Consider the following 57671-nt stretch of genomic DNA (forward strand, 5'->3'; position numbering starts at 1 on the left):
TCCCCCGAAGATCGGGGACAGGAACCCGAGGGCCCACAACAGCAGGCAGGGGCTGAGGAAAGCCCTCTGGACCCGGAAACCCAGCAGGCGCTGGACCAGTGGCTGCGACAGATCCCCGACGACCCCGCCGGCCTGATGCGGGAAAAATTCAAGTATGAGAGTCTGCAACGCCGCCGCGCCTATCGCAGCGGCGAGTGGCAGCCACCGGAAAATGGAGCTTCGCAGAGATGGTGATGGCCGCCGGACGACATCCCGTAAATTCCCCTTTGTGGCACTGGTTGTGGGGCGCGCTCCTGCTGCTCACGGCTCTGACCGCACAGGCATCCGACCTGAGTGCCTCAGTCAACCGCGACACCATTGGTATCGACGAAACTCTCAACCTGCGCCTGCGCTATACCGGCAGCGAGAGCGGTGGGCAGCCGGACTTCGAACTTTTGCAGCAGGACTTCGATATCCTCTCGCGGCAGCAGTCCAATCAGTATCAGGTGATCAACGGCCGCGCGGAAAGTTTTGTGGAGTGGACGCTGACACTGGCCCCCAAGCGCCAGGGCAAACTCTTCGTGCCATCCCTGCACTATCAGGGCAGTGTTTCCAACGCCGTACCGATTACTGTGAAGGACGCCAGCACCACACCCGGCGCCGGAGACCGGCAGGCATTCCTGGAAGTGGAACTGGATAAAGACCAGGTCTACGTTCAGGAACAGCTGTTGGTTAAGGTTCGCCTCTACACCACCATCGGCCTCCACGATATAGCGACTGAACCCCTGCAGATTCCCGGTGCCCATGTGGAAAAGGTGGACGAACAACGCTATGAGCGCCGTATCGGTGGTGTCAGCCACGCCGTCTACGAACTGACTTACGCTGTCTACCCGGAAAGCTCAGGCGAACTGAAAATCCCCGCCCTCAGCTATGTCGCCATCGCCGGCCGCCGCGATCCCTTCTCACTGTTTAATCGCAATACACAGCGACTGAGACTGCGCTCCCAACCCAAGGTCATTCAGGTAGTTCCCAAACCGGCGAGCTACAGCGGTGCCCACTGGCTCCCCGCCGCCAGCCTGGGCATAGTGCAGAGCTGGAGCCAGGATCCAAAGCACTTCAAAGTGGGGGAACCCATCACCCGCATCGTCACCGTCCGCGCCGAGGGCCTGAGGGCCGCACAGCTGCCGCCGCTGCCGCGGCTGGAGGTGGAAGGCTTGAAAACCTACCCGGACCAACCACAGCAGGACGATCAGGTGGACTCCAGCGGCGTTACCGGCAGCCGAATCGAGACCACCGCCATTGTCGCCACCCAGCCAGGTGACTATCAGCTGCCGGAAATAGTCATTACCTGGTGGGACACCAAGACCGGGCGGCAGAGGGCCACGCAGCTGCCGCCATTTCGATTCACAGTAAGCGGCAGTGCCGCGGGCGCCAAGCCGGATCAAACCGGGGTGGCGCCGGAGACCCGTGTCAATCTGACCGCACCCACCGCCGAAGATAATTTCTGGCGCAATTTGGCCCTGGCAGCCATTTTCACCCACCTGTTTTGGGTTTTGTATTTTCTCTACCAGAGAAAAAAACGAAATCCTTCCTCGCGACTAAAAGAAACGCCGCGAACCGATAGTGGCGGCGAGGCATCGGCTTTATTGCAAGCGGCAGGTGACGGCGACGCCGCTAAATTAATGGCGGCACTGGACAACTGGCTACATAGCCGCTGGCCGGAAACCCGTGGCCAGAGTCTCGCCGAGGCCAATCGCAATCTGAAGCTGGAAGATTTACAGCAACTCCAGGAACTGTTGAGTTCAGCGCTTTACACAACGCCTCCCCAACCCCTGGATCGCCAACGGGTACAACTGCTGGTTGAGCGGCTGATCCGGGTGGCGAAAAGTAAACAAAAGCCGGTGGAAAACAGCGCATTGCCGGCGCTTTTTTCCTGAGTGTCCAGTTTCAATGATTAGCCCGGCAATCTTTTTGACGGTCGGGTAAATACCTTGAGCAAGTATCCCAGGGATCTATGGCAGAGATACGGGCGACCTATCTACTACCCAAATGGTTAAAAAGCTATCGGCGACAGTGGCTGCCCGGCGATGCCACTGCCGCGCTGATCGCAACCATGATGCTGGTTCCACAGGCTCTGGCCTACGGAACCCTGGCCGGCCTGCCACCGCATATCGGTCTCTATGCAGGTCTCTTTCCGCTGATTGGCTATGCGCTGTTTGGCACCAGCAGCGTGCTTTCCGTGGGACCCGTGGCGGTACTGGCCCTGATGACCGCCTCGGCAGTATCCCCAATCGCCCCGCCCGGCACCGATGCGTATATCGAGGGCACTATCCTATTGGCGGCGCTCAGCGGTGTTTTTCTGCTGGCTATGGGGCTATTGCGGCTGGGCGCCCTGTCCAATCTCCTCAGCCACCCCGTGATCAACGGTTTTGTCTCCGGGGCCGCCACCCTGATCATCCTCGGCCAGGTGGGTCCGCTGCTCGGGGTGGAGAGTTCCGGCAACACCCTTGTGCAATTGATTTCAGTCACCATAAGCGACTTGGAGACGATTAACCCCTTCACCGCCACAGTGGGTGTGACGGCGGTGGCAATGCTGATCTGCGCCCGCCTCGGCCTGGCGCGACTGGCACGGCGCCTGGGTCTCAACGAGTCAGGCGCGAAGCTGCTGGCCCGCGTTGCGCCCATGCTGGTGTTGCTGCTGGCCATAACGCTGGCCTACTTTCTGCACTGGGATGAACATCTCGAAGTTGTCGGCAGTATTCCCGCCGGGTTGCCCAAGTTGGGACTGCCGGCCATTAACTGGGGGCTGACCTACCAGCTTTTGCTTCCGGCACTGATTATCGCGCTACTGGGTTTCGCAGAGAGCCTGTCGGTTGCCCACGCCATCGCGCAGAGGCGCGGTGAACGGCTGGATCCGAATGCGGAACTCTTCGGCCTGGGCGCAGCCAATCTCGCCAGCGCCTTTTCCGGGGCATTCGCCGTAACCGGCAGTTTCGCCCGCACCGCCATTAACGACGAAGGCGGCGCCCACACCCCGCTGAGCGGCGTGATGGCAGCCCTGCTCATGGTGCTCGTCCTCTTGTTTTTGACCGGACTCTTCGAGCAGCTGCCGCTATGTGTCCTGGCCGCCACTATCATTGTGACGGCGGCCAACCTGATCGATGTTAAAGGTTTTGTGCACAACTGGCGTTACGATCACGCCGATGGCTCGGCCATGGCGGGCACTTTTCTGGGTGTACTGATGTTTGGTGTGGAGGCGGGCATAGGCCTGGGTATCGCCCTGTCATTCGCCACCCTGGTCTGGCGCAGCAGCCGACCCCATATCGCTGTAGTGGGACGGGTTTCCGGTACAGAGCATTTTCGCAATGTGCTGCGCCATACGGTGGAAACCCGGCCGCAGATTCTTTTTCTGCGCATAGACGAAAGCCTGTTCTTCAGCAATATCAGTGCAGTAGAGGACCGGTTGCTGAGTGAGCTGAAACGCCATCCGGACATACGCCATCTGGTATTGATTCTGTCCTCGGTGAACCGCATTGACGGAACCGCCCTGGAGCGCCTGTTCCAGGTGAACCGCGACCTTAAAAGCCGCAATATTTGCCTGCATCTGTCCGAGGTCAAAGGGCCGGTACTGGACCGCCTGAGCCGCTCAAAATTGCTGGGCCAACTGACGGGGCGGATTTTCCTGTCCACCTACATCGCTGAACTGGCACTGCGCCAGGATACGCAACAGGAACCGCAGGCGGGCCAAACCTGAGCCGCCCCCTGTACGCAGCCATCGGATACTGGCAAAATATCCAGTATTTGGCCGACAAAGACCATGTCTTCCTCCCACCTGACAGAAGAACAGCAGGCGATCGCAAATCACCCCGGTGGCCACGCCAAAATCATTGCCGTTGCCGGTTCAGGTAAAACCACCGCTCTGCTGCACTATGTAAAAAACCGACTGGGGAAAGGCACCGCCGCCAAACACATGCTGGTGCTGATGTACAACCGCAGTGCACGGGAGGATTTCGAGCAGCGCCTGGGACAACTGATCGACGGCCCGGTACCGGCGGTGCAGACCTTCCACAGCCTCGGGTATCGCCTCTACCGGCGCATGATCGCCAGAGGGCAGATTGCACAGGCGAACCTCACCCCCCTGTCCCAGGCTTCGGTCCAGCTGCAGATCTGGAAGGCCATCGAACAGTGTGCTCCGCCCGCGGAACTGGACGATATCCGCGCCCGTAAACAGGCGGAAATGGAAGCGGCGGAATGGTTTATCGACTACACCAAGACCATGCTGAGCGGCGATCTCAGTGCATTTCAGGAGCTGGGGCTCGGGGATGAACACCTGTATTTTCTCAAGGTCTTTCGCACCTTTGAGCAGTGGCGTCACAGCCAGGGGGCGGTAACCTACGCGGACCTGATTTACGACCCCGCCCTCCTGCTCAGCTTATGCCCCGATATTGCCGAACAATACGGCGGCTTCTACCAGGACATCCTGGTAGACGAATATCAGGACATCAACGAAGTACAGCACTTCCTGTTGCGCGTACTGCACGGAAAATCCGCTAATGTGATCGCCATCGGCGACCCCGATCAGACAATCTACGAATGGCGCGGCTCCAAACCAGCCTATCTGCTCCGGCATTTCGATGGGGATTTCCCACTGTCAAAAATCTATCACTTGAGCCGGACTTTTCGCTATGGCCACAGCCTGTCACTGGCCGCAAATCACTTTATCCAGAACAACCGCGAACGCGCGGATATTCTCTGTGTTTCCGCCAGTGACGAGACGAGTACAAACATCGAACTGGTGGGCACAGACCGGGAGGTGGCCTGGCTGACGGATCATTTGAGACGGCGGCAAAAAAAGGGGCTGCCTCTGTCATCGGTCGCAATTCTCGTGCGTCTCTGGTCGGTCGCCGCACCTATCGAACTGGCGCTGCTCGCCGGGGGCATTCCCTATCGCTCGGCAAACCGCAACACCGTTTTGTCCCGCCGCGAATTGCGCGCCCTGTTCTGGAGCCTCAACATCGCCTCAGGCCGCTTCACCCAACTAGCGCCCCAACGCCGCCAGCAGGGTCTCTACGATTGGCTCACCGCGCCGCATGCGCGGATCGCCAAAAAAGTCCTCGAACCCCTGTGTGCCCAACTGGCCCACCTCGACGGGGACTGGGGTCGGCATCTTATGGGTTCGCTGCCCAAAAGTCTCAGCCGGGCGCAGGCGAAACGGCTGCGCCAGCGGGCACGGCTGCTGACGGAAATAGAACAGTGGCGCGGCCTTGCCGGGGAACTGCTGCGACGCCATATGGGTGAACTGGACTACCTGAATGGTATTGCCGCCGACAGTTTTACCCGTCAGCAGGGGGAAGAGCGGCGGCAAACAGCGCTGGCTTTCCAGTGCTACCTGGACGGTCTCAGGCAATCACCGGCAGATGCCCTGGCACACCTGCAGGAATTGCAGCAACAGCATTTGGACGGGGTTCAGACCAGCACTGATGCCGTACTGATCACGACCATGCACCAGGCCAAAGGCCTCGAGTGGGATCAGGTAATTATTCCTTCACTGACACAACACAATATGCCGTATCTGCCGCAAAGGGATTTATCCACCCCAACCAAGGTGGAAAGCGAGCGGCGATTGATGTACGTGGCCATGACCCGCGCCCGCAGCCAGTTATACCTGCTGACATCAGCGTTCAAAGCACAAGAGAGCGACGGGCGGGAGCGACCTTCGCCGTTTATCGAGGAAATGCATCTGCCACTCTGCGGACTCATTGAAGAGGGCCTGCGCTCCCGCCCCCGGCAGCTGCACAGCCCGCATCCGGTCACACCCCTGGTACTGCGCTACCTCGACGCTTGCGACTACAGCCCCGACATTCATGCTCTCCCCCCGGCTCAACGGCGACCAGCCCCTGGAGAAGGCATCCGCCACCGCAAACTCGGTCAAGGGCGGGTGCTCAAATGGGAGGACCAAAGGGTGGAAATCCTATTCAGTGATCGAAAAATCCGTCGTTTTGACTGGCAGGCCCTATCCCGGCATCTAAGATAGGAAAGTAAAACCAGGGCAAGCCGCAGATAATCTACAGGCTGTTGAAAAAGGAATTCTCAACAGCCTGTTGTCCCGAACAGAGATATTCGAGTCGCAAGTCAAGCGTGTAACGGCTCGATTTATCGTGGAGGGTTTGCGGACATGCACCGCAAACCCGGGTTGAGGAAAGCCGGGAAAGGCTTTTTCAACGGGGGAAACTAACGCTGGACATCACCTGTACTGTAAGCCAACTGCTCAGTGACGTCGAAGAAGAGCGCATACTCCTCACCGGACTCGGGGTCCCGCACCTGCATCTTGTCGTAGATGCCGTACTGGTCGTAGACGATGGAACGATCGAGCACCTGGAGCCCTTTGAGGCGCACGAAACCCCGCAGCTCGGAGGTGGTGATGGTTCGGTAGGCGCTGTTCTCACTCCTGCCATCGCCACTGGCTTCAATGGAACCCATAAGGCCGTCAACCATATAGCGATGCCTGTCCTCGCGCTGCAGATCCGCAGCGCGGCCACTACAGACCACGCCGATCATATGCGCTTCCAAACTCATAAAGTTGCCGGACAGCACCTGGTCCACATATTTGAGGCAGGCATCGTAATCGCCATCCTCCACCGCCTTATAGGCCTCCGGCAGCCCCTCCAGCCTTACACCCCCATAGGGGTTGTACTCTGTGGACTGGGCGTACGCCCGACGCAGCTGATCGAAGTTCAGAGTGAACGAAAGCCTCTGCGCCTCCGACAGCAAACGGTGGTACTCGCTCACATGAACCGGTGCGGCGGGACTCTGTTCAGCCCCGGTCGCAGTGCGCGGGGGGTTACTGCTGCAGGCGGCGAGCAGCAGGCCTGTCGAAAGCATGGCGCCCGCCAGGATCGAATTTCTACGCTTGGGTCTTACCATCGCCTGTTTCCGCCTCCGGTTTTACTTTACGGCCAAAAAAGCCTCTCTGTTCCGTTTCCGGCTCTGCAGTTTCCGGCTGCAGAAAATCCCGCAATTTCGCCTGCTCCCACATGGCATCCTGGTACCCCAATTCCATCAGCTCGCCCAGAAATGGCTTTTCGAACAACAGGTAACTGGCTGCCGAAGCGCCTCCGCCCGAAGTAGTGGCGCCGGTGGCACGGAACAGCCAGCGCAGCGCCGATGGCAGATAACGCACCTTGCGCCCCGCCAACCGGTCCAGGCTCTGAGAGGGCTCTATAACCGCAGACTCCACCGGGCGCAGTGGCGCCAGCTGCAACAACTCATCCCCCGGCACAGCGTCGAGTAAATGGTTGACCCTGTCCAGGTGTTCCAGGTCCCCTTCGAGACTGTCGATAAATGCCGCATTGAACAGCTGTCCAGCTATCTGCGCCATCGACGGCGAATGTCTCGGCGTCATAGAACGACGCTTGCCCCAGTGCACCGGCGACCGGTTGCTGGACACCCCCACGACGAACACCCGGCTGGCGCCCAGATGCAGGGCCGGACTGATCGGGGCCAATTGGCGCACAGCTCCGTCCCCAAAATAATCGTTGCCAATCCTAACTGTGGGGAAGAGCGTGGGTATGGCGGTGGAGGCCATCAAATGGTCCGCGGTCAATATCGTACGGGTACCGTAACGGCGGAAGCGGCGCCACTCGCACAGGTCTTCCATCCCCTGGAAAAAACTGACGGATTCCCCGGCGCTATAGGACATGGCATTGACACAGACAGCGCGCAGGCGCCCCTGTTCAATATTCTGCCGCAGGCTGCCAAAATCAATCGCTTGGTCGATCAACTGCCGTAACGGCTGGTTGTCCAACAGCGCCAGCGGCTTGCGTCGCGCCACCCCCTGGTTGAACAGCGAGCGGGAAATCGACAGCACATTGCCCAGCAGACTGCGCCAGCTGCTGTTGTAGATCTGCTCTACGGTCAATTCCGCCCAGAGCGCACACAGGCGCTCCACTGCCTCGCGAAAAGTACCCCTATGGGAGGCCAGTAACAGCGCGTTTACGGCACCCGCGGAGGTGCCGCAGATAATCTGGAATGGATTGGGGCTTTCCGCCGGTGTCAGCTCCGCCAGCGCCTTCAGCACCCCGGCCTGATAGGCAGCGCGGGCACCGCCCCCGGACAGCACCAGAGCACTGGACTTGTGGGTCAGCTTGGGTATCTCTCTATTAGCGGTCAATTTATCCAACCAGTACCGGCTTGCATCAGAGTAACAGCCCCACTCGCAGGGGGCACTCCGCGGTGCCGTCGCCCCCCTCCGGGCCCACTATCATAACAGGGTCGCCGGCACAAAATCATGACTCAGCCGTCAGCCTGGACACTAGCGGTTCGCGCTCCGGACAGGCCAGGGACATATCCACCACATAGCGGCCGATGCCGTGCCCCCGATGCAATCGCGCGAGAAACTCCGGTACCTGCTCCAGCGAGATGTCTTCGGCGATCAGGTCCAGCTGTCTGCCGATATACCAGTCGCCCGCGAGGCGCTGCCACACGGCGCTTTTTTTCGCCAGCGGCAGCTCCACACTCTCCACCCCAAGGAGGCTGATGCCCCGCAGGATAAACGGGAATACATTGGCCTGGAACTGGGCCCCCGCGGCCATGCCACAGGCCGCCACGCCGCCCCCGTAGGCCAGGGATTTCACCACATTGAAAAGTGTTTCCCCACCGACGGTATCCACCGCCCAGGCCCACAGTGGCTTTGCTATCGCCTTGCTGGCAAAGGGGGCAAGGGTTTCCCGGTCGAGGACTTTCTGCGCCCCCAGCGCAGTCAGATACTGGGTTGATTCCAATTTACCTGTCACCGCCGCGACCCGAAATCCCAGATGGGCCAACAGCGCCACGGCGATAGAACCAACGCCACCGGTGGCACCGGTCACCAGCACCTCGCCATCCCCGGGTTTGGCACCGGCCTCCAGCAGCTTTTCCACGCACAGGCCAGCGGTCAGGCCGGCAGTGCCGAGAATCATGGCCTCCCGCAGGCTCAAGCCGTCCGGCAGCGGCAGAGCCCAATCCGAAGGGATACAGATGCATTCACTGTGCCCCCCGGGCGTGTTCATTCCCAGGTCATATCCTGTGACCAGGATTTTGTCACCCGCCGCAAAAACCCCGCTCGAATCGCTGATCACGGTACCTGCGGCATCAATGCCCGGGGTGTGGGGGTAATGCCGGGTCACGGCGCGATTACCATATGCCGACAGGGCATCTTTGAAGTTCAGCGACGAATGGGACACCGCCACCAGCAAAGGATAGTCGGGCAATTCCTGTATCTGGCGCTCAACTAACCGCTGGTCAAACTTACCGGGGGCCACTTCCTCCACCAGAATCGCACGAAATCCTGTTTTCATACTGATTGGCCTCCGTTCCTCCCAACCCTATCCCGATTGGCGCGCCCGCAATAAGGTGGTCCTTTTAGTTTCTCTTGGATCACTTCCGTAACAATACTAGCGCACCGGCTTTTGCCAGCTGACGGCAGTACCCGAGACAGTGACTTAGGCCAACCTGGTACTGTCCTTTACCCCATCATCGGGCCACCTATTGGGCCTGGTGGCGCCAGGCGGCCAGGCGTGAGAAGAGGCGTACAAGCGCAGCCTCCACCCCGGTTTGCACCGCCAGGCCCATTTTCTTGGCAATATTTCTCCTTTCCTTGTACTCCACCAGGTACAACTCAGCATCGCGGGCCCTGCCGGTGAGGTATTCATCCGAAGTCTTCAGCTCGTCGACCAGTCCCAGCTCCAGCGCCCGCTGGCCAAACCAGACCTCTCCGGTGGCAACGCTGGCCACATCCAGTTGCGGCCTGTACTCCGCAACAAAATGCTGAAACAGCACATGGATATCTTCCAGATCGCTCTGGAATTTCTCACGCCCCTCCTCGGTGTTTTCTCCAAACATGGTGACAGTGCGCTTGTACTCACCCGCAGTGAACAATTCAAAATCCACGTCGTGGCGTTTGAGCAGGCGGTGAAAGTTCGGCAGCTGCGCCAGTACACCAATGGACCCAAGCATGGCGAAGGGCGCGGCAATGATACGGTCTGCCACGCAGGCCATCATATAACCGCCACTGGCAGCCACTGTGTCGACGGCGATGGTCAGCTTGATTCCCGCACTGCGCACTCGCGCCAACTGGCTGGCGGCCAGCCCGTAATTCGCAACCATGCCACCGGGACTTTGCAGACAAACAACCACCTCGTCGGCGGGTTCAGCTACCTGAAGAATGCCAGTGATCTCCTCGCGCAACTGGGACAGTGCGCTGGCTTTGATGTCGCCATCGAAATGGGCGACGAATACCCGACTGGCGTCTTCGTCACCCCTGTCCCCAGCTTTCGTCGGTGTGTGTTGGTCACCGGCCTCGGCGTCAGCCTCGCCCTGCTCCGGCACCGGGGTGTCGGTACTTTCGAGGTCCGCGCGCCGCACCGATTGCGCCGGCTTTTGCTTGCGCCTGGCCTTGTGCTTGTCCTGTAACGCCTTGGCCGCGGCTTTGTGCTCCTTGGCCTGCTGCTTTTTGACGCGGTGGAACTCCCGCTTGTCCATCACCGCTTCCAGCAGTGCATCTTTCATCGCCTCATAGCGTTCGTTGAGATGCGAAACCCTGATGTGCCCCTGGGACCGCTCCTTCAGATGCTCGCGGTTGGCAACCACAAAGCCAATGACAACCAAAAGCACCGCTACCATTGTGACCACTTTGGCCAGAAAAAGGCCGTATTCACTGATAAATTCCACTGAGACTCCCACTCTGAATCAATTTATTGGCCGTCGGCCAAACGCGTTATTGCTACTGCCATGCCTCCAGTGCCGACTCCGCCTGCTGGTTCAGCGGCCGCGCCAACAAACCCGCATGGCTGATCCGCACATCGTAAACCGCACCGTCCCGCATGGGCACAAAAGTCGCACTGCCGTATACGGTATCGACAAAAGGCAAGCCATCACCGGCCTGCCGCAGAAATTGCCACACATCAACGCCGTAGTTGCTGCCCTGCAGTTGATGCACTGTTCGCTGTTTGACGCGCTCATCCTGCAGTGTCAGATAACGGCCACTGATACGGTCCAGGCGGTAGGCCGGTTGAATTCCCCAGCGCGCCAGCGGCCCCTTCCATTTGAGTATACGCGCGTCCAGCTGCCACTGGTCCCCCCTGAGTTCCACCTCCCGAATCAACCCATCCTCATCGGCAAATTTGGTCAAAAAATGCTGGGGGTCAATTTCGCGAAACGACAGGGTTCCGACACTCTGCTCTTTGGCGAGGTTGCGATAACTGTATATATCGGCCGCCACCAGCACCACCATCAAGGCGGCGCCACACAGGGCGAGACCAATGGCCCCACGAATAAAACCAAACAGCCAGCTGCCGCCAACCAGCACCCGCCCGCCCCAAAAAACCAGTAGCAGCGCCAGCATGGCAACAAGCAGCGCAATCGCTATGTACATGGTGTCAGAACTCCCGTTGACCGGCCCCGCGAGCCGCAATTTCAGCAAAGGTCCTTATCAGCCGCCCGGACAGCGTTTCGGCCGGCGGCACTTCGGGCAGAGCCCGATAGTGAAACCAATCGGCCTCGGCGATCTCCTCCCCATCCACGCGGATGTCCCCGCCGGCCCAGTGCGCCAGGTAGCCCAGCATCAACTGGCCGGGAAAAGGCCAGGACTGACTGGCGACATACTGCACCGGCCCCACTTCCACGGATACCTCTTCGGCGACTTCCCGCACCAGCGCCTGCTCTGCACTCTCACCCGGCTCGACGAACCCCGCCAAAGCCGTAAAGAGGCGATGGCGGTGATGGGTATGGCGGGCCAGCAGGCATTTCTCCCCCTTGATCACCAGCATAATGACACAGGGGGAAATACGCGGGTAAACGGTGAGATGACAGCGGGGGCACTCGCGGGCGCGCTCACCGGCGTGATAATCCGTGGGCGAACCGCAGCGGCCACAAAAACGGTGGTCGCTGTCCCAGTTGACCACCTGAACCGCACGTCCCGCCAGGGCAAAAAGTGACTCATCCACAAGCCCGAGCAGGCTGCGCAGCCCGCGCCACTCGCAGCCGGGAGCCTCTGCCTGGGTGGCCAGGGCGTGCACCCCGACCGGCTCGCCGCCGAGTTCACCCAGGTAGTGGCTGCTGCCAATCGCACCCCCCGGGAACCGGTTGCCCCGGTGCAGAAAATCGCCGTCGCGACATAGGAGCCATCCATCCGCCACAAAGATATGACGGGCAAAAGGTGGCTCGGGGCGCACTTTCGCGGCGGGGACAAAAACCTCGTTCAATTTGGGCTCCAATCAGGCGACCTCTACCGGATAGCCCAGTACCGCCAGGCTCTCGACCGCCAGATTGAGGGACTGGACATCCGCTTGGCGATTCAGCTTGAGTTCGCCCAGATAGTATTCCAGGCTGATGATGGCGTCCGCAAACACATCCAGAGATTGCTCCAGCTCCGGTGCCACATCGCGCCTTTCCATCACCGTCTCCACGAAAGCCATCAGCCGCTCGACCACGGCGGCAGCCCGACTCAGCCCCAGTGCCAGCAGACCGCCCCGCAGTGTGTTCAGGGTGGTCGGCACATTGCGGATATGGCCGTGGTCAAACTCGGATTCCGCGTAGGAAGCGAGCGCGCGCTTGATCATTGACAGGCCCGCCTCCGCTTCGCGCAGCACCGCCTGCTCGGCTTCTGCCAGCTGGCTGCCCTGCAGTGAGATATCCGCGTGGCCGTACTCGTCCAGGTCGATACTGGCGCTCTGGCGCAGCACCCGAACGGCGCTGTCCACCTGCAGCACCTGGCCGGTCAACCGCTGCAGTACCGCCGGCGGGATCTGCCCCCCACCATCACCGCCCTGGCGAAATTCCATTAGAGCCGCCCGCAAGCCGTCGGACAATCGCTTGAAATTGAGCAGCTGCATGGTCCCGGCAATGCGCTGCAGGCTGCCGATGAGACCGCTGTCTCCCCCCAGGTCATCCACCACCGAAAGCGATTCGGCATCATCCAGCATGCGGCGCACGCCGGCCAGTTCCTCTTCCAGAGCCTTGGCCACTGCATTGATCGCCGTGGCCCCGGGGCCACCCAGGCTGGCCCTTTCACGCTCCAATTCCTCGTCGTTGTAGCCGAGAGGCTGCACCGCAAAGGCTTCCAGGATTTGATCACCCTGCCCACCGGGCCCCGCCAGGGCCACCCAGTACAGACACTCCCTGACCAGCACCGGTGGCGACGGCTGATCCAGGGCACTGTCCCCCTGCTTCTGCAGGGCCCGCAAACTCCGGTCCAGCATACTGAACACCATGATACGGGAGCGATTGGGACGCATTTCCCGCACTGCCATGGCACCCAGAGCCTCCCCGGCCAGGGCCCAGAGTTTGCCGTTGGGGCGGCCGGCAGAGACGCTTGCCACCCGCTGCAGGGCCCGCGCCATCATGGTAAAGGCGGGCTTCAGGGGTTTACCCTGCAACAGCGCCAGCAGCCCCAGTTGATACATATGGCGAAACCGGCGCAGAAAAGAATTGAGCTCCTCCGGCATCACCGCTGAGGAGGCGACTCCGGGGACATTGGCATCCAGGCGACAATGAAAAAAGTGGCTTTCGGACACCGGCGAGTGGCCGCGCGCAAGACGCAGATTGTTGATGTAGGGTATCAGCAGCTCCGGGCGGGCGACAGCCCGGCTCTGCACGACTTCGAGGTAGCGGGACAATACGTAAAAACTGGTGCCCAGGCTATCCAACAGCTCTGCAACCACTTCCTGCCGGCCCTGCTGTACTTCGAGCAGCGCCGCCAGCATCTCCTGAGCCAACAGCTCCCCGCCTCTCAGCTGCACCAGTTGCAGTGCCCCACCGGCTTGCCGCAACATCGCCAGGCACTGGTCAATGGCCTGCTCATTCACCCGGTCGGCGGCAAACTGGTCCAGGTGGGACGCCGCTGCATCAAGGGTAGCCGCCAACTCGTCTTTGACCAGACTGACCGAGGTAAGGTTAATCTCTCGCGCTTGGGTCACTGCTTCACCACTGCAATAAAATGTCACAAACGAACAATAAATGACCAAAACTTACAGGTTTGGCCGACGTATGAGCAATCTATCCTAAACCCACAAAGAATCCAGCTTTATATCCAGATATTCCACCAAGTAATCGACAATTCCGCGGTTGACATGGAGACAATGGCCACAGCACTTGAATTTTCCCGGGAACTGGGTAGCGTTCATTACCCGCCGGCATACTCCGGGAAGCCCCCAGGTGGGCAGCTTCCCCCTATGCGTGGCACAATGCGGCTACTACTGCTGCCCCAGGGCTCACCGGCGATGCGTACTGAATGCTAACTCTGCGACCGCCGCAGCCATCGTGAAATCGACTTGGCAGGGCCCCGGGAGAGGGGTCGAAAAACAACCGAGGAAGTGAGAATGACTACATATAACAATGCGGTGGCCGCAACCGGTAGCGGCCTCAGCCGCGCATTTACAGAAAATTTCCTCGGCGAGGCACCGGACTGGTACAAGCTGGTAATCGCCCTCTTCCTGATCGTCAACCCTCTGCTGCTCTATGTGAGCACGCCCTTTGTCACCGGTTGGGTTCTGATTGGCGAGTTTATTTTCACTCTGGCAATGGCCCTGAAGTGTTATCCGCTGCAACCCGGGGGACTGCTGGCCATTGAAGCGGTGCTGATGGGGATGACTTCAGCCGATGCTGTCTATTTTGAAATCACCGACAATTTTAAGGTGATTTTGCTGCTGATGTTTATGGTGGCCGGCATCTACTTTATGAAGAGCCTGCTGCTTTTTGTGTTCACCAAAATTTTAATCAATATTCGTTCCAAAACACTGCTGTCACTGCTGTTTTGCAGTGTGGCAGCAATTCTATCTGCATTTCTCGACGCCCTGACGGTAACCGCGGTTCTGATTGCCGTAGCGGTGGGATTTTACTCAGTCTATCATCGTGTCGCCAGCAACCGCCCCCATCACCATCACGACCACGACCACTCCACCGATGACCATGTGGTGGAGTACCATCGCGAAGACCTGGATCAGTTCCGCGCATTTCTGCGCAGTCTCATCATGCACGGTGCCGTGGGTACAGCGCTGGGTGGTGTCTGCACCCTGGTGGGTGAACCACAAAACCTGTTGATCGCGGAGAAGGCAGGCTGGGAATTTTTGCCGTTTTTCACCATCATGGCGCCGGTCACTATTCCCGCCTTTATTGCCGGCCTGATCACCTGCGGGCTGCTGGAAAAACTGGGAATCTGCGGCTACGGAGCCAAGCTTCCCACCGCCGTTCGCGAAGTTTTGGTGATATACAATCGGGAACAGGAACAGCGGCGAACCCCAAGGGACATTGCCGAGCTGTGGGCCCAGGGAATCGTAGCCGTGGTACTGGTTCTGGCGCTGGCCTTTCACGTGGCCGAGGTGGGGATCATCGGCCTGATGATTATTGTCCTGCTGACCGCCTTCACCGGGGTTGTGCAGGAGGCCCGCATCGGCCACGCCTTTGAAGAGGCGCTGCCCTTTACCGCTCTACTGGTTGTATTCTTCGCTATCGTTGCCGTCATTCACGAACAACACCTGTTCGAACCGGTCACCCTCTTTGTCTTGGGGCTTGAACCGCAACAGCAGCCCGGAATGCTGTTTCTCGCCAACGGTATTCTGTCCATGATCAGCGACAACGTATTCGTGGCCACGGTTTATATCAACGAAGTGGAAGCGGCCCTGACCGCGGGCGACATCACCCGTGAACACTTCGACAAGCTGGCGGTGGCCATCAATACCGGCACCAATCTACCCAGTGTCGCCACACCAAATGGCCAGGCGGCCTTCCTGTTCCTGCTCACCTCCGCCCTGGCACCCCTGATCAGGCTGTCCTATGGACGCATGGTGATCATGGCTCTGCCCTATACCCTGGTGCTCACAGCCGTGGCATTCACCTGTGTCGTGTCAGTGCTTTAACCATTAACCAAGAAAAAGGGCAGCGGATACTGCCCTTTTTAATTTGCCCTGCAATCCGATAGATGATCCCCCATAGACCGGATTGTCGCCCTTGAAAGCCTGCGTATATCCCGCGGAAGCGCACACCTTTTCAAAGGCCTGCGAAAACCCCTGCCGGGCGCGGTACACCCCGGCCCACGGCCCCTACCAAAAGTGTTTGCCGGCGGTTTTCTCGAGCAAATTCAACATGGTCTGATGTCCCTCCAGCTCTTCCGCTGTTGCCGATACCACCGGAAGTGGCTGGCGGTCGCCAGCCAGTCTGCGCACGGGACCCGCGGCAGACTCCGCCTCCAGGCCCCTTGCACCCTCATCGCCGCGGATATCTCCGTCCTGGGTCAGTGCAAGGCCCGTCTGGCCCCCCGTCATCAGCAGAAATACATCGGCGAGGATTTCCGCATCGAGCAGGGCGCCGTGCAGATCGCGCTGGGAGTTGTCGACGAAATAGCGTTTGCACAGCGCATCCAGACTGTTTTTTTGTCCGGGGTGCTTTTCCCGTGCCAGGGCTAGCGTATCGAGGACACTGCAATGGTCCGTCACGCGCCGCCAGCGCGGGCTGGCGAGCAATTTGAGTTCCCAGTCAATAAATCCCACATCGAAGGGTGCGTTGTGGATCACCAGCTCCGCGCCTTCGCAAAAGCTCATAAATTCATCGGCGATCTGGGCAAATACGGGCTTGTCCTGCAGGAACTCATTGGTAATTCCATGTACCTCGATAGCGCCGTCTTCAACCTCCCGCTCCGGGTTGATGTACTGGTGGTAGTGGCGCCCGGTCAGTTTTCGATTGACCAGTTCCACACAGCCAATCTCGATAACCCTATGTCCCGTTTTCGGGTCCAGTCCGGTGGTTTCTGTATCCAAGACTACCTGTCTCACCTTCACCCCTCCAGTTCTTCGATGCCGCGATTCGCCAGTTGGTCGGCCCGCTCATTGCCGGGGTGTCCGGAATGCCCCTTGACCCAGTGCCAGTGAACATCATGCCCGGCGACACTCTGATCCAACCGCTGCCACAGATCCGCGTTTTTGACAGATTTCTTGCTGGCTGTCTTCCAGCCGTTCTTTTTCCAGTTGTGGATCCAGCTGGTGATTCCCTGGCGCAAATACTGCGAATCCGTATGCAAATCCACGCGGCAGCGCTGCTTGAGCGTATCGAGCGCCTCAATCGCGGCCAGCAACTCCATACGGTTGTTGGTGGTGTAGGACTCCCCACCGTAAATTTCCCGCTCTGTGTCCCCATACTTCAACAGAACGCCCCAACCGCCAGGCCCGGGATTGCCCCGGCAGGCGCCATCGGTAAATATCGTGACTTGTTTCAATTCAACAACTTTTTTTGGGTGTAACGAAAGGGTGCTCGAATCTAGAAGACTACTGCCGGCGCTCACGCTTGGAGACGCGCAGACTGGTGGGTACTGCGCCCATTACCGGTTTGCGTTCGCTGCGCCAATCGAGTCTGATGGTGCGCATACTGGCCACTTCCTTGCGCGCGACTATGAGGTAAAAGCCCCCCCAAGGCAAGCGCCAGCGGGCCCCCACAGCTTCCATCCAGGAGGTATTGGCGAGAAGTTCCCGGTGCTGCAGGGGCAGGCGAAAGAACCCCCTTTCGATACTGCAGGCCTGTAAATCCAGCAGCGTCATCCAGTCGGCGACACGCGCCGCCCGCAGCTGATTGCCGACCTGGTAAGCCCCGCTGGAAAACAACAGCCGGGACAACCCCAGCAGGGAGAAGGGGTTGAAGCCGATCAGGACCATATGCCCACCGGGAATCATCACTCTTGCGGCCTCCCGCAGCAGCTGATGTGGGTGCGGGGAAAAATCCAGCAAATGGTGCAGAATCACCACATCAACCGACTCGCTGGGCAGCGGCAGCTGCTCGAAGTCCGCCACCGCAGCGCCACCCTGCTTCTCACTGCTACCCAACCGAAAACGGTGATTGATGCGACTACAGGCCGCGAAGTCCACTTTGCTCGAGACCCCCGCCTGGAGCAAATGGTAGCCAAACAGCCGCTCCACGACGGGCTCTGCCAGCGCCAACTGCTGTGTGAGAATCTCCTCCCCAAGGCAGCTCCCAAACCACCGTTCGAGCCGCTCACACGACTGTGCCAGAGAAGGTGGCTCCCTGCGGGGACCCAGAATTGACTTGCCGGCCATAGTTTCTCCCGTTACCGGTGCCGCTGCGAACAACGCCCGCAATTTACAGGCTTTGGTTTTAGGGGGCACGGTTGCCGAAAATACCGCGCCCCGACCGCGCGCAATCACTTTGTCGCGCCCACCTTATGGTATCTTTGCCCCACTAGGGTAGCGGGCGGATAAAATGCTGACAATCTCACCCATTGGGGCCTTCAGCGACAACTATATTTGGCATCTCGAACGGGACGGCGAGCACTGGGTGGTCGACCCGGGGGATGCACAGCCGGTAGCGTCGGCACTGGCAGGAGCTTCCCTGAACGGGATTTTGGTCACACACCATCACTTCGACCACACCGGCGGCATAGCAGAACTGGTGGCCCGCTACCACTGCCCGGTCTATGGGCCAGATGGTATCCCCGGCGTCACCAAACCACTGCGCACTGGGGACAGCTGCCAGATTATGGGGCTGCCCCTGAGCGTCATAGATGTGCCCGGCCACACTCTCGACCATCTGGCCATGATCCTGGAAGAGCCCACAGACGGGGGCACCCTCTTGCACCTGTTTTGTGGCGATACTCTATTCGCGGCGGGATGCGGCCGGCTGTTCGAAGGCACTGCGGAACAGATGTATCGGTCACTGCGCAAACTCAGCGGGCTGCCGCCGGCGACCCGGGTCTATTGTGCGCACGAGTATACCCTGGCCAATTTGCGCTTTGCCGCGGCGGCGGAACCCGGCAATACAGTCGTCCTGGACCGCATCGCCGAGGTGGAGGACCTCCGCGCAAAAAACAAGCCCACGCTCCCCTCTACTATCGGCGAGGAGCTCGCCACCAACCCTTTTCTCCGCTGCCACATCGCCGCCATAGCCCGACGCGCCACCGGGCAGAGCGCAGCCGCCGAGCCGGAGGAAGTGGAGGTATTCGCCAGGCTGCGCAGCTGGAAAGACAACTTTTGACCGATGGCGCAACTGACCCACCTGCCCCAGGGCTAGACGGAGAGAGACAGGCCCGCCTGGGCAAAAAATACCCAAACTGGATTGACCTTGTTCGAGAGAAGCCTTTAGAATCAATTTATTATAGAAAAGAGCTCAGTTTTAACTCAAAGTGATTAGTCACTGAGCGGGAATCCAGTACAAGAACAAGTCGCGGAAACAAGAATGGTTCACAAGAAGTTAGCCGTTGCCGTGCTGGCAGCGGCGGTGGGTGCTTGTGCGCAAGTACAAAACCAAAGCACAGCGCCCGGGGAACAGCCTCTCCAGGACGATCCTTTAGCCGCTGTGGGCGACAAACCGGTCGATCCCCCCCCCGAGATACAAACAGCACCGGCCCCGGTTGATATCTGGGACCGGCTGCGCCGTGAATTCCATTTGGAGCGACATCTCGAGAACCCCAAGGTACAGGACTACATTGCCTATTTCGCGCGCAATGAGGGCTATATGGCCAGGGTTACCGAGCGCTCCCGACGCTACATTTTCCATGTGGTGGAGCAACTTGAGCAGGCGAACATGCCTATGGAGCTCGCCCTGCTGCCCATCGTGGAGAGCGCCTATGACCCCTTTGCGTTCTCCCACGCCCGCGCTTCCGGCATGTGGCAGTTTATTCCCGCCACGGGACGCTCTTTCGGGCTGCAGCAGAACTGGTGGTATGACGGGCGTCGGGATGTCCACGAATCCACCCGTGCCGCCATCCAGTATTTTTCCTATCTGTCCGCGCGCTTCGACGGCGACTGGGAATTGGTCCTGGCGGCGTACAACGCCGGGGAAGGCACGGTTCGCCGGGCCAGAGAGCGCAATGCACGTCGCAATATGGGTACCGGCTTCTGGGATCTGAAGCTGCCGCGGGAAACCCAGCGCTATGTGCCGCAATTGCTAGCACTGGCTGAAGTAGTCTCCAAGCCGGAATACTATGGCGTGAAGCTGTATGACATAGCCAATGAACCCTACTATGCCGCAGTCGATGTGGGCAGCCAGATTGACATGGCCCAGGCGGCCAGGCTTGCCGACATAGAAGTGGAAGAGCTTTATCTGCTGAACCCCGGCTATAACCGCTGGGCTACGGATCCCAATGGCAGCCACCGCCTACTGGTGCCGGCAGACAAGCGCGAGAAAATGGAACTGGCGCTCACCGAGCTGCCGCTGGACCAGCGCGTGACCTGGCAGCGCTACAACATTGCGCGGGGTGATACCCTTTCGACCATTGCGCGGAGATATGAAACCACGGTAGCCGCTATTCGCGAGGCCAACAAACTGCGCAGCAATAATATCCGCGCGGGCAAAACCCTGCTGATTCCCAGTGCCGCAGGACCAGATGCCCAGTTTGCCTACACACTGGATCGAAGGGTCGGGAATCAACGCTCAGCGAGTCAGGGTAAAAAGGGCAGCTATACCGTGCGCCCGGGAGACACCCTCTGGGAGATTTCCCGCTCTCTGCGCGTCAGCGTCAGTGATCTCGCCAATTGGAACAGTATGGCGCCGGGCGACACCTTGCGCCCGGGCCGCAGCCTGGTCACCTATAGCAATGGCGGCGACAGCCGCACTACCCGCAAGATTTCCTACCATGTGCGCAGCGGGGATTCTCTGTACCGCATAGCACAAAAATTCAGCCTGAAGATAAGCGATATACTGCGCTGGAATAAACTCAACAAGTCCAGCTATCTGCAACCGGGCCAGCGGCTTACTCTGTTTGTCGATACGGCTGCCAGCGGCTGACCGAAAGACACCAAAACCCGGCCAGTGCCGGGTTTTGGTGCGAAACTGCAAGACCCGCTAGTTGGCCTCAAAAATCTCTATATCGGCTTCATCGGCCAAGTGCTTCCGCACCGCCACCAACTCCGCATTGCCGGACAGGGAACCCAGTTGCTGCAGCAGCGCGCGGCGCTGCTCTACACTCTGACTGGCAAAATCTCCCGGGCGGACCTTGCGCAGTCGCAGCAGCACCTGATCGCCACCGTCAGTGGCAAACACGGTGGTCAAATCACCATCCGACGGTGCCGGCAATGCAAATGCCTTGGTGATAATCTCGCCGCGTTGGCCAAAGCCACCGCGCCGGGTCTTGTCACTGGTTTCCAGCGTCAGTTCGTTGTCTTTGGCCAGCTCCGCAAAATCGGTTCCCGTCGCGACTTCCTGCTCCAGAGTCTTGGCACGCTCGGCCAACTGCGCGCTGGCCTTGTCCCGCTTGAGTCGATCCGTGATCTGAGTGCGAACCTCCGGTAGGGGAAACACACCCGCCGGCTGGTGCTGCGTCACTCGCAGTACCACTGCGTGGTTCTCGGTGAGATTCAACACGTCTGAGGTATTGCCATCCTCCATCACTTCCGGAGAGAAGGCCGCGGCCACCACCTGCTCATTGGCCACTATTCCACTACCACCCTCTCGCGCGAAAAGCTCGCTGGTCTGCAGCGGCACACCAAGTTCCTCTGCCGGTCCGGCCAGGGTTTCCGCATTGTATGCCAAGTCTGTGAGGCGTCCCAGGGTAACCACGAATTCCCGCTCGGCGGCCGCATTGCGAAGCTGCTCCGCAATTGCCCCTTGCCGCTCCTCGAAACTGGGAATCTCCGCATCCTCTACTTCAAGCAATTTGATAAAGTGGGTGCCGCTGTCGGTGATCACTGGACCTGACACCTGCCCCACTTCCAGTTTGGCCAGTGCCTCTTCAAAGTTCTGCGGAAATACATCTCCAGAGGTGAAACCGAGGTCGCCCCCCTCTTCACTCGAGCCCAGGTCATCGGACAGCTCTTTCGCCAATTCTGCGAAATCCTCACCGGCATCCAGCCTCGCCTGAACCTCATCGACTTTATCCTGAGCGGCGTCTTCCAACAAAATGTGCGCTGCCCGACGGCGAACCTGGGTCTGGAGATTTGCTACTTCCTGCTCGTACTGTGCCCGCACGTCCTCGGGAGAAACATCTATACCGCTGGCAAACAGCTCCGGCTTTAACTCTATATATTCGATTGCTACCTGCTCGGGGCGCTGAAACTGAGCTTGGTTATCCTGGTAGTACTGTTCGACCTCTTCCTCGGTTACCGAAGCCTGGTCCACAAGAGGCTGTACCGGCAGAATTGCGTAATCAAAGTCACGCTCTTCCATGGATATGGTTACCACCTGCTCCGCATCCCGGCGTGTGGCAAAAGCACTGTCCGCAATACTGTCCGCATACTGTTGCAGCACTATATCCCGTTCGATAATCTGGCGAAAACTGGCCGGGCTGTATCCCATCCGGCGCAGAGCGTCGCGGAAGGTTTGTGGATCGAACCTGCCGTTGATTTGAAATGCGGGAATCTGCACGGTTTCCTGATCGACCGCCGCCGCACTCATCACCATGCCACTCTTCTGCGCAGCCTGGCGCATTACCGCACTGCTGATCAATTGCTGTAACACCGGATCGCGCAACTGCTCGTCACTGAGCAAATCCGCCGGTACATTTTCTCCATACTGACTCATGATCAAATTGCGGCGATTTTGAATCGCGCGCTGCAGATCCAGATTACTTATTTTCTCGTCGTTGACTTCAGCCACCTTGTCGGCGTATCCGCCACTTGCACCGGTGAAGAAATCAATACCGCCGATTACCATAATAAAACCGAAAAAACCGGCTACTATGATCGCGGCAGTGCCTTTCAGGTTGTCACGCATGGACTGAAGCATGCTGAGCTCCGAATTTAGCTGTTACTTTTGCCTACCAGATATAAAAAAGGCGCATCCGAGAGATACGCCTCTTTGAAGCTTTGATTGTTTCGAAATCGAGGCTTCTTAGTTTACCGCGTCTTTCAGTGCCTTTCCGGCCTTAAAACTCGGGATTTTTGCCGCCGCGATTTCGATAGGATCGCCGGTGCGTGGATTGCGACCGGTACGGGCCGCACGCTCTTTGACTACGAAGGTGCCGAAACCCACCAGAGCCACCTGATCACCCTTTTTGAGCGCATCAGTGATGCTATCCGTCATTGCCTCCAGGGCACGGCCGGCCGCAGCCTTAGGAATATCTGCTGACGCGGCAATCGCTTCAATCAGTTCGGACTTATTCACGCTTAATCCCTCTGTATCATCTTTTAAGGTATTTAACAGACGCCCCCTCTGTGCGCCTCTGTATTCATGGCTACAATTGCCGGCGGCTTATGTGCAGGCCAATAAGCCCCGCTTTATACCAACTGCCCGATAACCGGTCAAGGAACCATGCGGGGTTCCGGGCAGTTTAGCGCGGTCTAACCGGCCACAAATGCCTGAAAGGCTACTTTTTAACCTAAGTTGCACCAACGCCCCGGGCGACGCCGCAATGTCAATGGTGTTGGAGCGACTGGGAACGCTCCTCCGCCTTCTTCTGCAGCGCCAGGTACTCCTCATCCGACAGGGAGCGGGGCTTGTGCTCCAGGGCCAGGCCAAGTACCTGATCAATCCAGGTTACCGGTTTGATCACCAAATCCTGTTGGATATTATCCGGAATATCTTTTAAGTCACGCTCATTGTCAGCGGGGATCAGCACAGTTTTTATACCGCCCCGATGCGCTGCGAGAAGCTTCTCCTTTAGCCCGCCAATGCGCAGGACTTCGCCCCGCAGAGTAATTTCCCCGGTCATGGCCACATCGGCACGCACCGGAATGCCGGTGAGTACCGATGCCAGGGCTGTACACATGGCAATCCCCGCCGAGGGGCCATCTTTGGGTGTGGCGCCCTCTGGCACATGAATATGAATGTCTTTGGTGTCAGTAAAGTCCGGTGCCACGCCCAGAGATTGAGCCCGGGTGCGCACTACAGTGAGGGCGGCCTGGATCGACTCCTGCATTACGTCTCCCAAAGAGCCGGTTTTAATGACACGCCCTTTACCCTGTACCGCAGATGCCTCAATAGTCAGCAGCTCGCCGCCAACCTCCGTCCAGGCCAAACCGGTAACCTGGCCGATTTTATTTTCCTCCTCGGCCCGGCCATAGTCGAACTTCCGCACCCCGAGCAGGGACTCCAACTGGTCCGGCTGCACCACCGCCTTGGATCCGGTGGCGTTGCGCACATGCTCTGTCACTACCTTGCGGCAGATTTTGGCGATCTCCCGGTCCAGCCCTCGAACACCTGCCTCGCGGGTGTAGTAACGCACTATGTCGCGCACTGTATCATCCGATAAAACCAGTTCATCGTCTTTCAGGCCGTTCGCCTTGCGCTGCTTGGGCACCAGATACCGCTGGGCGATATTGCGCTTCTCATCCTCGGTATAACCGGGGATACGTATCACTTCCATGCGGTCCAGCAGAGGGCCGGGTATATTCATGGAATTGGAAGTGCACACGAACATCACGTCGGACAGGTCATAGTCCACTTCCAGGTAATGATCGTTAAACGATTTATTCTGCTCGGGGTCCAGCACCTCCAACAATGCGGATGCGGGGTCGCCCCTGTGGTCCATACCCATTTTGTCCACTTCATCCAACAGGAACAGGGGGTTTTTTACCCCAGCCTTGGAAATTTTCTGGATCAGCTTGCCTGGCAGGGAACCGATATAGGTGCGCCTGTGCCCCCGAATTTCCGCCTCGTCGCGCACGCCTCCCAGGGCCATGCGCACATACTTTCGGTTAGTGGCGCGGGCGATAGACTGGCCGAGCGAGGTCTTGCCGACACCGGGAGGTCCCACCAGACACAAAATCGGCCCCTTGACCTTCTTAACCCTTTTCTGCACCGCCAGGTATTCGAGGATTCTTTCCTTCACTTCCTCCAAACCGTAGTGGTCCTTGTTGAGAATTTCCTCGGCTTTTTTCAAGTCGTGACGTACCCGACTGGCCTTTTTCCACGGGACGTTCAGCATCCAGTCGATGTAACTGCGCAACACCGATGCCTCTGCGGACATCGGTGACATCATCTTCAGCTTGCCCAGCTCGGTGCGAGTCTTCTTTTCCGCTTCGGAAGACATACCGGAATCGGTAATTTTCTTTTCCAGCTCTTCGATTTCATTTGGCTCCTCGGTAATTTCACCGAGTTCCTTCTGAATGGCTTTCATCTGCTCATTCAAATAATATTCGCGCTGGCTTTTCTCCATCTGCTTTTTCACACGCCCGCGGATTCGTTTTTCGACCTGGATCAGGTCAATTTCCGAATCCATCAGCCCGAGCAGATGCTCGAGACGCTGCTTCACGCTGGCCGTCTCCAACAACTCCTGCTTTTGCTGCAGGTCCAGCGACATGTGCGCAGCGATAGTGTCCGCGAGCCGTCCCGGTTCGTCTATTCCGGACAGAGAGGTGATGACCTCGTTGGGCACCTTTTTGCTCGCCGAGACGTATTGCTCGAACTGCGTCATGGCCGAACGAACCAGCGCTTCCGCCTCGGCTTCCGGGATATCCTCGGTTTCCATGGGCTCTACAGTGGCGCGGTAGTGCCCGTCACCTTCCATCACTTCGAGGATATGCACCCGTCGACTGCCCTCTACCAGCACTTTGACAGTGCCGTCGGGAAGCTTTAGCAGCTGCAGCACACTGGCAACTGTGCCAACCCGATATATGTCTTCGGCACTCGGATCATCCTCCGATGCCTGACGCTGCGCCACAAGCAGCACCTGCTTGTCGTTGCGCATCGCCTCCTCCAGCGCATCGATAGACTTTTCCCTACCAACGAACAAGGGGATCACCATATGCGGGTAAACAACGACATCGCGCAGCGGTAGCAGCGGATATTCAAACTTGGGGGCGGATGGCTGATCCATAGAACTCCTCTCGGCCCAAAAACAGGGGGATAAGTATTATCGCGGGATTCTGCGCGGTTTTTGCGCACTTCAGCCACAGGCTGATTGCTTTCCACCACCTATAGATAGGGGTGCGCCCGTGAAATACAAGTCTAACCTCTCCGTCCGGCGGTACCGACCCGGAATTTGACCAAAGTCGACCCCGGGGTACCACATTGGGGAGGTCGCCCGGGAAACCGCTGCCGGGCGAAAATTTGTCAGGTGTTACTTTTATGACCCTAACGGCCATCAGGAGTGCACGGGTATCCGCGCTCTTGCAGGCACAGGAAGCGCCGGAAGCTGGGCCCGGCTTACTCTTCCGGCGCCGCTTTTTGCGGCTTGTCATTGCTCTCATAGACGAGCAGCGGCGCGGATTCCCCTTTTATGACCGCTTCATCGATAACGACTTTGGCAACATTGTCGGTTGAGGGAATGTCGTACATAGTCTCGAGCAATACCGATTCCATGATGGAGCGAAGCCCCCGGGCACCCGTCTTCCGCTCCATGGACTTGTGCGCAACCGCGTCCAGCGCGTCCGGGCGGAAATCGAGTTCGACCCCCTCCATCTCAAACAGCTTCATGTACTGCTTGGTCAGGGCATTGCGCGGCTCGGTGAGGATTCTCACCAGCGCCTCGCGATCCAGCTCTTCGAGAGTGGCAGTTACGGGGAGTCGGCCCACAAACTCCGGGATCAATCCATAGCGGACCAGGTCTTCCGGCTCCAGGTCCCGCAGAACCTCGCCAAAGCTGCCGCTGTCATCCTTGGACTTGACCTCGGCGCTGAAACCAATGCCACCCTTTTCCGATCGGTCGCGGATCACCTTGTCCAGGCCGGCGAAAGCTCCACCACAGATAAACAGGATATTGGATGTATCGACCTGCAGAAACTCCTGCTGCGGGTGCTTGCGCCCTCCCTGGGGGGGCACAGAGGCCACAGTGCCCTCAATCAGCTTGAGCAGCGCCTGCTGCACACCCTCGCCGGAAACGTCGCGGGTGATAGAGGGGTTATCGGACTTGCGGGAAATTTTGTCGATCTCGTCAATATAAACAATGCCCTGCTGCGCCTTTTCGACATCATAGTCACATTTCTGCAGCAGTTTCTGAATAATATTCTCCACGTCCTCACCGACATAACCAGCCTCGGTCAGGGTTGTGGCATCGGCAATGGTGAAAGGCACATTTAAAAGGCGCGCCAGGGTCTCAGCCAACAGGGTTTTTCCACTGCCTGTAGGGCCGACCAACAAAATATTGGACTTGCTCAGCTCTACATCTTCCCGCTCTCTGCCCTTGACGTCAGTTTTGCTGCGCAGACGTTTGTAATGGTTGTAAACCGCCACCGCCAGAACACGCTTGGCGCGCTCCTGACCGATCACATACTGGTCCAGAATTGCGGTAATCTCCCGGGGCATTGGCAGACGACCCTCTCCACCATCCGCCTGCTCCTGCACTTCTTCGCGGATAATGTCGGTGCAAAGCTCGACGCATTCGTCACAGATAAAGACAGATGGGCCCGCTATAAGCTTGCGAACTTCCTGCTGGCTCTTGCCACAGAAAGAGCAGTACAGCAGTTTGCCATTGTCTTTTCCGCTACTCTGGTCGGTCATTCAGTTACTCCGTGGTCTCAACCCAGCCGCTATCCCGCTGAGGTCATTTCTTATATCGCAAGATGCTGCCTTTCAGCAGCTTTTTCAAGCCCTTGCAGTCCGCATACCGCAGAAACCGGTAATCTGGCCGCGCAGCCCCTGGTCCCGGTCATATTAACCACCCCGAATCGCGGCGAGCCACCGGGAAGAGGGGTCACCCCTGCCTGCAGGGGCAGGCTGCCATCCGCCAGTGCAGGTCAGCCGACCAGCCAGACACACAGGGCTCAACCCGCCTGCCGCTGTGACAATACGTCATCCACCAGGCCATACTCTTTGGCTTCCTCTGCGCTCAAAAAGTGATCGCGCTCGGTATCCCGCTCGATTTCCTCCACATTTCGACCCGTGTGGTGGGCCATCAGCTCATTGAGGCGATGGCGCAGTTTGAGAATCTCCTGCGCATGGATATGAATATCTGTCGCCTGCCCCTGGGCACCACCGCTGGGCTGGTGGATCATGACGCGGGAATTGGGGGTAGCAAATCTCTTACCCGCACTACCCGCAGCCAGCAGAAAAGCCCCCATGCTGCAGGCCTGCCCGATACACATGGTGCTGACGTCCGGTTTAACGAACTGCATGGTGTCGTAAATCGACATCCCTGCAGTAACCGAACCGCCGGGGGAATTGATGTAAAGATGAATATCCTTGTCTGGATTTTCCGCCTCCAGAAACAACAATTGCGCCACTACAAGGTTGGCCATATGATCTTCCACCGGCCCGACGAGAAAGATCACCCTCTCTTTGAGCAGGCGGGAATATATATCAAATGAACGCTCACCTCGGGCCGTTTGCTCCACCACCATGGGCACCAGACCGGTAGCTGAAATGTCTAGAGAAGAACGGGGGTAATCAAAACGTGCCATAGATACCTTAGCTTCCTTTTTGGCGTATTTGGCGAGTCGTTTCAGCAGCACCATAGAGTTTTGGTGTGGATGACTGAAAGCCCGGTTTTCTCAGCTTAACTGGTCACAGTCGAGAAAGCCAGTCGGCTCCGAGGGAGGGAAAAGTGATTGGCGGCCGCGAGGTTGCGGCCGCCCTGTGAGCGGCCCTCAAGCCCGCTGCTGGGGCTTGATTACCTCATCGTAACTGCTGTTCACGTCCTCGACTTTCGCAGTGTCAAGCACAAAATCGACGACCTGATCCTCCAGTACGACGGATTCAACACCGGACAAGAGTTCACGGTTATTGTAGTAATACTCAACCACTTCCTGCGGCTCCTGATAGGTCGACGCCAACTCTTCGACTTTCGCTTTGACCCTATCCGCATCCACGGCAATATCGTTTTGCTTGATGATCTCTCCGACCACCAGTCCCAGCACCACACGGCGTTTGGCCTGCTCCTCGAACATAGTGTCCGGCAGCATCCCTTTAGCATCTTCGGCTTTGATCTGGCCACCGAACTGCTGAACCATTTGGCCGCGCAGAGTCTCCACCTCACCGGCAATCAGTGCCGCAGGCACCTCTACCTGGTGCTTGTCGCACAGCTGATCCATTACCTGTGTCTTGATTTTGTTGGAAGCCGCGTTCTTCAGCTCGCGTTCCATATTGCTGCGGACTTCTTCGCGAAACTTGTCTTCGCCGCCCTCTTCAACGCCGTAGCCCCGAATAAACTCTTCGCTCAACTCCGGCAACTCAGGCTTTTCTGACGCAGTGACCTTTATCGTAAAGGTCGCTTCAGCACCGCGCAGCTCCTCACTCTGATAGTCTTCCGGGAAGACGACATCGACATCCTTCTCATCGCCGGGCTTCATGCCCACGATACCGTCTTCGAAACCGGGTACCATCTGCCCGGAACCCAGCACCAGTTGCTGCCCCTCAGCGCTGCCGCCGGAAAATTCCTCACCGTCTTTGCGGCCCACAAAATCGATGGTCACCCGATCGCCCTTTTGTGCCTTGCGTTTGGTATCTTTCCAGGTGGCCTGTTGCTGACGCAACACCTCGATCATGTTCTCGACATCCTTATCACTCACTTCCGCCACCGGTCGCTCCACGCTCACCTCGGTGAGATCCACCAGCTCCACCTCCGGATACACTTCGAAAGTCGCCACATATTCCAGATTTTCGCCGGGTGCGGTTTGCTTTGCTTCGATGCTTGGCGAGCCGGCAGGCTTTACCTGCTCCTTTTGTACAGCTTCGTAAAATGAGCGGCTCATGACTTCGCCCAGCACTTCCTCACGCACTCCACTGCCAAACCGCTGGCGCACCACTTTCAACGGCACCTTGCCCTTGCGGAAGCCGTTTACACGCACATTCTTCGCGGCCTGTTGCAGACGCTTGTCCACTTCTTTATCGACGACTTCCGCCGGTAAATTGACCGTCAAACGGCGCTCCAGGCCAGAAGTTGTTTCGATGGAAACCTGCATTTTATTCCTCGTGAGACTCTCTCTTTCTTAACGCTATTGCGCTTTAGGCTCCGCCATGGCCGGCACGCCACCGCATCAGCCGTGTCGATCCGCGGAATTCAGTTCGGCCCCTGGGGCGGCTATTGAACCGTCCGGACCAAATGGAAATAGCCCGCACCCCGCTCTGTTCAAGCGGCGACGGCACAGGCACTCCATTCAATTGTTGGTGGGGACGGGGAGACTTGAACTCCCACACCTTGCGGCACCAGAACCTAAATCTGGCGTGTCTACCAATTCCACCACGTCCCCAAGACGCTCCCAAACGCTAACTCATTGATATCTATGCACTTTATCGCATAAATATACTACTCCGGCGCCGGGGGCAGCAGATTGTGCCACAGGCGCCAAGGGGCTTCAAGGAATAGCCGGACGAGTCTCCGTCCACAGGCTGGGATCTGGCGGATGCGCCGATGGCAGCCACCAACTCACAAACTGAGATCCAGTCACACTCGCTCGACGACAGTAGTGATTCCCTGTCCCAAGCCAATGCACATGGTGGACACACCCAGGTCACCGCCCTCATTTTGCATGACTGACAGCAGTGTGCCGGTTATGCGCACGCCGGAACAGCCGAAGGGGTGCCCCAGGGCGATGGCGCCGCCGTAGAGATTCACCTTTTCGTCCATCTGGTCGAGCAGGCCGAGATCCTTCAACACCGGCAGTGCCTGGGCCGCAAAAGCCTCGTTCAGTTCTACCTTGTCGATATCCCCCATGCCCAGCCCGGCACTCTGCAGTGCTTTTTGGGTCGAGGGCACCGGGCCATAACCCATGATGGACGGATCCACCCCCGCCAGGGTCATTTCCCGCACCCTGGCGATCGGCGTTATACCGAGCGACTGGGCACGCTCAGCAGACATTACCAGCATGATCGAGGCACCGTCAGTGATCTGTGAGGAAGTGCCCGCTGTCACCCGTCCGTGCTTGGGGTCGAACGCCGGCTTGAGTTGCGCCAGCCCCTCTACGGTGGTGTCCGGGCGGATGGTTTGATCCGTCTCCACCAGAAACGGCACGCCATTCTCGTCGTGGCCTTCGATAGCGATAATCTCGCGGTTGAATTTGCCCTCTCTGGTGGCCGCGGCAGCCCGCTGGTGAGAACGGGCCCCAAACTCGTCCATCTGCTCACGCTGGACATCGTGCATCATAGCCAGATACTCAGCGGTCATACCCATGGAGCCGGCGGCCTTCGCCATATAGCGGCCCAGCATCGGATTCGGGCTGACATGCTCCATCATGTTCAGGTGCCCCATATGTTCAACACCACCGACCACATAAATATCGCCTATACCAGCGCGAATGTTGGCGCTGGCGGTGTGCAGCGCGGACATGGAAGAGCCACACAAACGGTTTACCGTCTGTGCCGGAATGGTGTGGGGCATACCGGCGCGCAGCAAAATAAAACGCGCAACGTTAAACCCCTGCTCGTCCCGCTGCATGACACAGCCCCAAATAAGGTCGTCTATCTCGGCCGGGTCCAGTTTGTCGTTGCGCTGCAAAAACTTCTGCAGCAGTTCCGCGGACATGTCGTCGGCTCTGACATGCCGGTAGACCCCGTTTTTGGAGCGCCCCATGGCCGTACGCGCATAGTCTACGATTACGGCATCTCTCGGATTTAAACTCATTGTGAATCTCCTTACTTGTTGCCGTAGTAGGTTTTTCCGCTAGCGGCCATTTCCCGCATGCGTTCAGTGGGTCGGTAAAGCTCACCCAACTCCGCATACTTGTCCGCCATCCGCAAAAATTCATCCAGGCCGATACTATCCAGCCAGGCAAAAATACCACCGCGGAAGGGTGGAAAACCGATACCATAGATCAGAGCCATGTCCGCCTCGGCCGGAGAACCCACGATCCCCTCCTCCAGGCAGCGGGCCAACTCGGTGGCCATCGGGACCATCATGCGCGCGATAATTTCTTCCGGGTCAAACTCGCGGCGCTCCGCAACGTGACCCTTGAGTAGATCGTAGGACTCTTCGGTAACCACCTTCTTCGGGCGTCCTTTCTTGTCGTCCTCATAGTTGTAAAATCCCTTGCAGTTCTTCTGACCATAGCGACCGGCTTCGTACATCACATCGGAAGCGGCGGTAAAGGTCTTGCCCATACGCTCCGGAAAACCCTCCGCCATGACTTTTTCCGCATGCACGCCGGTATCGATACCCACCACGTCCATCAGATAGGCAGGCCCCATTGGCCACCCCCAACGCTCCATAACCTTGTCGATCTGTTGAAAGTCGGCGCCGTCCCGCACCAGCATGGCGAAACCGGCAAAATAGGGAAACAGCACCCGGTTGACCAAAAATCCCGGGCAGTCTCCAACCACGATGGCTTTCTTGCCCATCTTCTTCGCATAGGCCACGACACGGGCAATGGCACTGTCGGATGTCTGCTCGCCGCGGATCACCTCTACCAGCGGCATCTTATGGACCGGGTTGAAAAAGTGCATGCCGAGGAAGTTCTGTGGGCGCTTCAACGCCTGCGCCAGATGGTCGATCGATATGGTGGAAGTATTGGAGGCGATCACCGTGTCCTCGCTGATCTTGCCTTCAACCTCGCTCAGCACCGCGTGCTTCATTTTTGGATTCTCAACCACCGCTTCGACCACTACGTCTACATCGTCAAAGCCGTCATAGCTCAGGGTCGGCTCAATGCGATTCAACACTTCACCCATTTTCAGCGGCGTCAGCCGGCCTCTGTCCACCAGCTTGGACAATAGTTTGTTGGCCTCCTCAAGGCCCAGATCAATGCCTTTCTGGTCGATGTCCTTCATCTTGATCGGCGTGCCCTTGTACGCCGACTGGTAGGCGATACCACCGCCCATGATCCCCGCCCCGAGGACGGCAGTGCGCTCGACCACCTTGTCGGCCTTCTTCTCCCAGCTCTTCGCCACCTTGCCGACCGCCTGATCGTTGAGAAACAGCCCCACCAGTGACTTGGCGGTACCCGTCTGCGCACACTCGATAAATTTCTGCTGCTCTATACCCAACGCTTCCTCACGGTTGAGTTTGTAGCCCTGCTCCATGGACTCCACCGCCTTTACTGGCGATGGATAATTGCGGCCGGCCTGGCCACCCACGAAGGTTTTGGTGGTGAAAAAAGCCATCAGGGCTTCGGTGTCGTTGAGGGGGATAGGTGATTTCTTGACAGCGCGGACGGCCCGATAGTCCAGTTCGCCATCGATTGCCCGGCTCAACAGTTTCACTGCCGCCTCTTGCAGCTGCTCGTTGGGCACCACCGCATCGACCGCGTGCGCCGCCAGCGCGGCCTCCGGCTTCTGCTCCTTGCCCGCGGCGATCCACTCTGCGGCGACATCCACACCCACCAGGCGTGGCAGGCGCACTGTGCCGCCCCAGCCCGGGATCAGGCCCAGCTTCACTTCCGGCAAGCCGACCTTGGCCTGGTCGCCCATTACCCGGTAGTCGCACCCAAGACAAACTTCAAAGCCTCCACCCAGAGCGTAGCCGTTGATGGCCGCAACCGTAGGGACCGGCAGGTCTTCCAAACGGTTGATATTGGCATTGTTCTTGTTCATCAACTCCGCAATACCTTCAGGCCCTGCGGAAAAAGCGCCGCCGAATTCGGTGATATCGGCACCGACGATAAATACCGGCTTGCCGCTTGTCAGCAGCACGCCTTTGACGCCGTCCGCGGACTCGATCACATCCAGGGCCTCGGAAAACTCCGCGACTGTGAGCCGGCTAAACTTGTTGACGGACTCGCCTTCCAAATCGAACCGGAGTTCGACGATGCCGTTGTCGAGCATTTGCGCATTGAGCGCCTTGCCATTGAATAACATTGGTTGACCTCTTTTTAACGGGGCCCGAAGTGGCCCGGGGTCGGGGTTTGTGAGTGACTGCCGTGATCCCCCCTCCCTGAGATGGTGACGTTTGCGTTCCCGGCAGTCAGCCAGCCCTAGTATAGACAGATTCAAACGTCTGTTTGAATACCAATCGTTACAAATTGGGTGGCGCCACCAATGGTGAAGACCGCTATTTGGCTGATTGATACCCGGATCGGCCCGAATGGGCGGGAATGGCTCGGTGATTCCAATCGCCGGTCAATGCGGTATCGGCCGCAAACCGACCTCCCGGGCGGGAACCCTAGCGACGGTGCGGATTATACGCTGGCGGGTGAGTTGGCTGTAACCAGGACACAATCGAGGTCACCGGGATTGCGGAACCGGTGTGGAAGGCGACTGTTGAAATAATAACCATCCCCCAAACCAAGCACCGCGCACTCACCGCCAACTGTCACCTCCAACCGCCCGGAAACAATGATACCGCCCTCCTCCCCGTCGTGGCTTAGGAGTTCCGGTCCCGTGTCACCACCGGGAGGGTAAATCTCATAGAAGATGGACATCTGGCGCCGGCGTTTGTCCGCACCGAGGAGGCGATACTGATTGGGACCCGTGCTTAAGTCGGGCATCTCCGTCGCGCGAAAAAAAACCTGCGCGTTGTGATCAAGTTGAAGCGTGAAAAATTCCGCCAGAGACATGGGTATGCCTCCCAGCACTTTTCTCAGAGAGCCGACCGAGGGACTGACTCGTCCCTGCTCAATCAGTGAGATTGTTGCGTTGGTCACTCCTGCGCGCTTGGCCAGCTCCCGCTGCGACAGACCGTGCATTTTACGCACTGATTTCAAGCGGCTGCCGACGTCGTCAGTTCCTTTGCCATCCGGTGAGCGAATCACCGATTCCACGTTTCCCATTTTCGTGCCCGCGTCGGTGGGGGCTACAGTCTAAGGTAAACGCCGAGGGCCGGCCAACCCCTTACGCCATGTCTGCAAACGGATTGTCTGTCGGCAGATTGACGGGCGGGTAGCCCGGCAAAGTGACCTGGCTGGTGGACGTTTTGATGGCATCCTCATCCACCAGGCCCTCTCCAAACCGGTAGATGGCGCTCATATCACCACTGCTGGCTCTGAGATCATAAGCCTGCGACCGCTCTGCAACCGGCTCGTTGCGCGACCGGTATTTGCGCATCGCCTCACTGCCGTGACGACGCTCCACCATTTTGTGCACCAAATGGGGGGCCAGTACACTGGCGGTGGCGTTGTTGCCACCAAACCCCTTGGAATTCAGAAACGCCACATCCAGCGTATTGATATCCCGTTCTGAATGCTCCAGTGAAATCTCCAGATTGTCGTGGCGCACATCCTCGGCGATACGGTCAATGGTGGTGACCCCGGGCAGAATACCGCGGTCGAAAATACCCAGGCTGGTGATTAACTGATCGCCACTGGCGGCAGCTACGGTGTGCCCCAGATACGCCTTCACCGCGCATACAGGCCAGTGCTGAATACCGAAATCACCCGCCAGACGATCGAAAATCGCCGACTCAGTGACGCGGTTCTGCGGTGTACTCGAACCGTGCGCCTGTATGAAGCTGCGCCGGCGCAAACTCTCTTCACCGACGATTGCTCGGGTCTCCGCCATCGCCCTCGCCACCGTGAGATAATTACCCGGCCCCGGGGCGGAAATGGATTTCTTGGTGCCATCGGCGTTGACAAAAACATTCGCCACCGCACCGTGAATAGTGGCACCCAGCTCCAGCGCCAGGGCGTCATCCATCAGGATCGCCCACTGACTGCCCTCACCCAGGGTGAAACCGCAGTTTTCACCGAAGGGCCGACTGGCCCGACGGAAATCAATTTCCCCCGGGAAAAGTTTGCGCAACCCGTCCAGATTGGCCAGCGCCCCCATGGTCGCATAGCCATCGACCACTTCGGGAACCAGGGGTGCCTCTGCAGCCCCCACTACTGCAACCCTGGCCCGTCCACTGCGGATGTCTTCCACCGCGGCACGCAAGTTGTAGAGATAGGTGGCACAGGCCCCCGCAACTGCACCAGTGGTCCCCACGCTGCCCAGCACATAGGCATTGACGAAGTCCGCCGGCATGCTGGTGAGCCCGAGCGCCAGCTGCTTGGAACTGACGCGGCCGCCGCGCAAGCGGGACTGCAACAAACCGCCGTTGCCATAGGGGTCCAACTGGCTCATCGCCGAACTTGCATAGACAGAAATCTGCTCCGGCCCAGCCGCTGCCACCACCGTCTGCCAGTCGATGCCCAGGGACTGCACCGCATCCGACGCACCTAGGATCGACAGTTGCAGGCCCCGCGGATGAAAGCGGGAGTTGTAATACTCCGCCGGTTCAAACCCCGTCGGCAACTGGCCCGCTGCTGCCACGGGTATCTCGCGATAGCTGTCTAGCATTACTGACAGACCCCGGCTGTGCACACGCACCCGACCCTCGCCGGCGGGCTCCAGCCGCCAGTCCGCCGGCAACGGCTCCGGCAACTGGCGCACACTCATTTCGAAGGTAAACCCCTCTGTGCTACTGAGCTCCGCTGGCTGGTGATAATGGCATCTGCGATAGTCGTAAAACCGCTGTTCCAGCTCGCGCACCAGAGTCTGGTCGAGCACCCTCCGCTCCTCTTCTGGGGTCAGCGGCTTGTCACCGCCTGCGGCGGTACGCAGGCCCATCATCGCCGCCAGACTGGCCAGGGTCCGCTCGCGTTCCGCGCCATTCAGCCTGTCCAGCACCAAGCGCCTGTAACCGTGATGAAAGGAGCTCCGTCCGGCGGGATTGAAACCACCAAACGCGGTGATGACGGGAAGGCGCTGCATCCTGACCTCCAGCAAAAAAATGCTGACAAATATGAACCAAATTTCACGGAAGTCCAGTTTAGGGGGTGGCGAATCGGCCGAGTTATGGTCATACTGGCCAGCAAAATTGATTATCTGGCCAAAAGCTTCGAGTTGTAATGCGAACCGTCACTTTTCTTCTGATCGACCAGATGCTAACCACCGGCACCATGTTGCCGCTGGAGATGCTCCGCGGTGCCGAGAGTCGAGCGCGCGCCGAGGGAATGACCGATCCCCTGCGTATTGTCACTGTCAGTCTGGATGGCAACCCAGTGGCCACGAGATCAGGATTTTCTCTGGCCCCGGATCTCAGCCTTGCGGAAGCCCCCGACAGCGACATCATCTACCTGCCCGCTCTTTGGCGCAATCCGCGCCCGGCGCTGCGGCACAGCGGACCACTGCTCGACTGGTTGCAACGCCAGGCGGAGTCCGGCGCAGCCATCTCAGCCGTAGGTACGGGGGTATGTTTCCTGGCAGAGGCCGGCCTGCTGGACAACAAGCCAGCCACCACCCACTGGCACTACTTCGAACGATTCGCGCGGGACTACCCACAGATCAAACTCAAACGGCAGTATTTCATCACCCAGGCGGATAAGATCTTCTGTGCCGCCAGTGTCAACGCTCTGGCGGACGTCACCGTCTATCTGATCCGGCAGTTGTACGGGCCGGCAGTCGCGAGCCATGTGGAGCGGAATTTTTCCCATGAGATCCGGCGCCCCTTCGAGGAAATTGCCTACTCGGAAGGCTCGGTGCGTCTGCATCCCGACGAAGAGATAGTACAGACCCAGACATGGCTGCGGGAGCACTGTAGTGAAGAGGTCCGTCTCAGTGAGGTCGCCAGTCGTTTCGATATGAGTGTGCGTTCTTTCAACCGCCGTTTCAAACTGGCGACGGGGCAGACTCCCCTGCAGTATCTGCAGCAGGTACGCGTGGATATGGCCCGGGAACTATTGCAGTCTAGCAATCTTTCGGTGAATGAAATTGCGGAGAAAGTAGGTTATCAAGATATGGGGCACTTCACCGCCCTGTTTAAGAAATTTCTGGCGACGACACCCAGCGACTACCGCACCACAGTGCGCGCCAAGTTATTTCGGGTAAACACCTGACCGCTGTACCCAGACGCGAAAACAACTGGCAGGCTGCTGAGGAATACTTCGCAGGCAACCCGCTGTACCAAATAGGGACCTTCGGGTTGCAGATCAAATCAGCGCCGCCCTAGAGGCGGCGCTGTGGAGGGGAAGGCACTCCGTCAGGCAGCGGAAGCACTCGCCGAGGACGCCTTGCGCTTTTGCTGAAGCAGTTTGTCCGAGGATGAGATATTCACTTTGCGCGGCTTCATGACCTCCGGGATCTCGCGTACCAGGTCAATATGCAACAGGCCATTTTCCAATTCGGCACCGATCACCTGCACATGGTCAGCGAGCTGGAAACGGCGTTCGAAGTTACGTGCGGCGATACCCCGATGCAGAAAATTCCGCTGATCGTCCTCTTCCGGTTTTCTGCCGCTCACGGTGAGTCGGTTCTGCTCCACCTGAATATCCAGTTCGGACTGTTCAAACCCCGCCACTGCCATAGAGATGCGATAATTGTCGTCTCCAGTCAATTCGATATTGTAGGGCGGGTAAGTCGGCTGGTTTTGCTCGCCGGTTGTCATTGCGTCGAGCAGTCGGGCCATGCGGTCAAAACCTATGGCGGAACGGTATAGTGGTGAAAAATCTAAGTTACGCATTGTCATATCCTCTATTCAGAGCAATATTGAAGTTCGCTCGTCGTGAAGACCGAGCCGGGCTGAGGGTGCAGCTCCGAATGAGCCTGCCTCCTCGTATATCTAGATAGGGTCGCGGGATTATTTTTCAACTGCGAAAGTAAACTTTTATGGCCAGCAGAAAAAAATCCATCGCACAGGACAACCAGCGACTGTTCATTGGTGTGCGCCCGGACAGTGATACCCAGCAGTTCCTGGATGGACTGGTTAGTCATGCGAAACGCACACTCGGCGCCGGGCGCAGCAGCCCCATTCGCTGGACCAGTCACACCAACCGCCATCTGACACTGGCTTTTTTAGGGGAGACCTCCGCCGATCTTGTCGCCGAAATCGAACAGCGGATGCAGGTAATTGCATCGGAGTTGCAGCGCTGCACAGGCAGGATCGCAGCCTTGCATCCATTCCCACAGCGCAAATCGCGGTTACTGGTGGCAGAGCTGCTGGGCAATCCCGATCTCGACCGTTTGCACCGGCGCTGTCGGCAGCTAATGATGGATATCGGGTTAAAGCCGGAAAGTGCGGTTTTCCGCCCCCACATCACCCTGGCGCGCAGCCCCAGGGGGTTCGCGGCAATGAAAGCCCAGGCGGTGGATTTTTCCGTGAATATTGGCAACCTGGTGCTCTATGAAAGCCTGATGGCGCCGGGCGGCAGTCAGTATCTGCCACTGATAGAGCTGCCCCTGTGCACCAGCGAACAACCCGGCGACCAGACGGATCTTTCACCATTGGTCTGATCGCCCGCCTGGAACGACCGGCGCCACAATCGCAATCGGCAATACACCGCCTATGCGTGCCCAGCAGGCTGATGCTCCGAACAGGGGTGTTCTGGCGGCAAGTCAAGCGTATAACTGCCTGATTTGCCGCGGACGGATCATCGATGCGGTTAATAAAAAAATCTGCCCGCTAATCCAGCTTGGACAGAACATACTCAGGGTACATCACCAGGCGCGGACGCGACGGCCTGCGCGCGTCGAAGATAAACACGTAAGGCTCACCCGCGTCATCGGCGGGTATGGTGCGGCGGAACTTCCACTTGCGGACTTTATAGGTTTGCCGGCCGGCCTCTACCGGTGCCACCAGGCGATACTGGTTGTGTCCCAGAAATTCAAATGGGATGGAGGCTCCTCCAATAAGTTTTAGTGTTAAGTCCGGGAAGCTTTGGTCCCCCCCACCCTCTCCCTCCAATACTTTTTGCAGACGGTCTTTCTCGCCCCGGACATAGGTCAGCATCTCCCCGTCGACTGTCCGTTCATGCTCGGGGGCAGGCGCAGGGGCCGGATCCGCAACGACCACTGGCGCGGGTATCTTCAATTCCTGCGTTAGGGCCGATCGATTATCAATCTCTTTGCGCCCCTTCGCCGCTTCAGCCCGGGCCAGCATTTCATTGGTCAACCGCTCGACTTTCCGCTCCTGGGCCACCATGCGCGCCCGGTCGTTGGTGGCGGCCTCCTGGGTAGCGCTGAGCCGATCCTGCAACTGCTGGTAATTGGACTGGATGATCTTCAGGCGGCGGTTGCGACTGTCCACACCGCGCTCGGCCATGGCAAAGCTGTGTTGGGCTTTGCGCAGTTGGCGTTCGGAATCAGAACTGTTCTGTAACTGGTGATCCCGTTCAGCCTTCTGCAAGTCCTGAGTACTTTGTTCAAAATTTAGCTGCACCGCGCTAACAGCCTGCTGTGCCTTTTCCAGCTTGTAGTCATAGGAAATCAATTCGTTTTCGATCTCCTCCACCTCAACCATGCGGTTTTCCAGTGTCTGCCCCATACGAGCCAGCCGGTTCTTCTCCGCCTCCAGGGACGCCTGTTCCTGGGCCGTGATGGGGCCAGCCGCCAACATCATCAAACCCGTCATCACAAGTGAGCAATGCCTCAATACCGCCATAGGAAAGAACCCGTTTCTCGATTTAATGTGTCTGTTGGGAGAATTGCGCTACAGCCGCCTTAACTTGCGGAGTCGGGTACTCCTCTCCGTCGTCTGGTCACGCCCAGCGTGATTCTACGCAGCCGTTCTGCGAGGGGCAATCTCCGCTATAGAAATAAGCCATCCCTCTACCGACTACCGGACTGCCGGGCGCCGGTTTTCTATACAGCTTCTGTCCCCTGAGCCCTATAGCGTGCAAAGCCACTGGAATGGCCAGTGGCGCATTTTTGATAAAATTTTGCGATCAGGGTGCTTGATTTTTTTGCGCGTGAGTGCATTATGGATAGCAGGGATAATCGCTGGAAACAGTGAATTTCCGACCCGGGCGTAAAACACCCCAGGCTGTTAAATCAGCAAGATTTAGTTGCGACACCGGCGTTACGGCAATTCAAGTGTAACCGCGACCCCTAAGGGCGCCCTACCTTCATTTAGCAAACCGCATCAGCGGCCTGCGAGGTTCCTTATAACCGGAGGTATTTGCCCATGAAATCAACGCCTTACGATAACATTGTGTTCCGCGATATCGATAAATCCGCCGCCCTGGCCAACACGATATCTAAAAAGTTGCATAAACTGGAACGTTATTGTGGCGACATCATACGAAGCCGTGTGGTTCTCGAAGCACCCCATCAGCACAAGCACAAAGGCAAACAGTTCAAGGCCTCTGTAGAGTTAGCCTTAAGCGGCAAGCCTGTGACCATCACCAGCGAAAGCGAATCCATCCATCGGGCGGTCAGCGGTGCCTTTGCCTCTGCCGAGCGCTGCCTGAAAGAGCGCGGTGAGCGCCGCAAGACGCTCCGCCATCAGGCTCTCAGCTCAAGTGAGGAAAATTGACGGCTGGTCAGCCGTCTACGCGGCAGTTATCTCCTGCCAGATCAACGTTATCTTAGGAAAGCGGAAGGCGGTGCGTCTGCATCGCCTGAATTATTTTGGCGGTCCGAAAATTCGCTGACATCAAACCGCTGAAAAGAACTTTGCCAGCAGCCCGATGCCTCCAACAAGACACTTCGAACCGCGAAACCAGCTTGCAACTGTTTGGATAGAGGATTTGCGGACACAGGTCGTAAACCCCGGATGCAAAATCCCCGCAGGGCTTTGCCGACAAACCGCCATTAACCCGGCGACTCAATAAGTCTTCAGGTTAATGTGGCGCAGGGATATGTCAGCGCATGGCAAAGGCTGGCACAAGCCTTCGAAAAGCAATTTAATCCGCGGAATTGCGCAGATTTTCAAAAGTGACAATCCAATGTTTGGGAGGCCATTAACTGGCTTGCCGGGTTAATCTTGAGATGGCGTACGCATGGTCACAAATTCCTCAGCAGCAGTCGGGTGAATACCGATGGTCCTATCAAAAGTCTCCTTGGTCGCCCCGGCTTTTAGCGCAACTGCCATACCCTGGATAATTTCACCCGCTTCCGGCCCCACCATATGAACGCCCAGGACTTTGTCGTTACGGGAGTCAACAATCATCTTCATCAGCGTTCTCTCGTCCCGCCCGCTCACTGAGTGGCGCATCGGTTTGAACTCTGATTTGTATACGTGCACTGAAATCCCCTCGTCGCGGGCCTCCTCTTCCGTGAGTCCAACGGTGCCGATGTTGGGCTGACAGAAAACCGCAGTGGGAATATAGTTGTAATCCATCTCGGCAGCGCGCCCGCTCTGCCAGTGCTTGACCAGAGCCATGGCTTCAGCCAGGGCCACTGGCGTTAACTGTGGCCCACCGCTAACATCCCCCAGGGCGTAGATCGATGGCACACTGGTGCGGAAACTGTCGTCCACGGAAATAGTCCCGTCCGCTCGGGTAGCCACCCCCAGTGCCTCCAGACCCAGGCCGACGGTATTCGGCCTGCGCCCGGTTGCGTACAAAACGGCATCCACTTTCAGGGGCTCCTCCGACTTCATTGCTACCAGCAAGCTGCCATCCGGCTGTTTTTCAATGGATCTGATCTCACTGTTGAAATGTAACTGAACGCCCTTCTTTGCCACTTCGTCTCTTACGAAGCTGCGTATGTCGTAATCAAAGCCGCGCAAAAACAGATCCCGGCGATAGGAAAGGTGTGTTTCCGCACCCAGGCCGGCGAAGATACCGGCAAATTCAACCGCTATATAGCCCCCCCCAACCACAAGTACCCGCCGTGGAAATTCGGCTAATGAGAATACCTCATTGGAAGTAATCACATGTTCACGCCCGGGAAATTCCGGAACGAAAGGCCACCCACCCGTCGCCACCAGAATGCGCTCGGCGGAATAGCGCATTTCGTGGACCGTCACCTGATGCGGCCCTTCGATAGAGGCCCGTCCATCAATCACCTGTACCCCCGAACCAGCCAGCAGGTCGCGGTATATCCCATTTAGCCGCGCTATTTCCCTGGCGTTGTTATCGCGCAGAGTCTGCCAGTGAAAATCCGGCCGTTCCGATTGCCATCCGTAGGCGCGGGCATCCGCAAAGGACTCACTGTAACCGCTGGCGTACACAAAAAGTTTTTTCGGCACACAGCCCACGTTCACGCAGGTACCCCCCATGTAGCGATCCTCCGCCACCGCAACCCGCATGCCCGCCGCAGCCGCCATGCGCGCGGCGCGCACTCCGCCGGACCCGGCACCAATGACAAACACATCAAAATCAAATTCGCTCAAGACAAACTCCCTAGCATCCACTATCAATCCCGGACACAATCAATACTTTAACGCCTGTCCAGCCTTTGCTGCTCAAAAAGGCTTTCCAGCAGCCTGCCAGTCACCGGCCACTCAACAAGTCACACCGGCTTGCAGCCGGTAGCAGTACCATCCGTACCGCAGTTATCAGAAAATCCCTCCAGCTGACACTTGGTCCCAGCTAGCCGCCCTTTCCACCCCGGCCAGTTACGACATAGGGACGGCAAAGCAAATCACCGCCCTAACGGGCTGTTGAAAAAGTGTATTTCAACAGCCTGCTGTCCCAAACAGGGATGTTCGAGCCGCAAATCAAGCATGTAACTGCTTGATTTGTCGTGGAGGGTTTGCGGACATGCGCCGCAGGCCCGGGTTGAGGAAAGCCAGGGAGGACTTTTTCAACAACCTGCTAGAGGACAGTCGCTCCAACCTCGGAAGCCACACTTGTTTGTTGGCATCTGGCAGACAAGCAATTGGCACAAAATTGACAATAATGACCGACTATCCATTGACATCCACGACAGCTTCTTATATTCATGTGACGACCGTCACAGGAAGCCATACGGAAATAACTATAAGGCTGAGAGCAATGAACACCTCCAACACAACAACCTTTCAGCGACTGCTGCCTCTGCTATGCCTACTGCTGGCGAGCAGTGTCGCCAACGCAAAAACTCACCCGTCGTACCTGACCCCAAAATACTGCGAAAGCCTTACGGAGCAGTTCGTCGATAACGGCATGCGCAGCCTCGGCAAGTACGTAAACGATAACTTTCAACCCGAGTTTACGGGTGGTATCCGCAACACCATCGATTTTCTCGAGAAGCGTTCTTCGTGGTTGTCCGAATGCAACGACTATCTGCTCGACACCCACAACAGCAGTGTATTTTATAGCGCAACTCTGACACGCGAGATTTTCGCGGCCATGGAAGCCCTGGCCAAAGAGCTGCAGCATGTGCGCGAGGGCGTGGAATATACAGATGACTCCGGCAACAACAACCCCAAGCCGGTCATCAAGAGCCGCTTCGACACCCTTGCAAAGCTGGTGGACCAACACCACACACAGATACTGCTGCGCAAACAGTTCCAGTAACACCGCCTCGGGCGATAGCTATACCGCCCCCGCAGTTATTGCGGCCCCACCCCACTGGCTAAACGCACCAGGCATTACCCCTGGGCGCGCAACTGCAGGGGCCACTGGGCTTCCAGCAGCCGCGGCAGCTTACCGCTACTTTTCCTCGCGCGCCTGGCTGGAGTGCTCCGCTCCCCGCCCCAGGCCCCCGGTGAACAAACCATCTGCCGGCCCGGACTGTCCCAGCAGGCGTTCCTTTAGGCTGCTGGCGATGCGCTTTGTCAGTGTCCCCAAGCGGGGACTGCGTTTGTCTGCAAATGGAATCGGCCGGCAACTGTGCATTGAAGCCAGCCCTATCCGCGCCATAAACAAACTGGCACCCATTCCCTGTCCCAGGCGTGCAGAAACCGTATTCAATACGCTGTCACCCACCAGTTCCGGCCACAGTTCGCTCACCGCATATTCACTGACTCCGCTGTAGGCCACCAGCGCAAGCACTTTTTTAAACAGGCGCCAGCGCACTACCACAGAGGGCCGCACACCGTAAATCTGCCCCACGTCATCGATAAGTCGAAACGACTGCCGCAGTGCCACCAGTATGTCCAGGGTGGCGAAGGGGCTGAGTCCGACCAAGGCGCCCGTGGTGGTGGCATGGTGCACAATTCGGCGCAACGCCTCCTGGTCCAGGGCTTCTACAAAGGCCACTTCCAGGTGTTGCAGCAGTTCCGCACTGTCGTAATAATCCGGCGTCTCCTGCAGCACACGGCCCAGTAGGGCCCCCTGAGGCTTACCGGAAAAGTGCAGTTGCAACTGGTGGCGAAAGGGTGCCACCAGATCGCCACTGCGACAATCGCGCAGCTCCGCAGCCATCTCCTGTGTCTGCCGCAGCTTTCGCAGCGGCCAACCTGCGCGAAAGTACTCCCATATTGCACTCACTATGGTCGCGCCAAGTAGAGCAATTGTTACGCCGGCCAGAGCGCCCAGGAGCCAGTGCCGATCGGCAGCCCACACAAACAGTTGACGCAACTCCCAGGCCACAGCGCCAGCGGCGAGACCCAGGGCGGCCCACAACGCCGGTTTCCACAGGCGCAAGCGAAAAAATGGCAGCCGTAGTTCCGAATAGGAAATCCGCCCGGGCAGGGATTCACCGGTGGTGATAGAACCCGGTAGTGCCTGTCCCTCCTCCTCCAGCGGCTCCACACGGGTGGCATCCCTCGTAGGCGCGGTGGGCTCGGGCTCGTCCAGGGGCTGGACCCGGGTCTGGTGACGCCGGTGCTTGCCGTTCATCAGACTTTATCTCCCAAAATCAGGTTCAGCAGAGAATCAATACGGATGTGGGGAATGGTTCCCCCGGATGCCATACCAACTGGGGGCCGCAGTTGGGGCGGCGCCGCATCGGCGTAATGCCCCCAACCCTCACCCTCTGCGGGCAGCTGGGAAAAGATTTCCGCATTTTCAAACCCCAGATAGCGCCCCTGCAGGTCGTGCCCTACCAGCATTCGCCGGCCGTTTCTCTGGCTTTCTCGAGAGCAGCGTACCGCCGCTATGGCCTCACAGAAAAGAGGCAGTCCCCGGTACCGCGCGTCCGCGAAAGCCAGTTGCAACTGTTGCCCCAACAGCTGGCGCAGGGCATCGTGGTCGGCCGCCAGCACCTGATCCACTTTTGTCGCGGCAAACACAAGCCTGTCGATTCTGGGTCGCCAGAGTTTGCGCAGCAGCCCGCCGCTACCGTAGCGAAAAGTATCGGCGATATGGCCAAACGCCGCCCGCATATCGTCCAGGGCCTCTTCGCCCGCGTAGAGGGTGCCGATCATATCGACCAGCACCAGTTGCCGGTCCAGATGGCGAAAATGGCTTTCGACAAATGGCGCTACCTGCTCGCGGACGTAATTTTGGTAACGATCCGCCAGATAGCCATAGGTGGAGTCCGCGGGCAGGGCGTCCAGGTCAACTTGACCTTTCCCGCGCAAATCGAGCAGGGGCAGCACACCGTAGGGTTCAGTATCCAGCAATGCGCGCCCGGGTTGCAGGTAGCTCAACTTGCGCTGGCTGCGGCAGTCGAGCAGAAACTGGCGATAGTCCTGCCACAGCTGATCGAGATAACCTGGATCCGCCACACTATCCGGCGACAGAGCGGACAGCCGGGCGACCAGTTGCGGGGCCAGGTCCAGCCGGGCACCGGCACCGACAATATGCGACTGGTGGTGACACCAGTCACTGTAGCCCATGCCGAGCAGCGGTAGATCCATCAGCCACTCGCCGGGATAGTCACGTAATTCGAGGACCAGGGTTTTGCGGCCGTCGCGACCCAACCGGCGGCGCTGGCGCAGGTAGATATGTAACTCCACCGCCGAGACCGCGCGAGTGCCACTGGGCCATTGGGGGGGATCCGCCAGCAGGGCATTGAGACAGTCGCGGTAATTGAACATCGGCAGGCCCGAAGCCAGCGCCGGTTTGATTTCAGCCCCCAGCAAATCGCCGTTCAACGCCGGTGCAAAACCCGGCAGTTGGGCCCTGTCCGGGTGACTCAACTGGTAGATAAGGCTGGCCAGCAGCGTAGACTTGCCGGCTCCACTGAGGCCGGTAATGCCAATGCACAGCCGGCGGTCGAGCAGGCGCTCTGCTGCCCAATGCGATTTATCCTGCGTCTGTTTGCCCCAGCGCCGCAGCTGCTCACTGAGCCGAGCAATGCGTTTTTCACCTTGTCTGAGGACATCTCCGGCTTTCGCCCGCCCGCTCCTACTCATCTGCTAGTCCGTCTCTACACCCTGCCGACGGACCTGGCCGCAGCGATACCAAAACAATCCCCGGAAGGTTTTGCCAACAGTGGAGCCAACTGCACCCAGATCCTCAATCCACCAGTGCCACATCCCCCGACCCCATGACAGAGAATGACTGCTGCCCTGGGTTGCGCAAAACGATATCACCGGACCCCATCACAGAGCCGGTCGCCTTGTCAGACAGCAGGTTGCGGCCGATAAAGTCTCCAGAACCCATCACGCTGACCGCCAGCTTGGACACACGACCGTTGATCAGCATGTCCCCGGACCCCTTGATCCGCGCCGCCAATGACTCGCCGGCATAGCTGTCCAGGCGCAGGTCCCCGGAACCCGTGATCGCCGTTTCGCCACTCACCGCCAACACGGTTCCCAGCGTCAGGTCCCCGGAACCCGTGATAGCGGCCAGCAGCGATTCGGCGGCCAACTTGTCCACCTCCAGGTCACCGGAGCCCGTTACCCGCAATTCCAACTCTTTGCTTTCGATGGTGTCCGCCCGCGCCTCTCCCGGGCCGCTCACCAGGATGGCGGAGATCTGCGGCAGTGTTACCTTGAATTCCACCTTGTGGTCGTCGATAACCGTCAGCACACCGAAGAAACGCTTGCGTTTCGACGTCACTCCCAGTTCAAGGGTGTCGCCGCGCACCTCTGCGTGGGCGTACTGTATGGCCTCGGCCGGCCCCGTCGCCACCACCTCGAAGTTGTCCCCCTGGGTGATCTCCAGGCTGGACGCCCCCTCCAGGACCACTCGCTCAAAACCCTGCAGGGGAAACTTGCGGGTGGTCTCGTCCTCTGCCAGACAGGCGGCACTCAAAACGCCGCTTGCCACCGCCAGGGCTACAACCATATAGGTATATACAGATTTCGGGACCATGATCTCATCTCGCTCCAGTTGTTCTAATCTTCCGCTTTGACGCCGCCAGGCTCCCTGCCAGATGCAGCGGGGAGAAAATCACTGTGTGGCTGCCGGCGTCCATCCGCAGGTAGCGGTCAAACCGGCAACCCCGTCACGGCGTCTTTGGTGTCTGTCGAACTGGTCCGGGAACTGCGGAGACGTCGGTGCATTCAGGCGCAATCGGACTCAGGACAACCCATTTCCCGCAACGCCGCACGTATCTTATCCGCCTCGGCGGCCAACTGCTCAGCCTCCGCCGGCTGTTGCAGGGAGAAATCCAGATCTGTCAGGGCATCCACCGGGATAAGGTGGATATGGGTATGAGGCACCTCCAAGCCCGCTACCATGACCCCCACACGCGCTGGTGCATAGACCGCCTTCAGTCCCTTGGCAACCTTCTGTGCCACTTGCATCAGATGGGCGGCCAGTGCCGGCGGCACATCGTCCCAATGATCCACCTCCTGTACCGGGATCACCAGGCAGTGCCCGGGCTTGATGGGAGATATTGTCATGATCGCCACTGCCTGCTCATCCCGCCACAAGAAATGACCAGGTAGTTCGCGGTTTATAATTTTGGTAAATACACTCGACATGCAGACCTCACCGTCAAACCGGCGCTCCCACCGGCAAGTTATTCAAGTTATCGCAGCACCCATTCTAACATTTTCACTGGATTTCTCCGCCTCTCCGGCAACTGGGCCTGTCCGGGTTGGCCGCCAGTCCCACGACTTCCGGGGATCGGATAACAACCCGAGGAACAAAATGACATTTTCCACTTTCCCCGTTGGCAGCGCCAAGTGAATGCCTTAGGCTCCCCATACATAAAACGCAAAGCATCACCACCAGCCCCTGGGTTGTCAAAAAAAGCCGGAAAATAGGGCTGGAAGGGAATGTGCGCAGTACGCATATTTTTCTGTGGGGGGGGATCAATCGTGAATAATCTGTTGGATCAGGTTGGCGGGACTCAGGTCGTCAACCAGACGGTGAAGGAATTTTTTCAGGTGATTGGCCGCCAGTGCACTGAACTCGAATTCGCCGACTACTGCAAGCAGTGCAATCGCCAGGCCCAGTTCGTCAACCACGCCCTGTCGCCACAACCCGAACCGGTGCGCCTGAGCCGCGCCAGCTTTCTGGCCCGGGGGCTCAACCCCCCTCTGTTTGAAGCCCTGCTGGAATACCTGGAGGGGCGGCTGATAGAGTTGGGCTTTACCTGTGAGCTGAGTTCGGGCCTGGTGGAAACTACCGACGAGCTGTTCCGCCGTTGCGATCAAAGACTCCCGGCGGCCTGTTAGCGCCCGGCGCGGGCCCCAGTCCCGGCTGAAGCAATCTTGCTAGCCGGACAACCGCCCCATACAATGGACCCTTGCGGTCTTGTTCTATCTGCCTCTATATTGCACAAAGCAAGCGCCATTCCATCCACCGACTTCTTCCCCTGAGCAACCCATGAAAATTGCCCACCACTCGGTAGTGGAGATTCACTACTTACTGAAAGATGCCGAAGGCACCCTGATCGATTCCTCCGCCGAAGGCGAACCCCTCACCTACCTACAGGGAGCTGGCAATATCATACCGGGCCTGGAGAGGGAAATGCTCGACAAGTCGGCGGGGGACAAATTTTCCGCAGTCATCCAGCCGGAGCAGGGCTATGGCGCACGGAACCCGGAACTGATCCAGACTCTGCCGCGGGACGCCTTTGGCGATGTCGAGGAACTGAAGGTGGGCATGGCCTTCCACGCGCAGAGCACCGGGGGGGATCCCATCGAGGTGGAGATCATTGATATCGACGGCGACGATGTCACCATCGACGGCAACCATCCGCTGGCCGGAGTGGAGCTACACTTCGAGATCCAGGTGGTTTCCGTACGGGAAGCCACCGCCGATGAGATCAGCGGCGGGCACATCCACTGAGCCAGCGGCCAGACAGAATCTCCGCAGCCCCCTGGACCCCATAGCCCGGTCACAGATGGCGAACTATTGCAGAAGCCGTAGAACACCCATGCCACAGGAGATTCCAGACCACATTATCCTATTCGACAGCCTCTGTAATCTGTGTAATGGCTGGAGCCGGTTCGTACTGGAGCGCGACGAACGCGCTCTGTTCACCCTGTGCCGGGTACAATCCGCCGCCGGCCAGGAATTGCTGGAACACCTGGGCCTGCCCCTCGACACCTTTGAAACGGTCATCTATCTGCGCACCGGGCCGGCGGGAATACAACAGTATCACCGCAGCGATGCCGCACTGCGCATCTTTGCCCAACTGCCGATGCCCTGGCGTCTTTTGGCATTGACACGCATAATTCCGCGCTTTCTGCGCGACTGGATCTACGACCTTATAGCCCGCAATCGCTATCGGCTGTTTGGCCGCGGCGCCAGCTGTCGATTGCCATCCGCAACGGAGCGCCACCGATTTCTGGAACAATTCCCCCATGAGTTCAACTGAACAATACTCGCAACGCTTTGGCGGTATCACCCGCCTTTATGGACGCGGCACACTGGAGAAACTGCAGACTGCCCACTGCGTGATTATCGGGATAGGCGGCGTGGGTAGTTGGAGCGCCGAAGCGCTCGCCCGCTCGGGAGTCGGCCAAATTTCCCTGATCGACCTCGACGATGTCTGTATCACCAACACCAACCGCCAGAGTCATGCTCTGCTCAACACCATCGGCGAGCCCAAAGTAACGGTGATGGCCGAGCGCCTGCGACAGATTAATCCGCAAATTCAGCTACAGGTTCACCAGGATTTCATCGCCAGCGACAATTTCGCGCAGCTGCTGGACCCGGCACGGATGCCCATCGACATAGTCCTCGACGCCACCGATACGGCGCGGGTCAAAGCGGCCCTGGCCGCCTACTGCAAGGCGCGCAAACTGCGCCTGATTACCGTGGGCTCCGCCGGCGGCAAGCGGGATCCAAGCCGCATCGGCTGCGCCGACCTGGGCCGCACCATCAACGACCCCATGCTGGCCAAGATGCGCCAGCACCTATATAGCCAGCATAATTTTCACAAGTCGCGCCGACGCCTGTTTGGTATCGATGCCATTTTTTCAACAGAACCCATGGCCTACCCGCAACCGGACGGCCAGGTCAGTCAGCGCAAGACCACAATGCAAGGCGGGGTGAAGCTCGATTGCAGCAATGGATTCGGGGCGGCCACCATGGTCACCGGTACCTTCGGCTTCCACGCCGCTGCGCAGGTGGTAAAACGCCTGCTATCTCAAGGCTGATCGTCTTCCAAACAGGACATGGCCCTTTGCAGCAGGGCGTAAAACCCATTGCTGCGCGACTGGCTGAGGTGCTGCTGCAAGCCGAGATCCACAAACACCCGACGCACATCCGTGGCGGCGATCTGCTCTGCGGTACAGCCGTCAATTTGTGCCAGCAGCAAGGCACCCAGTCCCTTGACTACACGGCTGTCGCTATCGAGGGCGAAGTGATGTCGCCCGTCGCAGATGCGGTGGGCCAGCCACACCTCCGACGCGCAGCCGCGCACCAAATTTTGTGCGCGACGGATCTGCGGCTTGGGTGCAATGGCCCTGCTCCAGCGTATTAGTTCCCGGTAGCGATCCTGCCAATTGCGCTGTGACGCCAACTGCTCCAACTGCAGAGCCGAAAGGTCGTCGCTTATCCAGCCCTCCCCAGAGAAAGGCACCGGCCCGGCCGGCTCCGGTGCGACCCAGGAAGTGGGCAGGAAGTCCTCCACCGCCTGCAGAAAAGTCTCGATATCCCCGGGTGTGTTGTAAGCGGCTAGGGATGCGCGCAGGGTGGCGGTCTCACCCCCGGCGCGCAGCAGCGGCTGCGCGCAGTGGTGCCCAACGCGCACTGCAATATCCCGTCCGTCGAGCCAGTGCATTAGATCGGCAACCCCACCCTTCTGTGGCGCACAGGTGAGGATACCCAGATTGTGTTGTGGCTGACTGATCAAACGCAGCCCTGGCAACGCCGCCACCTCCCGGTGCAGGCAACGCAGCAGTTCCTGTTCGTGGGCCGCCATCGCAGCCCGGTCCTGTGCCGCCAGAAAATCCAACGCCGCGCCCAGCCCCGCAATCGCCGCCAGCGAAGCAGTGCCCGCTTCGAACTTGTGCGGCAGCTCCGCGAAGCGGCTGTGGAACAGTCCCACTTCCGCGATCATTTCCCCCCCGCCCTGCCAGGGGGGCATCGCCTCCAGTAGTTCCCGGCGGCCGTAGAGCAATCCGATTCCCGATGGACCATAAAATTTGTGCGCCGAGCATACCAAGAAGTCGCAGCCCAGCCGCTGCACATCCAGCGGCTCATGGGCCGCCAACTGGGCGCCGTCAACGATCCAGTGCAAGTCGCGACCGCGCAGTAATTTCCCGATCGCATCGAGATCCGGACGCAGTCCCAACGCATTGGAACCACCGGTAATCGACACCACCCGGGTAAGATCCGTAAGCGCCTCCTCCAGCCGGTCGAACTGGGGTACTCCCGCCGTGTCGGGCACATAGCGCAGTTTTAGCCCATAGCGCTCGGCCATCATCTGCCAGGGGACGATATTCGCGTGGTGTTCAGCGGTTGACAGCAGAATTTCATCACCGGCCTGCAGGTCGCTGCAGAGGCAGTTGGCAAGCAGATTCAACGCCTCGGTGGCGCCGCGACAGAAAACCATTTCCAGGGGGCTGCGGGCATTGCAAAATGCGGCCGCCTGGCGACGCACACGCTCCGTCATCTCTGTTGCCCGCCGGGCCAGTCGATGACTGGATCTGTGGGTATTGGCGTTGCTGTGCAGATAGAAATCCTGCAGCGCGTCGATGACTATCTGGGGCTTATGGGTTGTAGCGGCGTTATCGAGATATACTAGCTGCCGGTTTTCCCGCTGCGTAAACAAGGGAAACTGCCGTTTGAATCCGGAGGCGGAAAAGCTGGTAAAAGTCATAGTGAGAACAGCAACCGTGTATTTTCCCGTGTGCGTGCGGCCACCTCTTCCGCACTCACCCCGCGCAATTCCGCCAACAGCCCCGCGGTGACTGGCAGGTATTCCGGGCTGTTGCGCTCCCCCTGACGCCCCCGCAGTGGCATATCCGGGGCGTCACTCTCCAGCAATAGGCTTTCCAGGGGCAGTTCCACAACCGCCCGCCGCGTTTTTGCCGCCCTTGGGTAACTGATGGTGCCGCCAATTCCCAGGCGAAACCCCATCGCCCAATACCGGCGGGCCAGTTCCACATCGCCGCTGAAAGCGTGGATCACACCGCCGCGGCCGAGGCGGAAGCCTTTCAGCAGCCGCAGGAGCTCACTGTGGGCCTTGCGCACATGGAGAATCACCGGCAACCCCAGCTCGGCGGCGACCGTCAGGTGTATACGCAGGACGTCCAGCTGGCGTTCAAAGGGTGTTTCTATCAGCTTGTCGAGACCGCACTCGCCAATCGCGACAAAGCGGCCCTGCTCTGCACACTCGCACAGCGCTTGCTGCAATTGGGCATCGGTCTGTTGCAGGCCGGAGATCCACCAGGGATGCACCCCCACAGCAGCATGCCAGCCGGGCTCCCGGCAAACCAGCGCTGCCAGTGACTCCCACTGCCTCACCTCCACACCTGGAATAATCAGCTGCTCCACCCCGACGGCGCGGCACCGCTGCCAGACGGCATCGCGATCACTGGTAAAGTCGTCAAAGTCGAAGTGGCAGTGGCTATCGATCAGTAGCATCGGATTAAGTGCAGGGCTAACTCCGGGATCTTAGTTAAGGGCTTGCGCCAGCCTCCCCCGACGGCGGCATACTTGTACCACCTTAGCCCAGTAATGCGCCGCTAGATTGGGGGTACAGAAAAGCGGTGACGAACCCTAGCCGCCGGAGCCGTGGACGCCTGTTCGCACCAGTGCTGAACAGGCGCTGGCCTGCAGTCATTGAGCCACAGTGCGAAAACAGCGGCTGCCGCTATCTCAGAGCGACGCTGTGTGCCCCGCCTCCACACTGCGGAGAGCGGCGAGATCCTTGACCCACAGGATATCAGTCGGCGCCACCCGGGTACCGACGGTCGTTGCCAGCGTAGCCGTAAGCTGCTGTAACTTGTCGTCACCGTCGGCGGACACCTCAAGGGGTACCTGCTCCCACAGCTGCCCATCCTGGTCGATCACCTGACGGCTGTCATTGGTATCCACAGCACCCAGATGGCGGTCAATGGCCGATGATCCCCCCGCGGGCAGATAGATGGTTCCGGAGGTGAAGTCCACCGCGAAAGCCACCACACCGGGCAGAATACCGAACAACAACGCGGCGCCGTCGAGAATCACCACCACCGGATCGACACGGCCGCCCTCCTGCCCCTTGCGCTCCGGATACAGGAAATAACCACAGGCGGTCAGATTCGCGGTCAGGGCCAGGACGCAGCCGGCGGCAAGGCCGCGTTTAACCAGTTTACTATTCATGGTAACTCTCTCTGTCTCGTTATTGCGCAGGGGCTCTGGCCCCCATGGCCTGCAAGCTTACCGAATGACACACAGCGCCGGAAGTGGCACGGAGAGGAACATGTGTGGCGCAGATCCCAAAGTGAAGCAGATTCTCTCGAACCACCCCAGGTACTCTGCTATGGTTGGCGATTATTTAGTCACCTGAGAGGGGGGGGGAATCCCTATGCTGCGCCATACTCTACACCGACAGGCGCTCTGTGCGCTGCTCCTGGTTGCGCTGGTTGCCGGCGGCTGCGCCGCACCGGGACAAACCCGCAATGAAAAACGCCAGTATATAGACAATACGGAACGGCAGGTGCTAAGCGAGCTATACCGGCTGAAGCCGGATCTGCGCGCCGACGTGGCCAGTGCACCGGGCTATGCGGTATTTAGCAATATAAACATTAATCTGCTGCTGGCCAGCGCCTCCAGCGGGTACGGAGTGGCCGTCGACCGTCGCTCGGGGGCACGCACCTATATGAAAATGCACGAACTGGGTGTGGGCCTTGGTTTTGGTGTCAAAGATTTTCGCGCCCTGTTTCTGTTTGAATCCCCCGAGGTCATGCGGCGTTTCGTCGACAGCGGCTGGTCATTTGGCGGCCATGCGGATGCGGCTGCCAAGGCACAGGACAAGGGGGCGGCAGTCGCTGCCGAAGTGGTGCTGGATGGCATGCGCGTATACCAGTTGACGGAGAGTGGCATCGCCCTGCAGGCCACCCTCAAGGGAACCAAATTCTCGCGGGATCCGGAGTTGAATTAAACTTGGCGCCTATCCCGGCAAAAGCCATTGAAAGTCATTCATTCCGGCGCCAATCTGGTGTGTCCTGTGTCCGGCCGCGGGTACCGCGGCCTAAACTGTAACCAGCACCAGCCGCGAGTGGTAAAGGAGCGGTACGCAATTTCTGTCGGTGCGGGTTGCGCGCCAGTGATCGGGTCAGGCAGATAGCAGTCGTCGGGCCGCGACACCGGAAATTCCAGGGAGCTGTAGTCGCGGCAGGTGCCGCCAGGGATAGGCCAGAGCACGGTATCGGTAGCGGTACCGTGCTTTTTTATTGACCGCGCACCAGCCCCCATCTCAGCGGCCGGCCCCGGCCATAACCCCCTGAAAAATTTTGCCGCTCGCTGTATGCTCCCGCAACCAATAACAGCGGAGCCTTTCCATGCACATAACCTCTGCTTTTGACGGCGGCAACATCACTCTCGTCAACGCCGACAGCAGCCCGATCGAGCTGGCCATCCGCCAGGACAACAACTCCGACTTTTACCAGTGGTTTTACTTCCGCCTGGAAGGCCGGGTGGGCGACAGCTACCCACTGCGCTTCGTCAACGCCGGCAAGGCGGCCTATCCGGCAGGATGGGACAACTATCGCGTCTGCGCCTCCTACGACCGCGACCACTGGTTTCGCCTGGATGCGCACTACGACGGTCAATGCCTCGACTTCACTGTCGATCTGGAGCAACCCAGCGTCTATCTGGCTTATTTCGCGCCCTACTCCTGGGAGCGTCACCTGAACTTACTGGCCTGGGCCCAGGGCCACGACCAGGTCCAACTGGAGACACTCGGGCAGACCCTGGACGGCCGCGACATGAGCCTGCTCACAATCGGCGATGCCGCGACGGCGAAACACCGCGTGTGGATGATCGCCCGTCAACACCCTGGCGAAACCATGGCCGAGTGGTTTGTGGAGGGATTTTTGGAATCTCTGCTGGATCCGGCCAATCCAGGGGCGCGGCAACTGCTGGCGGACACGGTATTTTACCTGGTGCCCAATATGAATCCCGACGGCAGTGTACGCGGTCACCTGCGCACCAATGCGGTGGGCGCAAACCTCAATCGCGAATGGTCGAACCCGACCATGGAGCGCAGCCCCGAAGTGTATCTGGTGCGCCAGAGAATGCTTCAGGTCGGCGGCGACATCTTTCTCGATATCCACGGTGACGAGGCGCTGCCGGTCAATTTTGTCGCTGCCTGCGAAGGTATCCCGGGCTACGATGCGCGTCACGCCGAACTGGAACAACGCTTCAAGCAGGCCTTTGTAGCCGTAAGTCCGGACTTCCAGACAGGGCGCGGCTACGAACTGGATAAGCCCGGCGAAGCCAATATGACGGTGGGCACCAACTGGTGCGGACACCAGTTCCGCACCCTGGCGCTGACCCTGGAAATGCCCTTCAAGGATAATGACGAGCTGCCGGACACTGGCGAGGGCTGGTCACCGGACCGCTGTCGGCAGCTGGCGCAGGACATACTCTTTCCCATCCGCGAGACACTGGCCCATATGGATAGCGGCCGGAATCCGGTCGACACCCCCGCCTGACCTCGGGCACCGGCGGCGCAGTTTTTTTGACTGTGCCCGGTGCCGATTTCAGTACAGAATGCTTCGGCCCCCGGCGCCCTTTTTGCTAGCTTAGTCATCCGGCAATCCGGGTCCTTTCCCGGCCACCGAATTGCCGCCCTCGAGATAACCGGCGCAACTGCATGGCGCAGCTTGTATTCCGGGGGCCGGTGCCACCCTGCAACCGCTGGCGGCACCACTCTGAGCCACATTGACCCCGAGCCGCTTCGGCCTGCGGTGCAAACGTGCAAAAGAATAGACAGTTACAGGAAACTCCTATGCAGATACCAACCCTATGGCGCAACCTCTGCTTTGGCGCTATTGCCACAGGCGCTCTGACCGCCTGCGGCACAGCGTCGGCGCCTCAAGATGATTCCGCAGTGGCGGGAAAGGGCCAGCAGACCGGCAGCGCTCCCGATTCCGCCCAGTTGGAAACCATGGCCGCCGACCTGCACAAGCATGTAAAGGTACTGGCCTCCGATGAGTTTGAGGGCCGTGCCCCAGCCTCCCGGGGAGAGGAATTGACCGTCAACTATCTGGCGGAGCAGTTCGCAGCAGCGGGGCTGCAGCCCGGCGCCACAGATGGTGAGGGTCGGCCGAGCTGGTTCCAGCAGGTGCCGGTGGTGGAAATGCAGATCAATTCCAGCCCGTTGACCGTAACCGGTAACGGCTTCAGGAAAGAACTGCAGCCGCTGACCGATATGGTCACCTTCACCCAGCGACAGACACCGGCGTCAGCGCTGGACCACAGCGAACTGGTGTTTGTGGGCTACGGCATTGTGGCGCCAGAGAACGACTGGAATGACTACGCCGGTGTCGACATGGCCGGCAAGACGGCGGTGATCCTGGTCAACGATCCGGGCTACGCCACCCAGGACAAGGCGCTGTTCAACGGCAACGCCATGACCTATTACGGCCGCTGGAGCTACAAATTCGAAGAGGCAGCGCGCCAGGGTGCCGACGGCGCCATCATTATTCATGAAACCGGTGCGGCCGGTTATCCGTGGGAAGTGGTCAGTGGCAGCTGGTCCGGGGCCCAGATCAGTCTGGCGGCGGAGGACAAGAACCGGGATCGCGTAGCTGTCGAAGCCTGGATGACCGGCGCCGCAGCGCAGGACATCTTTGCCGCGGCGGGACTGGATCTGGCCACTGAGATGGAGGCGGCCAAAACCCGTGGCTTCGTCGCCAAACCCCTTGGCCTGAACGCCAGCGTCCAACTGCAAAACAGCCTGCGTCACTCCGACTCCCGCAACGTGGTGGCGAAGCTGCCGGGTAAAACCCACCCGGACGAGGCGGTGATCTACACCGCACACTGGGATCATCTGGGTATCAATGAAAACACTGCCGGCGAAGACCATATCTTCAACGGCGCGGTGGACAATGCCACGGGCACCGCCGGGCTGCTGGCGATGGCGCGCCAGATTGCCGGCATGGACAGTCGGCCGCAACGCTCAATGCT

The 57671-nt window shown here is 58.8% G+C and carries 48 protein-coding genes and 1 tRNA gene (2 of these 49 cut by a window edge); 18 read left to right on the plus strand and 31 right to left on the minus strand.

All coding sequences use genetic code 11. The features are described from left to right. The 4 genes from AB1S50_RS02275 to AB1S50_RS02290 form a co-directional block, all read left to right on the plus strand. On the plus strand, positions 1–234 hold the 3' end of the coding sequence (locus AB1S50_RS02275; RefSeq protein ID WP_367148760.1) for a VWA domain-containing protein. The gene continues 1623 nt to the left of window position 1, outside the view; 234 of the gene's 1857 nt are visible here — the last part of the coding sequence; its start codon lies off the left edge, out of view; its stop codon occupies positions 232–234. Continuing rightward, positions 195–1916 carry a BatD family protein gene (locus AB1S50_RS02280; RefSeq protein WP_367148761.1) on the plus strand — a complete coding sequence of 574 codons (1722 nt, stop codon included), beginning with the start codon at positions 195–197 and terminating at the stop codon, positions 1914–1916. Before AB1S50_RS02275 ends, AB1S50_RS02280 begins: the two co-directional genes overlap by 40 nt. A gap of 77 nt (positions 1917–1993) precedes the next feature. Continuing rightward, positions 1994–3733: a SulP family inorganic anion transporter gene (locus AB1S50_RS02285; RefSeq protein ID WP_367148762.1), complete on the plus strand. Its 1740-nt coding sequence runs from the start codon at positions 1994–1996 to the stop codon at positions 3731–3733. Between the two features lie 63 nt (positions 3734–3796). Beyond that, positions 3797–6013 carry an ATP-dependent helicase gene (locus tag AB1S50_RS02290; RefSeq protein WP_367148763.1) on the plus strand — a complete coding sequence of 739 codons (2217 nt, stop codon included), beginning with the start codon at positions 3797–3799 and terminating at the stop codon, positions 6011–6013. A 197-nt stretch (positions 6014–6210) separates the two neighbouring features. Here the strand turns inward: AB1S50_RS02290 and AB1S50_RS02295 are convergent, their stop codons facing one another. The 7 genes from AB1S50_RS02295 to AB1S50_RS02325 form a co-directional block, all read right to left on the minus strand. Next, a complete protein-coding gene (locus AB1S50_RS02295; protein WP_367148764.1) occupies positions 6211–6903 on the minus strand; it encodes a DUF4919 domain-containing protein in 693 nt (230 codons plus the stop codon). Then, positions 6884–8149, minus strand: a complete 1266-nt coding sequence (locus AB1S50_RS02300) for a patatin-like phospholipase family protein (RefSeq protein ID WP_367148765.1) — start codon at positions 8147–8149, stop codon at positions 6884–6886. The genes AB1S50_RS02295 and AB1S50_RS02300 overlap by 20 nt, the downstream gene beginning before the upstream one ends. Before the next feature lie 115 nt (positions 8150–8264). After that, positions 8265–9314: a YhdH/YhfP family quinone oxidoreductase gene (locus tag AB1S50_RS02305; protein WP_367148767.1), complete on the minus strand. Its 1050-nt coding sequence runs from the start codon at positions 9312–9314 to the stop codon at positions 8265–8267. Between the two features lie 187 nt (positions 9315–9501). Continuing rightward, the gene (sohB, locus tag AB1S50_RS02310; RefSeq protein ID WP_367148768.1) at positions 9502–10686 is read right to left on the minus strand and encodes a protease SohB; all 1185 of its coding nucleotides are present in this window, start codon (positions 10684–10686) and stop codon (positions 9502–9504) included. Positions 10687–10738: 52 nt separating this feature from the next. Further along, positions 10739–11389 carry a cation/multidrug efflux pump gene (locus tag AB1S50_RS02315; protein WP_367148769.1) on the minus strand — a complete coding sequence of 217 codons (651 nt, stop codon included), beginning with the start codon at positions 11387–11389 and terminating at the stop codon, positions 10739–10741. Between the two features lie 4 nt (positions 11390–11393). Then, complete coding sequence (nudC, locus tag AB1S50_RS02320) at positions 11394–12218, minus strand: NAD(+) diphosphatase (RefSeq protein ID WP_367148770.1); 825 nt, start codon at positions 12216–12218, stop codon at positions 11394–11396. A gap of 12 nt (positions 12219–12230) precedes the next feature. Further along, a complete protein-coding gene (locus AB1S50_RS02325; RefSeq protein ID WP_367148771.1) occupies positions 12231–13931 on the minus strand; it encodes a hypothetical protein in 1701 nt (566 codons plus the stop codon). Between the two features lie 402 nt (positions 13932–14333). Here AB1S50_RS02325 and nhaB point away from each other — a divergent pair, with 402 nt between their 5' ends. Then, entirely contained in the window at positions 14334–15869 is a 1536-nt protein-coding gene (nhaB, locus tag AB1S50_RS02330; protein WP_367148772.1) for a sodium/proton antiporter NhaB, read from the plus strand. 183 nt (positions 15870–16052) lie between these two features. On the opposite strand, the gene dnaQ is transcribed toward nhaB, so the two are convergent. Genes dnaQ through AB1S50_RS02345 form a run of 3 tightly spaced genes read right to left on the minus strand, consistent with a single transcriptional unit; the run spans position 16053 to position 18053 of the window. Beyond that, positions 16053–16781 carry a DNA polymerase III subunit epsilon gene (dnaQ, locus tag AB1S50_RS02335; protein ID WP_367148773.1) on the minus strand — a complete coding sequence of 243 codons (729 nt, stop codon included), beginning with the start codon at positions 16779–16781 and terminating at the stop codon, positions 16053–16055. Between the two features lie 2 nt (positions 16782–16783). Beyond that, positions 16784–17221 carry a ribonuclease HI gene (rnhA, locus tag AB1S50_RS02340; protein WP_367148774.1) on the minus strand — a complete coding sequence of 146 codons (438 nt, stop codon included), beginning with the start codon at positions 17219–17221 and terminating at the stop codon, positions 16784–16786. A 49-nt stretch (positions 17222–17270) separates the two neighbouring features. Beyond that, positions 17271–18053 carry a class I SAM-dependent methyltransferase gene (locus tag AB1S50_RS02345; RefSeq protein WP_367148775.1) on the minus strand — a complete coding sequence of 261 codons (783 nt, stop codon included), beginning with the start codon at positions 18051–18053 and terminating at the stop codon, positions 17271–17273. Positions 18054–18216: 163 nt separating this feature from the next. On the opposite strand from AB1S50_RS02345, the gene gloB reads away from it, so the two are divergent. Together gloB and AB1S50_RS02355 are read left to right on the plus strand one after the other, a co-directional pair. Beyond that, positions 18217–18987 carry a hydroxyacylglutathione hydrolase gene (gloB, locus tag AB1S50_RS02350; protein ID WP_367148776.1) on the plus strand — a complete coding sequence of 257 codons (771 nt, stop codon included), beginning with the start codon at positions 18217–18219 and terminating at the stop codon, positions 18985–18987. Between the two features lie 201 nt (positions 18988–19188). Further along, entirely contained in the window at positions 19189–20739 is a 1551-nt protein-coding gene (locus tag AB1S50_RS02355) for a LysM peptidoglycan-binding domain-containing protein (RefSeq protein ID WP_367148777.1), read from the plus strand. A 57-nt stretch (positions 20740–20796) separates the two neighbouring features. Here the strand turns inward: AB1S50_RS02355 and AB1S50_RS02360 are convergent, their stop codons facing one another. The 11 genes from AB1S50_RS02360 to AB1S50_RS02410 form a co-directional block, all read right to left on the minus strand. Then, a complete protein-coding gene (locus AB1S50_RS02360; protein WP_367148778.1) occupies positions 20797–22674 on the minus strand; it encodes a SurA N-terminal domain-containing protein in 1878 nt (625 codons plus the stop codon). 105 nt (positions 22675–22779) lie between these two features. After that, complete coding sequence (locus AB1S50_RS02365) at positions 22780–23052, minus strand: HU family DNA-binding protein (RefSeq protein WP_367148780.1); 273 nt, start codon at positions 23050–23052, stop codon at positions 22780–22782. 250 nt (positions 23053–23302) lie between these two features. Beyond that, positions 23303–25705, minus strand: a complete 2403-nt coding sequence (lon, locus tag AB1S50_RS02370; RefSeq protein WP_367148781.1) for an endopeptidase La — start codon at positions 25703–25705, stop codon at positions 23303–23305. Between the two features lie 329 nt (positions 25706–26034). After that, positions 26035–27327, minus strand: coding sequence for an ATP-dependent Clp protease ATP-binding subunit ClpX (clpX, locus tag AB1S50_RS02375; RefSeq protein ID WP_367148782.1), 1293 nt, complete (start codon positions 27325–27327; stop codon positions 26035–26037). Between the two features lie 263 nt (positions 27328–27590). After that, positions 27591–28226 carry an ATP-dependent Clp endopeptidase proteolytic subunit ClpP gene (gene clpP / locus AB1S50_RS02380; RefSeq protein ID WP_367148847.1) on the minus strand — a complete coding sequence of 212 codons (636 nt, stop codon included), beginning with the start codon at positions 28224–28226 and terminating at the stop codon, positions 27591–27593. A gap of 186 nt (positions 28227–28412) precedes the next feature. Beyond that, entirely contained in the window at positions 28413–29726 is a 1314-nt protein-coding gene (gene tig / locus AB1S50_RS02385) for a trigger factor (protein ID WP_367148783.1), read from the minus strand. A gap of 203 nt (positions 29727–29929) precedes the next feature. Continuing rightward, positions 29930–30014 (minus strand) — tRNA-Leu (locus AB1S50_RS02390). Between the two features lie 194 nt (positions 30015–30208). Further along, on the minus strand, positions 30209–31384 hold the full coding sequence (gene fadA, locus AB1S50_RS02395; RefSeq protein WP_367148784.1) for an acetyl-CoA C-acyltransferase FadA: 1176 nt from the start codon (positions 31382–31384) through the stop codon (positions 30209–30211). Positions 31385–31395: 11 nt separating this feature from the next. Continuing rightward, entirely contained in the window at positions 31396–33552 is a 2157-nt protein-coding gene (gene fadB / locus AB1S50_RS02400; protein WP_367148785.1) for a fatty acid oxidation complex subunit alpha FadB, read from the minus strand. A 320-nt stretch (positions 33553–33872) separates the two neighbouring features. After that, entirely contained in the window at positions 33873–34463 is a 591-nt protein-coding gene (locus tag AB1S50_RS02405) for a cupin domain-containing protein (protein ID WP_367148786.1), read from the minus strand. A 61-nt stretch (positions 34464–34524) separates the two neighbouring features. Next, positions 34525–36381 (minus strand): beta-ketoacyl synthase, encoded by a 1857-nt coding sequence (locus tag AB1S50_RS02410; RefSeq protein ID WP_367148787.1) that lies wholly within the window; start codon positions 36379–36381, stop codon positions 34525–34527. A gap of 137 nt (positions 36382–36518) precedes the next feature. Between AB1S50_RS02410 and AB1S50_RS02415 the strand changes: the two genes are divergently transcribed. Continuing rightward, entirely contained in the window at positions 36519–37505 is a 987-nt protein-coding gene (locus tag AB1S50_RS02415; RefSeq protein ID WP_367148788.1) for a GlxA family transcriptional regulator, read from the plus strand. Between the two features lie 143 nt (positions 37506–37648). Here AB1S50_RS02415 and AB1S50_RS02420 read toward each other — a convergent pair whose 3' ends face one another. Continuing rightward, positions 37649–38128: an Hsp20 family protein gene (locus tag AB1S50_RS02420; protein WP_367148789.1), complete on the minus strand. Its 480-nt coding sequence runs from the start codon at positions 38126–38128 to the stop codon at positions 37649–37651. Positions 38129–38274: 146 nt separating this feature from the next. Here AB1S50_RS02420 and thpR point away from each other — a divergent pair, with 146 nt between their 5' ends. Continuing rightward, positions 38275–38898, plus strand: coding sequence for an RNA 2',3'-cyclic phosphodiesterase (gene thpR, locus AB1S50_RS02425; protein WP_367148790.1), 624 nt, complete (start codon positions 38275–38277; stop codon positions 38896–38898). Positions 38899–39067: 169 nt separating this feature from the next. On the opposite strand, the gene AB1S50_RS02430 is transcribed toward thpR, so the two are convergent. Next, positions 39068–40018 carry a coiled-coil domain-containing protein gene (locus tag AB1S50_RS02430; protein WP_367148791.1) on the minus strand — a complete coding sequence of 317 codons (951 nt, stop codon included), beginning with the start codon at positions 40016–40018 and terminating at the stop codon, positions 39068–39070. A gap of 549 nt (positions 40019–40567) precedes the next feature. On the opposite strand from AB1S50_RS02430, the gene AB1S50_RS02435 reads away from it, so the two are divergent. Further along, complete coding sequence (locus AB1S50_RS02435) at positions 40568–40918, plus strand: HPF/RaiA family ribosome-associated protein (protein ID WP_367148792.1); 351 nt, start codon at positions 40568–40570, stop codon at positions 40916–40918. A gap of 444 nt (positions 40919–41362) precedes the next feature. Here AB1S50_RS02435 and gorA read toward each other — a convergent pair whose 3' ends face one another. Further along, positions 41363–42721: a glutathione-disulfide reductase gene (gorA, locus tag AB1S50_RS02440; RefSeq protein ID WP_367148793.1), complete on the minus strand. Its 1359-nt coding sequence runs from the start codon at positions 42719–42721 to the stop codon at positions 41363–41365. A gap of 604 nt (positions 42722–43325) precedes the next feature. On the opposite strand from gorA, the gene AB1S50_RS02445 reads away from it, so the two are divergent. Next, positions 43326–43829, plus strand: a complete 504-nt coding sequence (locus tag AB1S50_RS02445) for a hypothetical protein (protein WP_367148794.1) — start codon at positions 43326–43328, stop codon at positions 43827–43829. Between the two features lie 135 nt (positions 43830–43964). On the opposite strand, the gene AB1S50_RS02450 is transcribed toward AB1S50_RS02445, so the two are convergent. The 4 genes from AB1S50_RS02450 to AB1S50_RS02465 all read right to left on the minus strand — a co-directional run bounded on the left by AB1S50_RS02450 (position 43965) and on the right by AB1S50_RS02465 (position 48073). Further along, positions 43965–45095 carry a TIGR01620 family protein gene (locus AB1S50_RS02450; RefSeq protein ID WP_367148795.1) on the minus strand — a complete coding sequence of 377 codons (1131 nt, stop codon included), beginning with the start codon at positions 45093–45095 and terminating at the stop codon, positions 43965–43967. Continuing rightward, positions 45095–46555 carry a YcjX family protein gene (locus tag AB1S50_RS02455; protein WP_367148796.1) on the minus strand — a complete coding sequence of 487 codons (1461 nt, stop codon included), beginning with the start codon at positions 46553–46555 and terminating at the stop codon, positions 45095–45097. Before AB1S50_RS02455 ends, AB1S50_RS02450 begins: the two co-directional genes overlap by 1 nt. A gap of 103 nt (positions 46556–46658) precedes the next feature. After that, positions 46659–47459: a GIN domain-containing protein gene (locus tag AB1S50_RS02460; RefSeq protein ID WP_367148798.1), complete on the minus strand. Its 801-nt coding sequence runs from the start codon at positions 47457–47459 to the stop codon at positions 46659–46661. Positions 47460–47650: 191 nt separating this feature from the next. Next, positions 47651–48073: an HIT family protein gene (locus AB1S50_RS02465; RefSeq protein ID WP_367148799.1), complete on the minus strand. Its 423-nt coding sequence runs from the start codon at positions 48071–48073 to the stop codon at positions 47651–47653. A gap of 339 nt (positions 48074–48412) precedes the next feature. Here AB1S50_RS02465 and AB1S50_RS02470 point away from each other — a divergent pair, with 339 nt between their 5' ends. The 4 genes from AB1S50_RS02470 (at position 48413) to tcdA (ending at position 50704) form a co-directional block, all read left to right on the plus strand. Continuing rightward, a complete protein-coding gene (locus AB1S50_RS02470; protein ID WP_367148800.1) occupies positions 48413–48772 on the plus strand; it encodes a hypothetical protein in 360 nt (119 codons plus the stop codon). A 151-nt stretch (positions 48773–48923) separates the two neighbouring features. Beyond that, positions 48924–49388 carry an FKBP-type peptidyl-prolyl cis-trans isomerase gene (locus tag AB1S50_RS02475; RefSeq protein ID WP_367148801.1) on the plus strand — a complete coding sequence of 155 codons (465 nt, stop codon included), beginning with the start codon at positions 48924–48926 and terminating at the stop codon, positions 49386–49388. Between the two features lie 88 nt (positions 49389–49476). Then, positions 49477–49920 carry a thiol-disulfide oxidoreductase DCC family protein gene (locus tag AB1S50_RS02480; protein ID WP_367148802.1) on the plus strand — a complete coding sequence of 148 codons (444 nt, stop codon included), beginning with the start codon at positions 49477–49479 and terminating at the stop codon, positions 49918–49920. Further along, on the plus strand, positions 49907–50704 hold the full coding sequence (gene tcdA / locus AB1S50_RS02485; protein ID WP_367148803.1) for a tRNA cyclic N6-threonylcarbamoyladenosine(37) synthase TcdA: 798 nt from the start codon (positions 49907–49909) through the stop codon (positions 50702–50704). Before AB1S50_RS02480 ends, tcdA begins: the two co-directional genes overlap by 14 nt. Here the strand turns inward: tcdA and AB1S50_RS02490 are convergent. The 3 genes from AB1S50_RS02490 to AB1S50_RS02500 all read right to left on the minus strand — a co-directional run bounded on the left by AB1S50_RS02490 (position 50695) and on the right by AB1S50_RS02500 (position 53858). After that, positions 50695–52371 carry an aminotransferase class V-fold PLP-dependent enzyme gene (locus tag AB1S50_RS02490; protein ID WP_367148804.1) on the minus strand — a complete coding sequence of 559 codons (1677 nt, stop codon included), beginning with the start codon at positions 52369–52371 and terminating at the stop codon, positions 50695–50697. The two genes, tcdA and AB1S50_RS02490, sit on opposite strands and share 10 nt — an antisense overlap. After that, positions 52368–53138: a TatD family hydrolase gene (locus AB1S50_RS02495; RefSeq protein ID WP_367148805.1), complete on the minus strand. Its 771-nt coding sequence runs from the start codon at positions 53136–53138 to the stop codon at positions 52368–52370. The genes AB1S50_RS02490 and AB1S50_RS02495 overlap by 4 nt, the downstream gene beginning before the upstream one ends. 234 nt (positions 53139–53372) lie before the next feature. After that, positions 53373–53858 carry a hypothetical protein gene (locus AB1S50_RS02500; protein WP_367148806.1) on the minus strand — a complete coding sequence of 162 codons (486 nt, stop codon included), beginning with the start codon at positions 53856–53858 and terminating at the stop codon, positions 53373–53375. Positions 53859–54063: 205 nt separating this feature from the next. Here AB1S50_RS02500 and AB1S50_RS02505 point away from each other — a divergent pair, with 205 nt between their 5' ends. The 3 genes from AB1S50_RS02505 to AB1S50_RS02515 all read left to right on the plus strand — a co-directional run. After that, entirely contained in the window at positions 54064–54639 is a 576-nt protein-coding gene (locus AB1S50_RS02505) for a lipid-binding SYLF domain-containing protein (protein WP_367148807.1), read from the plus strand. 400 nt (positions 54640–55039) lie between these two features. Then, complete coding sequence (locus AB1S50_RS02510; protein WP_367148808.1) at positions 55040–56194, plus strand: M14 family metallopeptidase; 1155 nt, start codon at positions 55040–55042, stop codon at positions 56192–56194. A 296-nt stretch (positions 56195–56490) separates the two neighbouring features. Then, positions 56491–57671 carry the 5' portion of a M28 family metallopeptidase gene (locus AB1S50_RS02515; protein ID WP_367148809.1) on the plus strand. It continues 553 nt past the right edge of the window, so only the first 1181 of its 1734 coding nucleotides appear in the window; its start codon is at positions 56491–56493; the stop codon falls past the right edge of the window.

The organism is Microbulbifer discodermiae (genome assembly GCF_040742695.1).
In the GTDB taxonomy this organism is placed as follows: Bacteria; Pseudomonadota; Gammaproteobacteria; order Pseudomonadales; family Cellvibrionaceae; genus Microbulbifer.

What these genes read in the sequence shown, in the direction of transcription:
- AB1S50_RS02285 (WP_367148762.1), top strand. Translation starts at nt 1,994, where the DNA reads ATGGCAGAGATACGGGCGACCTATCTACTACCCAAATGGTTAAAAAGC.
- AB1S50_RS02290 (WP_367148763.1), top strand. Translation starts at nt 3,797, where the DNA reads ATGTCTTCCTCCCACCTGACAGAAGAACAGCAGGCGATCGCAAATCAC.
- AB1S50_RS02295 (WP_367148764.1), bottom strand. Translation starts at nt 6,903, where the DNA reads ATGGTAAGACCCAAGCGTAGAAATTCGATCCTGGCGGGCGCCATGCTT.
- AB1S50_RS02305 (WP_367148767.1), bottom strand. Translation starts at nt 9,314, where the DNA reads ATGAAAACAGGATTTCGTGCGATTCTGGTGGAGGAAGTGGCCCCCGGT.
- AB1S50_RS02315 (WP_367148769.1), bottom strand. Translation starts at nt 11,389, where the DNA reads ATGTACATAGCGATTGCGCTGCTTGTTGCCATGCTGGCGCTGCTACTG.
- nhaB (WP_367148772.1), top strand. Translation starts at nt 14,334, where the DNA reads ATGACTACATATAACAATGCGGTGGCCGCAACCGGTAGCGGCCTCAGC.
- AB1S50_RS02345 (WP_367148775.1), bottom strand. Translation starts at nt 18,053, where the DNA reads ATGGCCGGCAAGTCAATTCTGGGTCCCCGCAGGGAGCCACCTTCTCTG.
- gloB (WP_367148776.1), top strand. Translation starts at nt 18,217, where the DNA reads ATGCTGACAATCTCACCCATTGGGGCCTTCAGCGACAACTATATTTGG.
- AB1S50_RS02355 (WP_367148777.1), top strand. Translation starts at nt 19,189, where the DNA reads ATGGTTCACAAGAAGTTAGCCGTTGCCGTGCTGGCAGCGGCGGTGGGT.
- AB1S50_RS02360 (WP_367148778.1), bottom strand. Translation starts at nt 22,674, where the DNA reads ATGCTTCAGTCCATGCGTGACAACCTGAAAGGCACTGCCGCGATCATA.
- lon (WP_367148781.1), bottom strand. Translation starts at nt 25,705, where the DNA reads ATGGATCAGCCATCCGCCCCCAAGTTTGAATATCCGCTGCTACCGCTG.
- clpX (WP_367148782.1), bottom strand. Translation starts at nt 27,327, where the DNA reads ATGACCGACCAGAGTAGCGGAAAAGACAATGGCAAACTGCTGTACTGC.
- clpP (WP_367148847.1), bottom strand. Translation starts at nt 28,226, where the DNA reads ATGGCACGTTTTGATTACCCCCGTTCTTCTCTAGACATTTCAGCTACC.
- tig (WP_367148783.1), bottom strand. Translation starts at nt 29,726, where the DNA reads ATGCAGGTTTCCATCGAAACAACTTCTGGCCTGGAGCGCCGTTTGACG.
- fadA (WP_367148784.1), bottom strand. Translation starts at nt 31,384, where the DNA reads ATGAGTTTAAATCCGAGAGATGCCGTAATCGTAGACTATGCGCGTACG.
- fadB (WP_367148785.1), bottom strand. Translation starts at nt 33,552, where the DNA reads ATGTTATTCAATGGCAAGGCGCTCAATGCGCAAATGCTCGACAACGGC.
- AB1S50_RS02405 (WP_367148786.1), bottom strand. Translation starts at nt 34,463, where the DNA reads ATGGGAAACGTGGAATCGGTGATTCGCTCACCGGATGGCAAAGGAACT.
- AB1S50_RS02410 (WP_367148787.1), bottom strand. Translation starts at nt 36,381, where the DNA reads ATGCAGCGCCTTCCCGTCATCACCGCGTTTGGTGGTTTCAATCCCGCC.
- AB1S50_RS02415 (WP_367148788.1), top strand. Translation starts at nt 36,519, where the DNA reads ATGCGAACCGTCACTTTTCTTCTGATCGACCAGATGCTAACCACCGGC.
- AB1S50_RS02420 (WP_367148789.1), bottom strand. Translation starts at nt 38,128, where the DNA reads ATGCGTAACTTAGATTTTTCACCACTATACCGTTCCGCCATAGGTTTT.
- thpR (WP_367148790.1), top strand. Translation starts at nt 38,275, where the DNA reads ATGGCCAGCAGAAAAAAATCCATCGCACAGGACAACCAGCGACTGTTC.
- AB1S50_RS02435 (WP_367148792.1), top strand. Translation starts at nt 40,568, where the DNA reads ATGAAATCAACGCCTTACGATAACATTGTGTTCCGCGATATCGATAAA.
- AB1S50_RS02445 (WP_367148794.1), top strand. Translation starts at nt 43,326, where the DNA reads ATGAACACCTCCAACACAACAACCTTTCAGCGACTGCTGCCTCTGCTA.
- AB1S50_RS02450 (WP_367148795.1), bottom strand. Translation starts at nt 45,095, where the DNA reads ATGAACGGCAAGCACCGGCGTCACCAGACCCGGGTCCAGCCCCTGGAC.
- AB1S50_RS02455 (WP_367148796.1), bottom strand. Translation starts at nt 46,555, where the DNA reads ATGAGTAGGAGCGGGCGGGCGAAAGCCGGAGATGTCCTCAGACAAGGT.
- AB1S50_RS02460 (WP_367148798.1), bottom strand. Translation starts at nt 47,459, where the DNA reads ATGGTCCCGAAATCTGTATATACCTATATGGTTGTAGCCCTGGCGGTG.
- AB1S50_RS02465 (WP_367148799.1), bottom strand. Translation starts at nt 48,073, where the DNA reads ATGTCGAGTGTATTTACCAAAATTATAAACCGCGAACTACCTGGTCAT.
- AB1S50_RS02475 (WP_367148801.1), top strand. Translation starts at nt 48,924, where the DNA reads ATGAAAATTGCCCACCACTCGGTAGTGGAGATTCACTACTTACTGAAA.
- AB1S50_RS02480 (WP_367148802.1), top strand. Translation starts at nt 49,477, where the DNA reads ATGCCACAGGAGATTCCAGACCACATTATCCTATTCGACAGCCTCTGT.
- tcdA (WP_367148803.1), top strand. Translation starts at nt 49,907, where the DNA reads ATGAGTTCAACTGAACAATACTCGCAACGCTTTGGCGGTATCACCCGC.
- AB1S50_RS02490 (WP_367148804.1), bottom strand. Translation starts at nt 52,371, where the DNA reads ATGACTTTTACCAGCTTTTCCGCCTCCGGATTCAAACGGCAGTTTCCC.
- AB1S50_RS02495 (WP_367148805.1), bottom strand. Translation starts at nt 53,138, where the DNA reads ATGCTACTGATCGATAGCCACTGCCACTTCGACTTTGACGACTTTACC.
- AB1S50_RS02500 (WP_367148806.1), bottom strand. Translation starts at nt 53,858, where the DNA reads ATGAATAGTAAACTGGTTAAACGCGGCCTTGCCGCCGGCTGCGTCCTG.
- AB1S50_RS02505 (WP_367148807.1), top strand. Translation starts at nt 54,064, where the DNA reads ATGCTGCGCCATACTCTACACCGACAGGCGCTCTGTGCGCTGCTCCTG.
- AB1S50_RS02510 (WP_367148808.1), top strand. Translation starts at nt 55,040, where the DNA reads ATGCACATAACCTCTGCTTTTGACGGCGGCAACATCACTCTCGTCAAC.